Origin of the sequence: Insolitispirillum peregrinum (assembly GCF_900156605.1) — a bacterium.
Classification (GTDB): domain Bacteria; phylum Pseudomonadota; class Alphaproteobacteria; order Rhodospirillales; family Rhodospirillaceae; genus Insolitispirillum; species Insolitispirillum peregrinum.
The window spans coordinates 115,344-160,078 of sequence record NZ_FTOA01000007.1 but is presented as its reverse complement, the minus strand read 5'-3'; the positions used below and the strand labels follow the sequence as shown (position 1 = coordinate 160,078).

Annotated in this window: 38 protein-coding genes; 21 read left to right on the top strand and 17 right to left on the bottom strand. The window is 62.8% G+C overall.

What is annotated here, in order from left to right; genetic code table 11:
• The 3 genes from BW995_RS20855 to BW995_RS17600 form a co-directional block, all read left to right on the top strand.
• Positions 1-781 (top strand): hypothetical protein (locus tag BW995_RS20855; RefSeq protein WP_217696128.1); only part of this gene is annotated, 781 nt, incomplete at its 5' end.
• Positions 782-1,097: 316 nt separating this feature from the next.
• On the top strand, positions 1,098-3,278 hold the full coding sequence (locus tag BW995_RS17605; RefSeq protein ID WP_076401734.1) for a type I secretion system permease/ATPase: 2,181 nt from the start codon (positions 1,098-1,100) through the stop codon (positions 3,276-3,278).
• Positions 3,275-4,792, top strand: coding sequence for an HlyD family type I secretion periplasmic adaptor subunit (locus BW995_RS17600; protein WP_084194951.1), 1,518 nt, complete (start codon positions 3,275-3,277; stop codon positions 4,790-4,792). Before BW995_RS17605 ends, BW995_RS17600 begins: the two co-directional genes overlap by 4 nt.
• A gap of 77 nt (positions 4,793-4,869) precedes the next feature.
• Here the strand turns inward: BW995_RS17600 and BW995_RS20645 are convergent, their stop codons facing one another.
• The 3 genes from BW995_RS20645 to BW995_RS17585 all read right to left on the bottom strand — a co-directional run bounded on the left by BW995_RS20645 (position 4,870) and on the right by BW995_RS17585 (position 8,613).
• Positions 4,870-6,207, bottom strand: coding sequence for a WD40 repeat domain-containing protein (locus BW995_RS20645; protein WP_139332990.1), 1,338 nt, complete (start codon positions 6,205-6,207; stop codon positions 4,870-4,872).
• A 70-nt stretch (positions 6,208-6,277) separates the two neighbouring features.
• Positions 6,278-7,537, bottom strand: a complete 1,260-nt coding sequence (locus BW995_RS17590; protein ID WP_076401732.1) for an NAD(P)/FAD-dependent oxidoreductase — start codon at positions 7,535-7,537, stop codon at positions 6,278-6,280.
• A 5-nt stretch (positions 7,538-7,542) separates the two neighbouring features.
• A complete protein-coding gene (locus BW995_RS17585; protein ID WP_076401731.1) occupies positions 7,543-8,613 on the bottom strand; it encodes a PLP-dependent cysteine synthase family protein in 1,071 nt (356 codons plus the stop codon).
• 164 nt (positions 8,614-8,777) lie between these two features.
• On the opposite strand from BW995_RS17585, the gene aat reads away from it, so the two are divergent.
• Positions 8,778-9,440 (top strand): leucyl/phenylalanyl-tRNA--protein transferase, encoded by a 663-nt coding sequence (gene aat / locus BW995_RS17580; RefSeq protein ID WP_076401730.1) that lies wholly within the window; start codon positions 8,778-8,780, stop codon positions 9,438-9,440.
• Positions 9,441-9,447: 7 nt separating this feature from the next.
• Here aat and BW995_RS17575 read toward each other — a convergent pair whose 3' ends face one another.
• The 3 genes from BW995_RS17575 to BW995_RS17565 all read right to left on the bottom strand — a co-directional run bounded on the left by BW995_RS17575 (position 9,448) and on the right by BW995_RS17565 (position 11,548).
• A complete protein-coding gene (locus tag BW995_RS17575; protein WP_217696127.1) occupies positions 9,448-9,963 on the bottom strand; it encodes a hypothetical protein in 516 nt (171 codons plus the stop codon).
• 99 nt (positions 9,964-10,062) lie between these two features.
• Positions 10,063-10,563 (bottom strand): DinB family protein, encoded by a 501-nt coding sequence (locus BW995_RS17570; protein WP_076401729.1) that lies wholly within the window; start codon positions 10,561-10,563, stop codon positions 10,063-10,065.
• A 16-nt stretch (positions 10,564-10,579) separates the two neighbouring features.
• The gene (locus BW995_RS17565; protein ID WP_076401728.1) at positions 10,580-11,548 is read right to left on the bottom strand and encodes a DMT family transporter; all 969 of its coding nucleotides are present in this window, start codon (positions 11,546-11,548) and stop codon (positions 10,580-10,582) included.
• 268 nt (positions 11,549-11,816) lie between these two features.
• On the opposite strand from BW995_RS17565, the gene BW995_RS17560 reads away from it, so the two are divergent.
• Together BW995_RS17560 and BW995_RS17555 are read left to right on the top strand one after the other, a co-directional pair.
• On the top strand, positions 11,817-13,196 hold the full coding sequence (locus BW995_RS17560; protein WP_076401727.1) for a cation:proton antiporter: 1,380 nt from the start codon (positions 11,817-11,819) through the stop codon (positions 13,194-13,196).
• Positions 13,189-13,815 (top strand): ribonuclease HII, encoded by a 627-nt coding sequence (locus BW995_RS17555; RefSeq protein WP_076401726.1) that lies wholly within the window; start codon positions 13,189-13,191, stop codon positions 13,813-13,815. Before BW995_RS17560 ends, BW995_RS17555 begins: the two co-directional genes overlap by 8 nt.
• Here BW995_RS17555 and BW995_RS17550 read toward each other — a convergent pair.
• Complete coding sequence (locus tag BW995_RS17550) at positions 13,812-15,227, bottom strand: YihY family inner membrane protein (RefSeq protein WP_076401725.1); 1,416 nt, start codon at positions 15,225-15,227, stop codon at positions 13,812-13,814. The two genes, BW995_RS17555 and BW995_RS17550, sit on opposite strands and share 4 nt — an antisense overlap.
• Positions 15,228-15,339: 112 nt before the next feature.
• Between BW995_RS17550 and fabI the strand changes: the two genes are divergently transcribed.
• Both fabI and aroC read left to right on the top strand, forming a co-directional pair.
• Positions 15,340-16,176, top strand: a complete 837-nt coding sequence (gene fabI / locus BW995_RS17545) for an enoyl-ACP reductase FabI (RefSeq protein ID WP_076401724.1) — start codon at positions 15,340-15,342, stop codon at positions 16,174-16,176.
• Between the two features lie 6 nt (positions 16,177-16,182).
• The gene (gene aroC, locus BW995_RS17540) at positions 16,183-17,268 is read left to right on the top strand and encodes a chorismate synthase (protein WP_076401723.1); all 1,086 of its coding nucleotides are present in this window, start codon (positions 16,183-16,185) and stop codon (positions 17,266-17,268) included.
• 302 nt (positions 17,269-17,570) lie between these two features.
• On the opposite strand, the gene BW995_RS17535 is transcribed toward aroC, so the two are convergent.
• The 4 genes from BW995_RS17535 to BW995_RS17520 all read right to left on the bottom strand — a co-directional run bounded on the left by BW995_RS17535 (position 17,571) and on the right by BW995_RS17520 (position 20,638).
• Positions 17,571-18,236: an amino acid ABC transporter permease gene (locus BW995_RS17535; protein ID WP_076401722.1), complete on the bottom strand. Its 666-nt coding sequence runs from the start codon at positions 18,234-18,236 to the stop codon at positions 17,571-17,573.
• A gap of 17 nt (positions 18,237-18,253) precedes the next feature.
• Positions 18,254-18,922, bottom strand: coding sequence for an amino acid ABC transporter permease (locus tag BW995_RS17530; RefSeq protein ID WP_076401721.1), 669 nt, complete (start codon positions 18,920-18,922; stop codon positions 18,254-18,256).
• Between the two features lie 11 nt (positions 18,923-18,933).
• On the bottom strand, positions 18,934-19,713 hold the full coding sequence (locus tag BW995_RS17525) for an amino acid ABC transporter ATP-binding protein (RefSeq protein WP_076401720.1): 780 nt from the start codon (positions 19,711-19,713) through the stop codon (positions 18,934-18,936).
• A 91-nt stretch (positions 19,714-19,804) separates the two neighbouring features.
• The gene (locus BW995_RS17520) at positions 19,805-20,638 is read right to left on the bottom strand and encodes a substrate-binding periplasmic protein (RefSeq protein ID WP_076401719.1); all 834 of its coding nucleotides are present in this window, start codon (positions 20,636-20,638) and stop codon (positions 19,805-19,807) included.
• A gap of 252 nt (positions 20,639-20,890) precedes the next feature.
• Here BW995_RS17520 and BW995_RS17515 point away from each other — a divergent pair, with 252 nt between their 5' ends.
• The 3 genes from BW995_RS17515 (at position 20,891) to BW995_RS17505 (ending at position 24,902) form a co-directional block, all read left to right on the top strand.
• Positions 20,891-21,799, top strand: coding sequence for a LysR family transcriptional regulator (locus BW995_RS17515; protein WP_076401718.1), 909 nt, complete (start codon positions 20,891-20,893; stop codon positions 21,797-21,799).
• A 160-nt stretch (positions 21,800-21,959) separates the two neighbouring features.
• Positions 21,960-23,192: a pyridoxal phosphate-dependent aminotransferase gene (locus BW995_RS17510; protein ID WP_076401717.1), complete on the top strand. Its 1,233-nt coding sequence runs from the start codon at positions 21,960-21,962 to the stop codon at positions 23,190-23,192.
• A gap of 33 nt (positions 23,193-23,225) precedes the next feature.
• Complete coding sequence (locus tag BW995_RS17505) at positions 23,226-24,902, top strand: thiamine pyrophosphate-binding protein (RefSeq protein WP_076401716.1); 1,677 nt, start codon at positions 23,226-23,228, stop codon at positions 24,900-24,902.
• A gap of 76 nt (positions 24,903-24,978) precedes the next feature.
• Here BW995_RS17505 and BW995_RS17500 read toward each other — a convergent pair whose 3' ends face one another.
• Positions 24,979-26,802, bottom strand: a complete 1,824-nt coding sequence (locus BW995_RS17500; RefSeq protein WP_076401715.1) for an aminopeptidase P family protein — start codon at positions 26,800-26,802, stop codon at positions 24,979-24,981.
• 419 nt (positions 26,803-27,221) lie between these two features.
• Here BW995_RS17500 and BW995_RS17495 point away from each other — a divergent pair, with 419 nt between their 5' ends.
• On the top strand, positions 27,222-27,512 hold the full coding sequence (locus BW995_RS17495; RefSeq protein ID WP_076401714.1) for a DUF1127 domain-containing protein: 291 nt from the start codon (positions 27,222-27,224) through the stop codon (positions 27,510-27,512).
• A gap of 155 nt (positions 27,513-27,667) precedes the next feature.
• Here the strand turns inward: BW995_RS17495 and BW995_RS17490 are convergent, their stop codons facing one another.
• On the bottom strand, positions 27,668-28,567 hold the full coding sequence (locus BW995_RS17490; RefSeq protein ID WP_084194949.1) for a 50S ribosomal protein L11 methyltransferase: 900 nt from the start codon (positions 28,565-28,567) through the stop codon (positions 27,668-27,670).
• A gap of 285 nt (positions 28,568-28,852) precedes the next feature.
• Here BW995_RS17490 and BW995_RS17485 point away from each other — a divergent pair, with 285 nt between their 5' ends.
• The gene (locus BW995_RS17485; protein WP_076401713.1) at positions 28,853-29,041 is read left to right on the top strand and encodes an RSP_7527 family protein; all 189 of its coding nucleotides are present in this window, start codon (positions 28,853-28,855) and stop codon (positions 29,039-29,041) included.
• Positions 29,042-29,045: 4 nt separating this feature from the next.
• On the opposite strand, the gene BW995_RS17480 is transcribed toward BW995_RS17485, so the two are convergent.
• From BW995_RS17480 to BW995_RS17475, 3 genes are all read right to left on the bottom strand, one after another.
• Positions 29,046-30,347, bottom strand: a complete 1,302-nt coding sequence (locus BW995_RS17480; RefSeq protein ID WP_076401712.1) for an Hsp70 family protein — start codon at positions 30,345-30,347, stop codon at positions 29,046-29,048.
• A 527-nt stretch (positions 30,348-30,874) separates the two neighbouring features.
• Positions 30,875-31,204: a hypothetical protein gene (locus BW995_RS20640; RefSeq protein ID WP_139332989.1), complete on the bottom strand. Its 330-nt coding sequence runs from the start codon at positions 31,202-31,204 to the stop codon at positions 30,875-30,877.
• A 367-nt stretch (positions 31,205-31,571) separates the two neighbouring features.
• Complete coding sequence (locus tag BW995_RS17475) at positions 31,572-32,465, bottom strand: homocysteine S-methyltransferase family protein (RefSeq protein ID WP_245821521.1); 894 nt, start codon at positions 32,463-32,465, stop codon at positions 31,572-31,574.
• 138 nt (positions 32,466-32,603) lie between these two features.
• Here BW995_RS17475 and BW995_RS17470 point away from each other — a divergent pair, with 138 nt between their 5' ends.
• The 7 genes from BW995_RS17470 (at position 32,604) to BW995_RS17440 (ending at position 39,238) form a co-directional block, all read left to right on the top strand.
• Positions 32,604-33,434, top strand: coding sequence for a transporter substrate-binding domain-containing protein (locus BW995_RS17470; RefSeq protein WP_076401711.1), 831 nt, complete (start codon positions 32,604-32,606; stop codon positions 33,432-33,434).
• 120 nt (positions 33,435-33,554) lie between these two features.
• Positions 33,555-34,316, top strand: a complete 762-nt coding sequence (locus BW995_RS17465; RefSeq protein ID WP_076401710.1) for an amino acid ABC transporter permease — start codon at positions 33,555-33,557, stop codon at positions 34,314-34,316.
• 37 nt (positions 34,317-34,353) lie between these two features.
• Positions 34,354-35,121: an amino acid ABC transporter ATP-binding protein gene (locus BW995_RS17460; RefSeq protein ID WP_281251148.1), complete on the top strand. Its 768-nt coding sequence runs from the start codon at positions 34,354-34,356 to the stop codon at positions 35,119-35,121.
• A 74-nt stretch (positions 35,122-35,195) separates the two neighbouring features.
• On the top strand, positions 35,196-36,425 hold the full coding sequence (locus BW995_RS17455) for a hypothetical protein (protein WP_076401709.1): 1,230 nt from the start codon (positions 35,196-35,198) through the stop codon (positions 36,423-36,425).
• Positions 36,426-36,543: 118 nt separating this feature from the next.
• A complete protein-coding gene (locus BW995_RS17450) occupies positions 36,544-37,320 on the top strand; it encodes a DUF4197 domain-containing protein (RefSeq protein ID WP_076401708.1) in 777 nt (258 codons plus the stop codon).
• Positions 37,317-37,820, top strand: coding sequence for a prolyl-tRNA synthetase associated domain-containing protein (locus BW995_RS17445; protein ID WP_076401707.1), 504 nt, complete (start codon positions 37,317-37,319; stop codon positions 37,818-37,820). Before BW995_RS17450 ends, BW995_RS17445 begins: the two co-directional genes overlap by 4 nt.
• Positions 37,821-37,822: 2 nt before the next feature.
• Positions 37,823-39,238: an FAD-binding oxidoreductase gene (locus BW995_RS17440; RefSeq protein WP_076401706.1), complete on the top strand. Its 1,416-nt coding sequence runs from the start codon at positions 37,823-37,825 to the stop codon at positions 39,236-39,238.
• A gap of 72 nt (positions 39,239-39,310) precedes the next feature.
• Here the strand turns inward: BW995_RS17440 and BW995_RS17435 are convergent, their stop codons facing one another.
• Positions 39,311-41,662 (bottom strand): PAS domain-containing hybrid sensor histidine kinase/response regulator, encoded by a 2,352-nt coding sequence (locus BW995_RS17435; RefSeq protein WP_076401705.1) that lies wholly within the window; start codon positions 41,660-41,662, stop codon positions 39,311-39,313.
• Positions 41,663-41,908: 246 nt separating this feature from the next.
• Between BW995_RS17435 and BW995_RS17430 the strand changes: the two genes are divergently transcribed.
• On the top strand, positions 41,909-44,707 hold the full coding sequence (locus tag BW995_RS17430) for a methyl-accepting chemotaxis protein (protein WP_076401704.1): 2,799 nt from the start codon (positions 41,909-41,911) through the stop codon (positions 44,705-44,707).
• The last annotated feature ends 28 nt before the right edge of the window (positions 44,708-44,735 follow it).

Below are 44,735 nucleotides of genomic sequence, written 5' to 3'. Positions count from 1 at the left end.
GTTCCTGGTCAATGCCTATACCACCGGCGAGCAGGCGATCCCCGCCGTGGCTGGTCTGGCTGATGGCGGCTTTGCCATCGGCTGGCAGTCGCAGGGCCAGGATGGCAACGGCTGGGGCGTCTACATGCGGCGCTATGATGCCAACGGGGTTGGTCAGGGCACCGACTTCCAGATGGCTGACGTCACCGCGGGGAACCAGACGATGGTGGCCTTGGCCAGTCGGCCTGATGGCGGGCTGGTGGCCGTTTGGCAGACGCCGGATGGCAATGGCAACGGTATCGCGTCGAAGGTCTATGGCGGCCAGCAAGAAACCTTGGCAGTCGCTGCCAGAACGGCTGGCAGCGATACACTCAGCATCACCGCCGCAAGCAGCCTGCTGTTGGGCGGAGATGGGGCTGACACCTTTGCCATCAACAGCGGGGATGGAGTCAACGTCATCAACAACGCGGGCCATGCGGCCGACGGTGACCGCGTGCTCTTCGGGACAGGGATCACCTATGACCACCTGTGGTTCGAACAGCAAGGGGCGGACCTCAAGGTCTCGGTGATTGGCGGAACGGCCGGGGTTGTGGTCAGCAGTTGGTTCACTGATCCCGACAATGAGGTGTCGCAGTTTGCCACCAGTACCGGAGACACGCTGGACATGTCTCAGGTTGAGACCCTCGTGCAGGCGATGGCGGCCTTTGCGCCGCCGCCAGCTGGTCAGCTGGATCTGACCGCAGAACAGCAGGACGTTCTGGCGCCGATCCTGGCCAGTGCGTGGCAGCATACCTCGTCGTAAACGCGGGGCATGCACAGAACACATCCCCGGACAGTGTGCTGTCCGGGGATGCCTCCTTGTTTTGGGGCCTATGGATCATCCCCTCTGACAGTGAAGGGTGCCGGGTCTGTGAACTCAACAGTGGTTCCGGTTTTGCCCAAAATCACTGTGACACCCCAAAGAGCCAGATCTCGGCGCTGCCCCCTTGTGTGACGATCCATAGCTCCAAGGCAAGGCACTGCCTGTGTGCCGATCACCCCTCACATTCAGCCACTCACCGAATGAATACACGCTCTTAAGGTGTATTTCGATCAATCCATGAGCCGGGATTCTGTCATTGAATACCACTCCACAACAAGACACCAGTCCTCTTGATACCGGGCTTTCCAGCCTCGCGCTCCTGGCCAAATATTTCGAAAAGCCCGGTGATTACGAGCAGTTGCGTCACCGCCATGGCGCACCAACACAAGCGGCCGATGACATAGCGATCGTGCGCTATGCCAAGGAGCTGGGCTTCAAAGCCTCGGCCATCGATTCAACCTGGGATCGACTGGGCCGCACACCGCTTCCCTGTATAGGGCGACACCGTGATGGCGGCTGGTTTATCCTGGCCAGAATGACCAACGATCAGGCTCTTATCCAGGACCCGCGCGTCGGTCGTCCGGAACAGGTGCCACGCGAGGAGTTCGAGGCCCGCTGGGATGGTCGCCTGATACTGGTGGCGACCCGCGCCCAGTTGGCGGCGATGGGAAACAAGTTCGATTTGACGTGGTTCATCCCGGCAGTGGTCAAGTACCGCAGGCTGTTCGGCGAGGTTCTGCTGGCCAGTTTCTTCCTGCAACTGTTCGGACTGGTGTCTCCCCTGTTCTTTCAGGTGGTAACCGACAAGGTTCTCGTACACCGGGCTTTGACGTCCCTGGACGTTCTGGTATTTGCCCTGATTGCGGTGTCGCTTTTTGAAGTGGTTCTCGGCTATCTGCGTACTTACATCTTTTCCCACACCACCAACCGCGTTGATGTCGAGCTGGGAGCGCGACTGTTCCGCCATCTGCTGGCATTGCCCATCGCCTACCACAGCGCCCGGCAGGTGGGGCATACGGTGGCCCGCGTGCGCGAACTGGAAAGCATTCGCTCGTTTCTCACCGGTTCTGCGCTGACGCTGGTGATGGATCTGCTGTTCACCGTAGTGTTCTTTGCGGTGATGTTCTGGTACGCCCCGATCCTTGCCTGGATCGTGGTTGGCTCATTGCCGTTCTATGTCATCCTGTCGGTGGCAGCAACACCGGTGCTCAAGGCCCTGACCGAAGAAAAATTCAAGCGTGGCGCCGAGAATCAGGCCCTGCTGGTCGAAGCCTGCAACGGCGTCGAGACGGTCAAGGCGCTGGCTGTCGAGCCCCAGATGCAACGCAAATGGGAAGAACAACTGGCGGCTTACGTCCAGGTCGCCTTCAAGGCAACCAATTTTGGAGCCCTGGCCTCTCAGGGCGTGCAAACCATCCAGAAAGTCAGTACCGCCCTGACTCTGTGGTTCGGTGCCAGTCTGGTGATGAATGGCGAATTGACCATCGGCGGTCTGGTCGCCTTTAACATGCTGGCCGGCCGGGTGGCCCAACCCATTCTCCGCCTGGCCCAGCTCTGGCAAGACTTTCAACAGGTGCGCATTTCCGTTGACCGCCTTGGCGACATCCTCAACACTCGCCCAGAACCGATGGCGCAGGCCCGGGCCGCCATGCCCCCCATTCGGGGAACGGTAGAGTTCAAGGATGTGGTGTTCCGTTATCGCCCCGACCGTCCGCCAGTCCTGAAAAACGTGTCGCTGGCGGTCCCGCAGGGCCAGATCATCGGCATTGTCGGGCCGTCAGGCTCGGGCAAGTCCACCCTGACCAAGCTGATACAGCGTCTTTACTTGCCGGAAACCGGTCGCATCCTGATCGACAATCTGGACATCGCCACCGCCGACCCGGCCTGGCTGCGCCGCCAGATCGGCGTCGTCCTGCAGGAAAACTGGCTGTTCAACCGCTCGGTCAAGGACAACATCGCGCTTGCCGATCCTTCCATTCCGCTCGACCGGGTGGTTCAGGCCGCCGAAATCGCCGGAGCCCACGAGTTCATCAGTGAATTACCGGAAGGTTACGACACCGTGCTGGCCGAACGGGGTGGCAGCTTGTCGGGCGGGCAACGCCAGCGCATCGCCATCGCCCGCTCACTGGTAACCAATCCTCGCATCCTGATCTTCGACGAAGCGACCTCGGCCCTGGACTACGAATCGGAAAAGGCCATCCAGACCAACATGCGCCGCATCTGTCAGGGCCGTACGGTGTTCATCATCGCCCATCGCCTCTCCACCGTAGCCGAAGCCCACCGCATCGTGGTGGTGGACAAGGGCGAGATCGTCGAGGACGGCAGCCACGGCGACCTGATCCGCAACGGGGGCCGCTACGCCAAACTGTGGGAAGCACAAACGGGTCCGGGGCCTGCCATGTCCGCGCAACCAGTCTCTGTGGAGGAAAGCGCATGAGCGACGAAGAAACGGTGAAAACCCAACAAGACACCGTCGTCGCGCCACAGGATGCTGCGCAGGGCAGGTTTGCCGTCCTCGATACGGCATTGATGCGCGTTGCAGTCCTGAAGGAAGGCATATCGCACCATATCGACATTTGGCGCGAGGCGGTCAAGGCTGACCGCCTGCGGCCCAGACAGAGCCCTATCGGGCACGCCGAACTGGCCTTTCTGCCTGCCGCACTCGAAGTGTCGGAAACTCCGGCCTCGCCACTGGCCCGCGCGACGGCCATCACCATTGCCGCCTTTGTGGTGATGACCATCGCATGGGCCTGTATCGGAGACCTTGACATCGTTGCCACCGCCCCGGGCAAAGTGGTGCCGTCCGAGCGGGTGAAAACCATCCAGCCGCTGGAGACGTCCATCGTGCGCGCCGTCAACGTCATCGAGGGCCAGGAGGTCAAGGCGGGTGACCTGTTGGTGGCACTGGAAGTCACGGGAGGCAGCGCCGATGTGGCCCGCCTCAAGGCCGAGCTCAACAATGCCCGCATGGATTCGGCGCGCCTGACCGCGCTGTTGTCCGAACATCCAGAACGCTCGTTTGTTCCTCCCGTTGGCGTGCCCGAGGATCTGATCACGGTACAAAAGGCGTTGTTGTCCAGCCAGTTCAAGGAACAGCAAGCCAGGCTGGAAGCACTGGAAGCAGAGCTGAGCAAGCGCAAGGCCGAGCTAAAGACCATCGAGACCGACCTGTCCCGCCTGAGCGCGGTGGCGGTCAAAATCAAGGATGAAACCGAGCGCCGTCAGGAACTGGCCAGCAAGGGCTATGGCTCACAAATTGACCGCGCCCGCAGCGAAAAAGAGCTGGCTGAAAATCAGGGACAACAACAGGTCAACCGGGCCAGGCTGGCGGAAACCAAAGCGGCCATGGAATCAACCCGGGGGCAGCTTGCTCAGGCACGCGAGGAATTTCGCCGCGATATCACCACCAAACTGGCCGAGACCCGTACCAAGGTGATGACCAGCGAACAGGAACTGGCCAAAGCCAGCGAGCGCCAGCAGGTGCAAAATCTGCGTGCCCCCGTGGACGGCGTGGTTCAGCAGATCGAAACCCACACCATCGGCGGCGTGGTGACACCAGCACAAAAACTGATGGTGGTGGTGCCGAGGAATGCGGTTATGGAGGTGGAAGCCAAACTGCCCAACAAGGACATTGGCTTCGTCGAAGTCGGCCAAATCGCCGAGGTGAAGGTGGACTCATTCCCCTTCACCAAATATGGCACCCTGACGGGCCGTGTCGAACTGGTCTCGCTGGACGCGGTTAAAGACGAGGAAAGCCAGACCAAGGACTACTCCTTCCCCATCCGGGTCTCGATCGCCGATCCCTTCATCCGTCTGGAGAATGGCAAGCGCGTCCCGCTCAGTCCCGGCATGACCGTGGTTGCCGAGGTCAAGACCGGCACCCGGAAACCGATAGAATACGTGCTGGCACCGCTACAAAAATATGGCGCGGAGAGTGGCAGGGAGAGGTAGGGGGTACCTGCAAAACCAGTCCCGGGAACGGGGCCTGAAGGCCCGCCAAGGTGTGGAGCAACGCTCCCCCCTTCCCCCTACCGGAAATCACTGACGATCGACGACACATCAACGATGTATATGTGCGATGCGACGGCATAGGCGAGCTTGCGCCCGTCAGGACTGAACGACACACCAGAAATACCGTTGTCGCCATGAATACGAACGCCGCGAATCTCGCCACTTTCCAGATTCCAGATCGTCGCATAGCCATGGTTCGTCCTGATCGACCCGCCATTTGCCGCCGCCAGCCATCGCCCGTCCGGGCTGAGGTTCAAAGTACGCTGCATGGACTCTGGCCCCGCATAGACGATCTCCCGCTCCCCTGTGAGGGGATTCCATCCCCGCACCAACCTCCAATGATCGTCACGGATCGATGTCGAAAAATCGATTGGCCCGTACTTGGCCAGCTCCTCCTTCGGCCAGGTTATAACCATATCTCCCCCGGTCACCAGCCGCCCACTGTCCCGGTTGATGGTCATCGCGGTGATCCCGCTAACCGAATAGGGTTTGAACTCTGCCACCTTCCGGTTCTCGGACAGCTTCCAGGTTTGGACCGTAGCAAAACCCAGCCCCCCCCAACCAAGCACGACGATGTCGCGATTAACGTCCAGCGCTACATGGTCAATGCCAACGGGATCTCCAAATTTATTGAGAACAGGACCGATCATACGGATAAGTGACCAGTCTTTTTCGTCAAAAATACCAACGCGGCTACCGCCGAGAGAGACAGCCACCTGATCCTTGTCGATCGAAAAATTATGGGAATAGTTCATGCCACGCTCTGGGAGAGGAGCATAAACATCACGAAGAACACTGCCGTCCCGCACCGACAACACACTCAGTGTTGCCTCTGGCCGTTCCCGGCCAACCCCCACAAAAGAGGTAATGATGGCACGTCCGTCCGACGTAAAAGCGAGACCATTCCCGCGATACCCAGAACCACGGACCTTCTGCCGTCGCCAAATTTCACGCCCGCTTTCCGCGTTCCATAGGTAGACTATGGTGTCGTGCTCATTAGAACCGGCCAAATAGCGCTGATCCGGGCTCCAGACCAAATTACCAATGTCATCGGGCGCATAAAATCTTTGCACTTCTGTTCCCAGAGGAGGGTAGCCTTCCTGTGTGCCGGTCGGCCCATCGTTCGGCATCATGCAGCCACACAAAAAAGACGTAAGCAAAAGAACAAATAAAACACATCTTATGTGCGATGGTTTTGGCAATTTCTCAAACATAATACCCCTCACCATACAATAACGACCATACACACCAAAAAAATAATATTTCAACTGAAGCCATGGTGAAATGAAAATATGTGGAATGCAGGATAACGCCTTCAAATAATTAAAGCGCGGAGAGGGGGAGGGTATCTGCAAGACGAGCCCCCGGAACGGGGTCCGGGGCCTGAAGGCCCCGGCGAGGTGTGGAGCCGCGCTCCACGTCCCCCTACCGGAACCGCTGGGGATCGAACCTCTCCAGCGGGATTTCCGCCGCCTGCCCACCGACCAGCGCCGCCACCACCCGGCCCGTGCGGGCCGAGCTGCCCAGACCGATGTGGCCGTGGCCAAAGGCATAGATCACATCGGGCGAGCGGCGCGAGCGGCCCAGACAGGGGCGACCGTCCGGCATGGCCGGGCGGCTGCCCTGCCAGACGCGGGCGGCGGACAGATCGAGTGCCGGGAACAAACGGCCAAGGTGGGTTTTCAGGATGTCGGCCCGCCGCCAGTCGGGCGGTGCGTCGGGGCTGCCGATTTCCACTTGCCCGGCGATGCGCAAGCCGTGCTCCATCGCCTGCACCACCGCCTTGCCATCGGACATCATGAAGCTGGCGGGCAGCTCCAGCGGCATCCCCGGCAGCATCACATGATAGCCGCGCTCGCTTTCCAGCGGCATGCGGTCGTGCAAGCGGGCGGTCAGCGGGCCGGACCATGCTCCGGCGGCCACCACCGCCGCCCGGCAGGGCACCGGACCGTGGTCGGTGATCACCGCTGTCAGGCGGTCGCCTTCAAAGGTGAAGTCCTGCGCCCGCGCCTGCACAAAGGCCACGCCACGCCGCCGGGCCAGATCGGCCAGCGCCGCCACATAGGCCCCCGGATTGCGGCAACGCCCGGCCTGCTCGATCACCGCCACACAGCGATAACGCGCCGGAAAGCCCGGCAGAGTGGCCTGCACCGCATCGCCGTCCAGGTCCTGCCAGCGAATGCCGCAGTCGGCGCGAATCTGCCACAACGCCTGCTCGGCCTCAAAGGCTGCCCGGTCGGGGTAAGCCTGCACCACGCCCCCGGCAGCAATCAGATGTGGCACACCAGCCTCGGCGGCCAGTGCGGCATGCAGGGCTAGCGAATCCCGCTGCAACGGCGCCAGCGCCCCGGCGGTGGTGCGCACCCGCTCCAGCGTGCAGCCACCGAGCAGATAGCGCAGCAGCCACGGCGCGACCTTTGGCAAATATCCCCAACGGATCGCCAGCGGTCCCAGCGGGTCGAGCAGATAGCCCGGCACCTTTTTCCACATCCCCGGCGTTGACGGCGGAATGATCGACTGGCACGACAGCCAGCCGGCATTGCCATAGCTGGCCGCCTGCTCGCCGCCCGCCTGTCCCGGCTCGATCACCGTCACCGGATGGCCGCGCCGGACCAGTTCCAGCGCCGAGATGATGCCGATGGCTCCGGCGCCAATCACCGCCACCGGGCGTTCGCTGGCCTGCATGGTGCTTACTCCCCGAACACGGTGGCAATGCGGGCAGCTTCGGCGGCCAGATCAAGGCCGCGTGTCTGCACCCAGTCGTCAGAATACAGCGTCGAGCGATAGCGTTCGCCGGAATCGCACAGCAAGGTCACCACCGAGCCGTTTTCCCCCCGCGCCACCATTTCGCCAATCAGGTCAATGCAGGCCGAAATGTTGGTGCCGGTCGATCCACCGCACGCGCGCCCGATGCGCTGGCTGATCAGGCGGGCACAGGCGATGCTGGCGGCATCGGGCACCGCCACCATCCGGTCCACCAGATCGGGGTTGAACGACGGTTCGACTTCGGTGCGGCCAATACCTTCGATGACGCTGGAACAGGCTTCGACCCGCCGCACGCTGCGGTCGGCATAGTGGCGATGGAACACCGACGCCTGCGGATCGGCAACGCACAGGCGGGTGGCCAGACGGCGGTAGCGGATGTAGCGCCCGATGGTGGTGGCGGTGCCGCCGGTCCCGGCTCCACAGACGATCCACGTCGGCTCCGGGTAGGGCTCGGCGCTCATCTGGCTGAAAATCGAATCAGCGATGTTGTTGTTGCCGCGCCAGTCGGTGGCCCGTTCGGCAAAGGTGAACTGGTCCATGTAATGGCCGTTCAGCTCGCGTGCCAACGCCCGCGCCGCTTCGGAGGTCTGCCAGCCGTCGATCAGGTGCGGTTCACCGCCCTGAAAGGTAATCGCCGCCACCTTTTCCGCCGAGGTCGAGCGCGGCATCACCGCCACAAAGCGCAAACCAAGCAAGCGGGCAAAATAGGCTTCGGAAATCGCCGTCGAGCCGGACGAGGATTCAATGATCGTCGTATCCGGGCCGATCCAGCCATTGCACAGCGCGTACAGGAACAGCGAGCGCGCCAGCCGGTGTTTCAGGCTGCCAGTCGGGTGGCTGGATTCATCCTTCAGGTACAGGGTGATCCCCGACACCTGAGGCAACGGCACCCGGATCAGGTGGGTATCCGCCGAGCGGGTGATATCGCCTTCGATGCGGCGGATTGCTTCGGCAACCCACTCCCGGTTCTTGACCGGGGCGGACAGGTAACTCATGGCACACTCCTGAACACGGCTTTCGTCATACCCTATAGCAGACTCGGGGCTCGGTCATCTGCACACCAGAAACGGGGGTCTTGCTGTTTCAGATGCAATGCACCTGTATTTCGGCTACCGTCAAAACGTCATCCCCCAGACACGATAGCCAAGGAGACCGGGCGATGCTGACTCTGACTCCCGATATCCTGTTGCGCGCCTATGCCTGTGGCGTGTTCCCGATGGCGCAATCACGCGATGACCCGCGCCTGTACTGGATTGACCCACCGGAGCGCGGTGTCCTGCCGCTTGACGGCTTTCACGCCTCGCGCTCGCTGCTGAAGACGGTGCGGCAAGAGCTGTTCGAGGTCCGCATCGACAGCGATTTCGCCGGCGTGCTCGCAGGCTGCGCCGAAGCCACCGAGGACCGCCCCGACACCTGGATCAATGAACAGATCATCCGCCTGTTCACCCACCTGCACGATGTCGGGCTGGCCCATTCGGTGGAATGCTGGCAGGACGGCGCGCTGGTTGGAGGGTTGTACGGGCTGGCCCTCGGTGGAGCGTTTTTTGGCGAAAGCATGTTTTCGCGCCAGACCGATGCCTCCAAGGTGGCGCTGTGCCACCTGATTGCCCGCCTGCGCCATGGCGGCTTTACCCTGCTCGATACCCAGTTTGTCACCGAGCACCTGACCCGCTTTGGAGCCATCGAAATCCCCAAACGGGCCTATCTGAACAAGCTGAACGCCGCCCTGCCGCTGGCCGCCGATCTCAAACGCCCGCTGACCACCGCCGAGGTGGTGGCCGAGTGCAAGCGGGCCGCAGGGGAGCACTCCCCCCCGCGGTAAGGGACCGTTACCAGCGCCCCAGTTCAACAGTGGTGCTGGACAGCGCCGCCCCATCGGCGGCAACGGCGGTCACCGTCGCCCAATAGGCATGACGGTCGCCGCCCGAACAGGGTGGCAGATAGCCCGGCGAGGCGTAGTCTCCGCTGGAACGCGCTGCCGACACCACTTCAGCCCCGCCCGGCAGGCTGCTGCTCAGGCCCGGCACGGCGGGAATGTCGGCGCTGCCGCTGACCGGCGTCACCGGAAAGGCAATCACCCCGTGGCCGCCATTCGATGACAGCGGCGGATAGTCGCGGTCGTTAAAGGCCACCGTCACTTTGGTCGTACCATCCGGCAAGCCGCTGAGGGTCATCGGCGGAGTAGCCCCGTTACCACCATCCAGTGTGCATTGCTGGCCCGACGGAATTTTCACCCCGTCCCAGCCGCCGCCCAGCGTCACCGCCAGCCCGTCAGCCCAAACCGGCGAGGCCGTCAGCACCAGTGCTGCGGCGGTCATCGCCATACCCCAATACGCCTGTTTCATCGCGTGCGTCTCCCCTGCGATTTGTTCACGCCAGAGGGTACAAAACGCCCGCCGACGGGCCAGTGACGCCGGTTACAGATGGCTTGCCGGACACATCGCTCAGGCATCCCAGCCAAGCGGGAAATACAACAGGTCCAGCGGCGGCGGCTCGATGCCCGACTGACTGATCAGGGTGTGAACCTGCCCCCGGTGGTGGGTCTGATGATTGAACACATGCCCCAGCACCACCCGCCACGGCACCACCTGCGGTACGCCCTTGCTGTTGACATAGGACAGGTCGCCGTCGGTCGGCAGGGTCGGCACCAGCGACAGGATGGTCTCATCCATCTGCCGCCGGGCCTGCCGGAAGTCGGCAAAGTCGGCATGCAGGATCTGGTCAAGGCCGGTGAACCACGGATAGGGCGTACCGCTCATCCGGCTGAACCACGCGCGATCACCGACCAGCAGGTGATTCATCGTCCCCATCATCGAACCAAAGAACGCCCCGCGCGGTGCCGCCCACGCCGCAGGCTCCAGCGCGGCGATGGCATCGAGCAGGGTTTCGTTGGCCCAGGCGTTGTAGCGGGCCATCAGGTGGATGTGGCGGGCAAAGCTGTCCATGGTTGGTCCCCCTCCTTCAAACCCGTTCCTCGGCCACCTGCGGGCAAGTCTCGACCACCGGCGCAGCAACAGGACGCGGGCGATAGAGCACCAGCACGTTGCCGAACAGCACCAGCGCGATCCCGGCAAAGGCTTCCCATGTCCAGTGATAGCCATCGGTATAAGTGGACAGGATCAGCGCCAGAATCGGGAACAGCACCGTGCTGTACGACGCCCGCGCCACCCCGATGCGCCCGACCAGCGTCAGATAGGCGGCAAAGGCCACCACCGAGCTGATCAGCGACAGGTACAGCAGGCCGCCGATATAGGTCAGGCTGGTGTCAAAGCGCAGCGGCGTGCCAGTGACCACCACCGCCACCAGCAAGGCCACCCCGGCATAGCCCATGCCCCAGGCATTGGTGGCCATCACCCCGATGCCGTGGCGCTGGTTGCGGGCCGACAGGGTCATGCCCAGCGCGGCACAAACGGTGCCGGACAGGGCAAAGGCGATGCCCTTGGCGGTGCCGCTTTCCAGCGACAGGGTTTGCAGCTCGGGGACAAACACCACCCCAATCCCCAGCAAGCCGAACGCCGCCCCCAGACAAACACGCAGATCGAGCCGTGCGCCGAGGAACAGCGCCCCCAGCGCCAGATTCATGATCACCACCGTTGAAAACAGGATGGCAATCAATCCACCCGGCAGATAGCGCGCCGAGTTGTAAAACAGCACGTAATTGATGGCGAACAGCAGGATACCCTGCGCGGCCATCGCATAATGCTGATGGCGGTTATGGCGCAGGGGAATCCCGCGCAGCAGGCACCAGCCGAACAGCACCAGCGCCGACAGGCCAAAGCGGTACAGCACCGAGTCCAGTACTGGCACGTCGGTTCCGACCTGCAAGCGCAACCCGACCCAACTGGAGCCCCAGATGCAGACCACCAGCGCATACAGGCCCTGATCGGCCCACGACCGGCTCGGGGGAGTGGAGGATGGGACTGGGGGCATGGAGGCGGCTCCTGTTGGTATTGTTATCTGGCGTTCATGATCCGTGTGCGATGGTCTTTGCCACAACTGCAAAAAGCTGAGGCATAGGGCTAGCTTTGATAAGGCATCTCCCCGATGTGACGGCTGTCATGGCGATACGGCATGGCTCTTTTGCACGATCGGGGCCGCTTTCCGGGTTGCCTCGCGCCGCCACAGAGAGTACCTGCTGAGGGATTAGCCTTTTCGCCCCGCCTTTTCGGTCCCACCTTCTCGTTACAGTGCGCGCACCATGGATGGACATAACGACTTTACCGGCATCGCCATTGTCGCTCTGGCAGCGATGAGTTGCGGGGTGCTGTTTGCCCGCCTGAAGCAACCGGCCATCGTTGGCTATATTCTGGCCGGGGTCCTGCTGGGGCCATCGGTGCTGGGGCTGGTCACCGACCGCGAGGCGGTCAGCCTGCTGGCCGAGCTGGGCATCATCATGCTGCTGTTCGTGATCGGCACCGAACTGTCGGTCAAACGCTTTGCCGAGGTGTGGCGGGTGGCGGTGGTGACCACCCTGTTACAGGTGGCGGGCAGCGTCGGTCTGATGCTGACCGGGCAGTACCTGCTGAAGTGGAGCTTTGGCATGTCGGTGCTGCTGGGCTATGCGGTGGCGCTGTCGTCAACGGCGGTGGTGATCAAGCTGTTGCAGCAGATCGGCGAACTCGACCGCCCGGCGGGCCGGGTTACTGTCGGGGTGCTGATTGCCCAGGACATGGCGGTGGTGCCGATGATGCTGTCGCTCGACGCCCTGACCAAAACCGGCCTGTCGCCGGTCGAAGGCATCAAGGTGGTCGGGTCGGTGGTGTTGCTGGTCGGGCTGGTGCTGTTCCTGCTGAAACGCGAAATCCGCGTGCCCTATGCCTCGCTGATCGCCGGGAATGCCGACCTTGGCCCGCTGTCGGCCTTTGCCTACTGCTTTGGGGCGGCGGCGCTGGCCGGTCTGGCCGGTCTGTCGCCCGGCTATGGCGCGTTCCTGATCGGGCTGATCATCGGCAACTCGAAACACGGCCACGACATCACCCATCACGCGCTGTCGATTCAGGCGGTGCTGCTGATGGTGTTTTTCCTGTCGGTCGGCCTGCTGCTGGACCTGAAATTCCTGTGGGACAACATCGGGACGGTGCTGTTGCTGCTGTCGGTGGTGACCATCTTCAAGACCCTGCTGAACATCGGCGCCCTGCGCCTGCAACGGATTCCGTGGACCGAAGCCTTCATCGCCGGGGTGGCACTGGCCCAGATCGGGGAATTCTCGTTCCTGCTGTCCGGCGCCGGGGTGGCCAAGGGGCTGTTGGGCAAGCCGCAGGCCCAGCTGGTGGTGGCGGTGACGGTGCTGTCGCTGACCATCAGCCCGCTGTGGCTGCTGACCATGCGCCGACTGGCCGCCCACCACGACACCTTCATCACCCTGAAAGACGTGCTGGTCGGGGTTTACGGCGGCGAAGCGCGGGCGGCGCACAAGGGCTGGCGGTTCCTGCGCCAGCATCTTGGGCCGCTGATCCCGATCCCCGGCCCGCTGCGGCGGCGCTATCAACGCCTGAAGGCCGCGCGCACCCAGTTGGCCGCCACCCCCAGCACGCCCAAACAGTTGCCTCCCCCCGATCAAGGAACCCCCGATGCCTGATTTCACCTTTGAACGCGCCCATCCGGGGCCGGTGTGTGGCGTTGACGAAGCCGGGCGCGGCCCGCTGGCGGGCAGTGTGGCGGCGGCAGCGGTGTGGCTGGACCCGCAACGGCTGCCCGAGGCTTTGCTGACCGGCCTCAATGACTCGAAAAAGCTGTCGGCGCGCAAGCGCGATACCCTGTTTGACCTGCTGCTGGGCAGCGGCGAAGCGGTGCGCTATGGCATCGCCAGTGCCTCGGTGGAGGAAATCGACCGCCTGAACATCCTGCGCGCCAGCCATCTGGCGATGGAACGCGCCGTTCTGGCCCTGCACCAGCAGGCGGGGTGGAGCTGTTCGCTGGCCCTGATCGACGGCAATCAGGCCCCGCGTGAGTTCCCCTGCCCGACGCAGTGCGTGATCAAGGGCGACAGCCTGTCGCTGTCGATTGCCGCCGCCTCGATTCTGGCCAAAGTGACCCGCGACCGCGAGATGCTCGCTCTGGACCGCCAGTTTCCGGCCTATGGCTGGCAGCGCAACATGGGCTATGGCACCGCCGAACACCGCGCCGCCATCGCCACCCACGGCCCCAGCCCCCACCACCGGCGCAGCTTTGCCCGGCAGGGGGAGTTGTTTGGTTAGCCTCGGGACTGCATTCCCCCTGCGGACAGCGCCGACAGCGGCACCTCCAACTGTTGACCAAAGACACCCTGCGCCGCCTGCAGGGTATCGAGCAGCGCCCCCTGCCATGGCTCGCTTGCGGCGCGCTGAACGGCCTCCCCGCTGGTGACTTCGGACGGCAGGCCATAGCCCAATGCCCGCACCACCTGCCCCACCGTACAGCGGTCGCCGCCCAGCGTGCGGTGCCAGATGCCACGATCATCACAGACCACCAGATCAGCCGTGCGCAGGCGGTGCAACAGGCTGTCCATGTCTTCCAGCAGGTCATCCTGACCATCCGACAGCAGGCGGGCGGTGAGTGCCGCCCCGCTCAGGCCCTGCGGAACCGCCTCTTCCAGCGCCAGCAACGCCCCGACCGCCAGCAACAGCGGCTGCCGCTCGAACATGCCGGAAAGATGGACCTTACCGCGCCGCCGCTCGTTCCACAAATCGCGCAGGTCAGGCAGCAAGGCCGCCACCACCGCCCCGGTCAGCACCACCAGCCAGGTCAGATACATCCACAACAGCAGCAACGGCACCGTCGCCAGCGCCCCGTAAATGGTCTGATACGAGCCACCCTTGGAAAAGAACTGCAGGAACGCCAGCCGCAACAGGCCAAAGGCCACCGTTGCCAGCAACGCCCCGATCAGCGCATCACGGGTGGGAATCCGCCGCGACGGCACCGCCCAGTACAGAATGGTAAAGCAGGCGGCAATCAGCAGCGGCGGCAGGAAGTCCGAGACTCCGGCCAACACGTCGTTCCACAGCCCACGGGTATTGCCCAGCCCCAACAGCTTGCCCGCCTGCACCCCGGCGTCACTGGTCGCCGAGGCCAGATTGCCGCCAATGGCCGACGCCGCCCCCATCAACAACGGCCCCAGCGTCAGCACAGTCCAGTAGACCAGCAGCCGGTTCCCCCAACTGCGCCCGCGCGAGGCACGAAAGATGGTGTTGAAGGCCTTTTCGATGGTGGTCAGCAGCAGCACCGCCGTCACCGCCAGCCCGGTCACCCCGACGGCGGTCAGCTTGCCGGTGGCGGAAATGAACGAGGTCAGCGTCTGCTGAACCGCAGGCGAGGCCGTCGGCAGGAGACCCTGAAAAATGAAGTCCTGCACCAGCGACTTTGCCCCGCTGAAAGCCGGGAAAGCGGTCAGCATCGCCAGACTGACGCTCAGCAAGGGAACCAGCGCCAGCAACGAGGTATAGCTGAGCGACGCCGCCACACCGGGGATATTGTCAGCCACCAACCGCCGCCCTATATGCACGGCGATGTCACGCCAGACGCTCAGGACCGGAGCGATGGCCGTTTCATCAGCCAGCCCGGGCCGATCTGTTTGTGTCGCGGGGTTGGTATTCCTGTTCGCCCACTTGCGGAGCTGGGAGAGCAGCGGCATTCTTCATCTCTTTCACTGTGTCAGCGACCATCTCTTTGACCATTAAGGCATCTGGTGTAGGATGCCGCGTTTTCTACCCCAAACCGAACAAAAATCGGAGCCGAGGGATTACATGACCGCGTCCACCAAACTCATGGCGGGGAAAAAAGGCCTCATCATGGGCGTCGCCAACGACCGCTCAATCGCCTGGGGCATTGCCAAAGCCTGCGCCGACCATGGTGCCGAACTGGCCTTCACCTATCAGGGGGAAGCCCTGGAGCGCCGTGTCCGCCCCCTGGCCGACACCGTCTCTGCACCGATTGTCGCCGAGTGCGACGTCACCAGCCCGGACAGCATGGATGCGCTGTTCCAGACCATCAGCGACACCTGGGGCGAGCTGGACTTCGTTGTCCATGCCATCGCCTATTCCGACAAGGAAGAGCTGAAGGGCAAATACGTCAACACCAGCCGTGAGAATTTCCTCAATTCGATGGATATCTCGGTGTTCTCGTTCACCGACGTGGCCCGCCGCAGCGCCCCGTTGATGAAGGAAGGCGGTTCGCTGCTGACCCTGTCCTATTACGGTGCCGAACAGGTGATGCCGCATTACAACGTGATGGGTGTTGCCAAGGCCGCGCTGGAAGCCAGCGTCCGCTACATGGCAGCCGATCTCGGCCCCGACGGAATCCGCGTCAACGCCATCTCCGCCGGTCCGATCAAGACCCTGGCCGCCTCGGGGATCGGTGACTTCCGCGTCATCCTGAAGTGGAACGAGCTGAACTCGCCGCTGCACCGCAACGTCACCATCGAAGACGTCGGCAGTTCCGGCCTGTACCTGCTGTCGGACCTGTCCAGGGGCGTGACCGGCGAAGTCCACCACGTCGATTCGGGCTATCATGTCGTCGGCATGCTGGCCACCGACAACGCGGTGCCACTGGCCGAGCTGCTGCTCCAGTACAAGAAGGACTAAGCCATCGTGTCCGGTAATGGTTTCGGGACGCTGTTCCGCTTCACGACGTTTGGCGAAAGCCATGGTCCGGCCATCGGCTGCGTGGTCGATGGCGTGCCGCCGCGCATTCCGTTAAGCGAAGCCGACCTGCAACCATGGCTGGACAAGCGCCGTCCGGGGCAGTCCCGCCACACCACCCAGCGGCAGGAAGCCGATCAGGTGAAAATCCTGTCCGGGGTGTTCGAGGGCAAAACCACCGGCACGCCGATTGGCCTGCTGATCGAAAACACCGATCAGCGGTCCAAGGACTATGGCGAGATTGCCGAGCAGTTCCGTCCCGGCCACGCCGATGTCACCTATTGGGGCAAATACGGCATCCGCGACTATCGCGGCGGTGGGCGGTCGTCGGCGCGTGAAACGGCGATGCGGGTGGCCGCCGGTGGCGTCGCCCGTGCCGTTCTCAATGCACTGGTGCCGGGCGGGGTGGTGATTCGCGCCGCCATGACCCAACTGGGCGATCTGGCCATCGACCGGGCGGCGTGGGATTGGGATCAGGTCAACGCCAACCCGTTCTTCTGCCCCGACGCCACCAGCGTTGCGCGCTGGGAAGACCGCCTGAACGCCATCCGCAAGGATGGCTCGTCGATTGGCGGGGTGGTCGAAGTGGTGGCTGAAAACGTCCCGCTCGGGCTGGGGGCACCGGTTTACGACAAGCTGGATGCCGATATCGCCAAGGCCCTGATGTCGATCAACGCCGTCAAGGGGGTGGAAATCGGCGATGGCTTTGACGCCGCCACCCTGACCGGCGAGCAGAACGCCGACGAAATGGAGATCGACGAGCAGGGCAACCTGCGTTTCCTGTCGAACCATGCTGGCGGCATTCTGGGCGGGATTTCCAGCGGCCAGCCGATCATCGCCCGCATGGCGGTCAAGCCGACCTCGTCGATCCTGACCCCGCGCCGCAGCGTCGATATCCACGGCAAGATGGTCGATGTGCGGACCAAGGGCCGTCACGACCCTTGCGTCGGCATCCGGGCGGTGCCGGTGGCCGAAGCGATGATGGCCGTGACATTGGCCGATCACCTGCTGCGCCACCGTGCCCAGTGCGGCTAACCCTGCCACCGCGTTTTGCCTGCTGAAAACCGCGCGGAAGGGTCATGCCTCCCGCGCGGTTTTCGTTACAGCAGTGCGTCGGATCACGGTATACGACAAACAGAAAACAGGATCATGGAGCGCTGCTCCAAACCTCGCTGGGGCCAGTCGGCCCCAGACCCCATTAGTTTGATTTTTAAAGAAAAATGGGGGATCGGGGGCATTGGCCCCCGAACAGGTATGGGCGGTAGCCCATCTCCCTGCGAGGACTGCCATGTCCTGTGAAAAGCCCCGGCGAGGTTTGGAGCGGCACTCCATGATCTTTATACAGCCAATCCCTTCAGCACCTTGCGTTCCAGCACCGTGACGCCCCGGGTCAACGGGAAGGCAATCACGAAGTAGATCAGCGCCACCACCGTCAGCACTTCGACCGGGCGGGCGGTGGCGTTGGAAATGTTCTGGCCGACGAACATCAGGTCGGCCATCCCCACCGCCGACACCAGCGCGCTTTCCTTGAACAGGCTGACGCAGTTCGACAGCAGGGTCGGAATAGCGCGCAAAATCGCCTGCGGCATCAGCACATAGCGGATTTCGGCATAGCGCGACAGGCCCAGCGCCACACAGGCGTTATGCTGGTCGGGGCTGATGGTCTTCAACGCCGCGCGGAAACTTTCGGCGCTGATCGCCCCCATGTACAGGCTGAGGGCAACAATCCCCGAAGCCATGTTCGACAGCTCGATCCCCAGCAGCAGCGGCAGGCAAAAGAACACCCAGAACAGTTGCACGATCACCGGCGTGCCGCGAAAGAACTCGATGTAGACCGTCGCCAGCGCCCGCGCCCAGCGCAGCGAAGACCCGCGCGCCATCCCCAGCACAAAGCCCCACAGGCAGCCGATGGCAATCGAGGCCAGCGACACCAGCACGGTCATTTTCAGGCCGACCAGCAGGGCGTCCTGATAGCGCAACACGAAAGCAAAGTTGTAGTCCATTCCCGCCTCTCCTCTCGTCAGCGCGCCAGCCGGTCCCGCCGATGTTCAAACCAGCTCGCCAGTTGCGAGACCGGGAACGACACCGCAAAGTAAATCAGCGCCACCACCGTAAAGGTCTCGATCGGACGATAGCTTTCCGTCGCCAGCGACTTGCCCATGTACATCAGGTCCTGCAAGGCAACGATCGCCACCAGCGCCGTCTGCTGGAAAATGCCGATGCCGTTGCTGACCAGCACCGGCAGCGCCGCCCGAAAGGCAGTCGGCAGAACGATATAGCGGATGCGCTGCCAGCCGTTCAGGCCCAGCGCAATCCCGGCATCGCGGTAATCCCTGGGCACCGCCTGAATCGCCGCCCGATAGGCTTCGGCATTAAAGGCGGTCAGGTTGCAGGCCAGCGCCAGAATCCCCATGGTCATCGCGTCCAGATAGACATCAAACAGCATCGGGACGCAGTAAAAGAACCAGACAATCTGGATGATCGCGGGCGTACAGCGAAAGAATTCAACAAACAGCGACGCAGGCCAGCGCAGCACCGCCCAGCGGTGCATCACCAGCAGGGCCAGCCCGAAGCCAAAGGTCAGCCCGATCACATTGGCCGCCACCGTCAGTTCCAACGTCACCAGCAACCCGTCAAACAGCACGCCCAGCCCGTGACGGACGGCCATGAAGTCAAAGGTATAGGTCATGGCCTTATCCTTTACGCCCCGATGTGGAAAACCCGGCTGAGGAACTCGCGGGTGCGTTCTTCACGCGGTGCGCCCATCACCTGTTCGGGCGGGCCATCCTCGACGATGGTACCCCCGGCGCAGAACAGCACACGCGAGGCGATGTTTTTGGCAAACCACATGTCATGGGTCACAATCATCATCGACAGGTTTTGCAGCGCCAGTTGCTGGATCACCTGTTCGACTTCGGCCACCAGTTCCGGGTCCAGCGCCGAGGTAACCTCGTCAAACAGCATCAGCTTGGGGTCGAGCATCAAGGCGCGCGCAATCGCCACCCGCTGTTTCTGCCCGCCTGACAGTTGCGACGGATAGACGGTGGCCTTGTCGCGCAGACCAAAGCGGGTCAGGAAGGTCAGCGCCCGGTCCTTGGCAACCGATTCCTTTTCTCCCCGGCTTTTGCACGGGGCCAGGATCAGGTTTTCCACAATGGTCAGATGCGGGAACAGGGTGTAGTTCTGGAACACCATCCCGATCGAATTGCGCACTTTGGTGTCGATACTGGTCTTGCCACGGGCCTCATCGGCCTGAATATAGGGCTGGCCGTCAAAGGCGATGGAGCCCTTGTCAATGGTCTCCAGCCCCATCAGCACCCGCAACAACGTGCTTTTGCCGCCGCCGCTGGGACCGATCACCACCAGCCGGTCACCGGCATGCATATCCAGATCAATGCCCTTGATCACCTGCACCGTCGGGCTATAGGCCTTGTGCAGACCGCGAATGCTGACCAGGGGCGCAGAGGTGTTTGTGCTCATCATCACTATCCTGACTTCTCACGCCAACAGCGCGTTCCTCACCACAAGAAGAGGGGACCATGCGGTTGCAGGCCCCCGGTGGTCAGGAAACTCAGTGAATGCCCTTCAGGACTTCATCGACCGACTTTTCAAACATCGCGTTGATTTCCCCGGTGGCGACTTTCTGCTCGAGGAAGATGTTGAAGGCTTCGATGTCGGTGTAGGCCAACTGATGCGGGAAGCCAAAGGCCACCCCCTGCTTCATCAGCGCCGGTTGCGGGGCAAAGGTGGTGATGGTGTCGGCATGGGATTGCAGGAACAACTGGTTGGCATCCGAACCACCGGCCAGCAGGTCGGCCCGCTTGGACAGCACCGCCAGACGGGCTTCGTCTTCGGACGGCAGGCGCAGCACCTGAGCCTGTTTCAGCACGGCAGAGACCGCCTTGTCCTGCACCGTCCCCGAGGTGACCGCCACCGTCATCCCGGCCTTGTCAACATCAGCCATCGACTTCGGCGCGGCGCCAACCTTGGGGTTGTTCTTGTTGTAGGCCAGCGTGACTTCGTACTGCACTGCCGGGATCGAGAAGCTGACCGCCAGCGCCCGTTCCGGCGTGCGGTTCAGTGCCAGCGACATATCCCATTTTCCCGCCTGCAAACCGGCAACGATGTTGTCCCAGGTGGTATCGACGAACACCGCCTTGACCTTCAGCACGTCAGCGTACTGGCGGCACAGGTCGGCAAAAAAGCCGCTATAGGCCCCGGTGGTCGGATCGCGCATCACGAACGGCGCGTAAACGGCAGCACCACAGCGCAATTGCCCGGACTTCTGAACCCCTTGCCAAAAGCTTTCGCCGCCTTCGGCCAGAGCAGGCGAGGCGCTCAGGCCAGCCAGAATGGCGGCAGCGGCAAGAACTCGTGACGCAAACTTAGGAAAAACTGCAAACATGACGATTCCCCTGTGTGACGTTCTAAAAGAAAAAGCGGCAGAAGCAGGACAACACCGGACAATTGTCGGTGATTGCTGTTTTTTGTCTGCTTTTCTTGCTCACAGGATTGATGCGCGGCAATCCTGTTGAGCCTCCCGTTTGATTTAAAAGTGAGCACATTGTTTTCATGCCCTGTTATTAATCTTTACATTGATGCGACAATGCCTAATAACAACTTTTCATCAACAATTCATTCTGAAATGGAATGATCCATGACCATCCCGCGCCGCTTCCTGCCATCGCTGTCCCTGTTGACCGCCTTTGAGGCCGCCGCCCGCACCGGCAGCGTCACCACCGCCGCCCGCGACCTGAACCTGACCCAAAGCGCCGTCAGCCGCCAGATTCAGGCCCTGGAGCGGCAGATCGGCGTTGACCTGTTCATTCGGGAACGGCAGACCATCCGCCTGACGGCGGCGGGAGAATCCTACGCACGCGAGATCAGCGAAGTCCTGCGGCGGATCTCGACCGCCTCGCTGAACATCCGTGCCAACCCCCATGGCGGAACGCTCAACCTCGCCGTCCTGCCGACCTTTGGCGCCTTATGGCTGACCCCGAGACTGGGGGATTTTCTGGAAAAGCACCCCGGCATCCAGATCAACTGCGTCAGCCGCTATTCCAGCTTTGATTTCCGCCTCGATTCGGTCGATGCCGCCATTCACCATGGCCCGGCCTACTGGCCGGGGGCCGAGCTGACCTTTCTGATGAAGGAAAGCATCATTCCGGTCTGTAGCCCGGCCCTGTTGCGGGCACACGAAATCAGGCAGCCCTCGGATTTCCTGCAGGTGCCCTTGCTGCACCTGACCACCCGCCCCGATGCCTGGGAACGCTGGCTGGCCCATCAGGGCATTGATGACGTGGCGGTCCACGGCATGCTGTTTGACCAGTTTTACACCCTGACCCAAGCCGCGATGGCCAGTCTGGGCGTTGCCCTGATCCCGACCATTTTCATTCAGGAGCATCTGCAACGCGGCGCTCTGGTGGCGCCATATCCGGGGGAAATGGTCAGTGATGGCGCGTACTACCTCGCCACCCCGTCCGAGCGGGCATCCTATCCGCCCTTACACCTGTTCAGTCAGTGGATTGTTGATCAGGCGCGAGCTGATCATTCCGTTGAGGAATGAGTCTCGCGCAACGAGTCATTCTTTGCAGGAATGATCTGTTGCGCAAATGTCGATTTTAATCATGGGCCAGAACACGGTAAACCCACAGAACACACCAATGGCAGGCACATCCGCCCCTCGGAGTGCCGCTTTGCCGTGTTTTCCAACCAAGAGGCTCGTGATGGCGCACCCTACCTCCCCCTCCCCCAGCGAGTTCCGTCCGTCGGTCCGTGTCGGCGCGCTGGGAGTCTCCGAGATTTTGCAGATCGGTGCCCGCGCCGCCGAAATGAAACGTCAGGGCGGCAACATCATCATTCTGGGGGCTGGCGAGCCGGACTTTGACACCCCCGAGCCGATCAAGGCCGCCGCCGCGCAGGCGATGCGCCGGGGCGACACCAAATACACCGCGCTCGACGGCACCCCGGCCCTGAAGGCTGCCATCGCTGCCAAGTTCCAGCGCGACAACGGCCTGACCTATGAAACCAATGAAATCACCGTGTCGACCGGTGCCAAGCAGGTGCTGTTCAATGCCCTGATGGCAACCCTCGATCCCGGCGACGAAGTGATCATCCCCACCCCCTACTGGGTCAGCTACCTCGACATCGTGCAGATTCTGGGCGGTGTGCCGGTGCTGGTGCCGTGCCGGGAAGAAAACGGCTTCCGTCTCGACCCGCAGGATCTGGAAAAGGCGATCACCGCCAAAACCCGCTGGATCATCCTGAACTCGCCGTCGAATCCATCGGGGGCGGCCTACAGCGCCGAACAGTACCGCCCGGTGCTGGATGTGCTGCTGCGTCATCCGCAGGTGTGGATCATGGCCGATGACATGTACGAACACATTCTGTACGACGGCATGACCTTTGCCTCGCCAGCGCAGGTCGAACCGGCGCTGAAGTCGCGCACCCTGACCGTCAATGGCGTCTCCAAGGCCTATGCGATGACCGGCTGGCGCATCGGCTATGCCGGTGGCCCGGCGGCGCTGATCAAGGCGATGGCGGTGGTGCAGAGCCAGACCACCTCGTGCCCGTCGTCGATCAGTCAGGCCGCCGCCCTCGAAGCCCTGACCGGTGACCAGAGCGTACTGGCCGAACGTTGCCGCTCGTTCCAGGAACGGCGCGACATGGTGGTCAGTGGCCTGAATGCCATTCCCGGCCTGACCTGCCAGACGCCCGAGGGGGCCTTTTACACCTTTGCCAACTGCGCCGGCGTGATCGGCAAGACCACTCCTGACGGGGCAGTGATCACCGACGACCGCGAGTTCTGCAACTATCTGCTGGCGGCGGTCGGAGTGGCGGTGGTGCCTGGCTCGGCCTTTGGCCTGGCCCCCTACTTCCGCATTTCCTATGCCACCTCGATGGCCGAGCTGCGCGATGCGCTGGCCCGCATCAGCCGCGCCGTTGCGGCCCTGAGCTAACTTTTGCCCACACAAGAACGGAGCACGACAGGAATGAGCACCCCCACTGCGACCCCGCGCACTGCCGCTCAGGTGCTGGTCGATGGACTGATTGCCAATGGCGTTGACACGGTGTTCGGCGTGCCGGGCGAAAGCTATCTTTCGGTGCTGGACGCCCTGCACGATACCGACATCCAGTTCGTCAACTGCCGTCAGGAAGGCGGCGCGTCGATGATGGCCGCCGCCCATGGCCGCCTGACCGGCCAGCCGGGCATCTGCATGGTGACGCGCGGACCGGGGGCCACCAATGCCTCGTCCGGGGTGCATGTCGCCTTTCAGGACTCGCTGCCGATGATCCTGTTCATCGGACAGGTGGCGCGCGATCAGGCCGACCGCGAAGCGTTCCAGGAAATCGACTATCGCCGGATGTACGGCCAGATGGCCAAGTGGGTGGCACAGATCGACGACCCCAGCCGGGTGGCCGAATACGTCAGCCGGGCGTTCCACACCGCCATTTCGGGCCGTCCGGGTCCGGTGGTGCTGGCCCTGCCGGAAGACATGCTGCGTGAAGCGGTGAAAGCCATTGCGTTGCCGAAGGCCCGCCCGGCCCGCTCGGCCCCGACGCCAGACGCCCTTGCCGAACTGGGCGAGCGCCTGTCCCGCGCCGAGCGTCCGTTCCTGCTGATCGGCGGCTCGGGCTGGACCGCCGAAGCCTGCGACCACATCCGCCAGTTTGCCGAAGCCAACAGCCTGCCGGTGGGCGTCTCGTTCCGCTGTCAGGACCTGTTCGACAACGAGCATCCGCATTATGCCGGTCACGTCGGCATCGGCATCGACCCGGTGCTGGGCGAAACCCTGACCAGCAGCGACCTGTTGCTGGTGGTCGGTGCCCGGCTGGGCGAAATGACCACCAGCAGCTATGAACTGCTGGTCCCGCCCGCCCTGCCGCAGACCCTGATCCACATCCACGCCGACCCGGAAGAGCTGGGCAGCGTCTATCAGCCCGACCTGCCGATTGCCGCTGATATGGTCTCGGCCGCCGCCGCGCTGGCCGGGCTGGGCAGCGTGCGCCGTGGCACCGATCCGCGCGTGGCCGCCGCCCATGACCGCTTCCTTGCCTTCACCACCCCGGCAGGCAGCACGGCAGCGCTGGACATGGCCGCCGTCGTCCGCCATGTGCGCGACAACATCCCCGCCGATACGGTGATCTGCAACGGCGCGGGCAACTATGCCATCTGGGTCCACCGCTATTTCCGCTATCGCCAGCTTGGCACCCAACTGGCCCCGACCAATGGCGCGATGGGCTTTGGCCCGCCGGCCGCCGTCGCCGCCGCCATCACCCAGCCGGAAAAGCTGTCGATTGCCTTTTCCGGGGACGGCTGCCTGATGATGACCGTGCAGGAACTGGCCACCGCCGTGCAGTATGGCGCGAAGATGATCGAAATCGTGGTCAACAACGGCATCTATGGCACCATCCGCATGCATCAGGAACGGCGCTATCCGGGGCGGGTCAGCGGCACCACCATGGGCCAGACCACCGACTTCGCCGCGCTGGCGCGGGCCTTTGGCGGTCACGGCGAAGTGGTCGAGCGCACCGAAGACTTCCCGGCGGCCTTTGCCCGTGCGCTGGCCTGCGACGGGCTGGCCCTGATCGAACTGCGCGTTGACCCCGATATCCTGTCACCGTCGGCCACTGTCAGCGGTCTGCGCAAGGCCGCCGGACAGGCGTAACGATCACAGTATCAAACAAAAGAAAACCCCGGCAAGGAGGCTCCTCCTGCCGGGGTTTTTCGTGTCCCGCACAGCCTCACAGCGGCGCGCAGGCCCAGTCCAGCCACAGGGCATCGCGCCCGGCCAGCGCCGGAACGATCTGCTGATGCACCCGCCGGTGATAGGCGTTGATCCAGTCGCGTTCATCGGCGCGCAACAGGCTGGGATCAATCAGGCGGCGGTCATAGGGGGCCAGCGTCAGGGTTTCAAAGAACATCATCGGACGTTCGGCCCCGGACGGCGGCGGTTCCATGGCGGTGACGGCAATCAGGTTTTCAATGCGGATGCCGAACGCTCCCGGCTTGTAATAGCCCGGCTCGTTGGACAGCACCATGCCCGCCTTCAGGGCGATGGTCGATGGCACCTTGGAAATCCGCTGCGGACCTTCGTGGACCGACAGATAGGCCCCGACGCCGTGGCCGGTGCCGTGGTCATAGTCAACCCCGTCAGCCCACAGATATTGCCGGGCCAGCACATCAAGCTGGCTGCCGGTGGTCCCCTGCGGGAACCGGGCCTGCGACAGCGCCACATGCCCCTTCAGCACCTGCGTATAGCGCCGGATCATCTCGGCGGTCGGGGTGCCGATGGCGAGGGTACGGGTGACATCGGTGGTACCATCCAGGTACTGCGCGCCGCTATCGACCAGAAACAGCTCACCCTGCCCCAACAGGCGGTCACTGTCGGCATCGGCGCGGTAATGGACAATCGCCCCATGCGGCCCCGAGCCGACAATCGACGGAAAGCTGAGATCGCGGAAATAGGCCCCTTCGCGCCGCAGGGCTTCCAGATGGTCGGCGGCGGCCAGTTCGGTGATGGTTCCGCTCGCGGCCTCGGCATCCAGCCAGGCGAGGAAGCGGCACAGCGCCACCCCGTCACGCTGATGGGCGGCCTTGATCCCGCTCAGTTCGGTGGCGTTTTTGCAGGCGCGCGGCAAAGCACAGGGATCGGCCCCCAGTGCCACCGTTGCCCCGGCAGCGGTCAGGCGTTCGGCGATCCACACCGCGCACGAGGCCTGATCCAGCCGCACCCGCTTGCCCGACAGTTCGGCCAGCGCCCCGGCCAGCGCGGCGGGCGGCAGCACCGTCACCGCCTGCCCCAGATAGTCACGCAGGCCATCGACCTCCTTGGCCGGATCAAGGAACAGCGTCAGCGTGGCATCGGCGTGCAGGATGGCAAAGCCCAGCACCAGCGGGGTAAAGGGCACGTCACTGCCGCGCAGGTTCAGCAGCCAGGCGAGGCTTTCCGGCGCGGTCAGCACCGCCGCCTCCAGCCCGTCGTCGCGCAGGGACAGGGCGATGCGCTGGCGTTTGGCCTCGGCGCTTTCTCCGGCGAACTCCAGCGGATGGCGCATCACCGGGCTGGACGGCGCCGCCGGGCGGTCCTGCCATGCCCGGTCAATCGGGTTTTCACCGTCAATCGCCACCACCTCGGCCCCGACCTTGGCGCAGGCATCGCGCAGACGGGCAATGCCGTCAGGAGTATGCAGCCAGGGATCAAAGCCGATCCGCACCGGCCCGCCATCCGGCTGGCGGGCTGCGCTGGCCGCCTGCGCCAGCCACTCGGCAGGCGGGGTATCGCTGAGGTGACGGTGTTCATACAGATCACCATCGACCTCGACCGTCACCTGCAAGGTATAGCGGCCATCCACAAACACCGCCGCCCGGTCTGCCGTCACGATGGCCAGCCCCGCCGAGCCGGTAAAGCCGGTCAACCAGGCCAGACGCTCGGCATGGGGGGGCACATATTCCCCCTGATGCTCGTCCGCCCGTGGAACCACAAAGCCGTACAGCCCGCGTGCGGCCAGATCCTGCCGCACCGCTGCCAGCCGTTGGGCCTGTTCCACCGTATTTGCCTGCGCCATGGTCGTTCACATCCTGTCCAAAGCCGTATAGGTGTCCAAGGTATGAGGGCAGACGAACAGGCGCAAGAGCGCGAACTCGGCATCCTGCAATAGAAGTGTAACCCAGTTGCGAACGCCATGCAGGCAAGGCAGAACTGCACTGCAAAACAGACACTGCACGAAAAGAGGCAGTTCGCCTACATTCTGGGCATACGCAACGGCCCATTGCAAAATGCAACCAGGCCGAATGTCGAACACAGGATCAAAAGCCCCATGTGGCCCTATAACCCCGACGAAGCTGATTGGCTGGCCGCACTGCGGTAAATACCGCGCCCCCGATCCTCGTCATCCCCGTTCATCTCTCTCGATGTGCTTCAGGCATATGGCCTGCGGCAGCGCTTTGTGACAGCGCACACTCGATACACTGAAGGATTCTGGCCATGAGCCGCACCGTTGACCTCGCTACCACCTCGCTGATCGCCCGTATGGCCGCCCGTTTCCAGGCATGGCTCCGTTACCGCCAGGAAATGGCCGAACTGGACGCCATGGGCCCGCGTGAACTGGCCGATCTGGGCCTGACCCGCGCCGATGTCGTCGCCCTGCGCAAGGGCGTCTACCACGACACCCGCGAAGACATGCCGGCGGTGCGCGCTGCTTACCGCGCCGCCAACACCAACGCTCAGGCTGACGCCCCGGTGATCGCCGCCGCTCAGACCCGTCGCGCTGCCTAACATTTAATCAGCTCCCCCAAGCTGATTGCCGTCTGCCCAACAGGCGAGCACAAAAAAAACGCGAGGCCGCCATCACTGGCTGTCTCGCGTTTTTTTATTTTCTGACGACGGTCAACCGGGATGGAAAGCCCCCGGTTGACCGTCGTCATCAGATCTTACCCCAGAACCAGCGTCACCCACGGCGCCAACTGGTAACGGCGCACCAGACGCAGACCCTGTGCGCGATAGGCGGCCAGCACCATCGCTTCCTGCCGTTGCAGCAGGCCGGCGAGAATCACCCGCCCGCCCGGAGCAAGGCTGGCGGTCAGCGGCTGGGCCATCGAGCACAGCGGCCGGGCCAGAATGTTGGCGCAAATCACATCATAGGGGGCGCCAACCTTCACCTTGCGGCTGGTAAAGCCGTCGCCGGGGAAGGCGGTCAGGTAGGCATCAAGGCCGTTCAGCCTGGCGTTATAGGCGGTGACGCGGACGCTTTCCTCGTCAATGTCGGTGGCAACCACCGGAATTTTCCACTGCCGGGCCATTGCCAGCGCCAGAATCCCCGAGCCACAGCCCATGTCCAGCGCCCGGCCATGGCCGATCTGCACCGGCGCATTCTGCTTGGCGAGGTCACTCAGGGCCAGCAGACAGCCGTAGGTGCTCTGGTGCTCGCCCGAGCCAAAGGCGGTGGCGGCATCAATCAGCAGCGGCAGCGAGCCATGCGGCGGGCGCTCGGTGATGTGCGAGCCATGGACATAGAAGCGGCCAGCCCGAATCGGCGGGAAGGCAATCAGGTTTTCGGCCAGCCAGTTACGCGCCGCCTGATGCTCGATTTCCATTTCAGGAGTCGTCGCCAGCCCGGCCACCTGCGCCGCCAGCGCTACGGCAGCATGAATTGCCGGCAGATCGGGCTTTTGCTCGCTGTAGGCATCGACCTGCCAGTCAAGGCTGCCTTCGATTTCAAAGCACAGGAAGGCATCGACCAGCGGGTCCAGAGCCGTTTCAAAAGCCTCGATCGCTTCGGGTGGCGCCTGAAAACGCACGCGCCACATGTCCTGAGCCCGCTTGTGAGCCATGCTGCTGATTCCTGTCCTGTCGTTTGTGGGTTCAGCCCCGATGGGCCGATGCAGGGGTTCTTCTTAGAGTATCCGCCAGTCACAGGCTAGTTTTTCGTAAAAAGCCACGACCAGCGGGACGCATAGCTCCCCTCCATGCTGCACTGCGAAAAAATATATTGCCCATTATATAGCCTCGCCCATATAATGGGCATACAGGCTCGCATCGGACGCCCAGTCCGCCGACCCTGTCGTAAAGATCCAGTTCGCTCAGTGTGAAAACGCTCATGCTCGAGGAGACTGCCGATGGCAACCGTTGATCTTTCTGCCTCTTCCGCCCCTACCATCCCGCCTGACCTCAGTCTGCTGGAGCAGCAGGCCCACCTGTTACGGGCACAAGCCTTTGCCGATATCCTGCATCAGGCGGGCCGCTCGCTCAGGACGCTGTGGCATCTCTCCGGCCATGGCCAGAAGCACGAACCGCAGGTGCATTAAGACTCTACCCACCAAACACTTCGCGCGCCCGATAGGCCAGCCCGGTGGCAACGGATACGAACTCGCCACCGCTGCTGAGACGGGCTTCGCCAAAGCGGCGCGCGAAGATTCCGCGCACGGCGGGCACCAGCGAGGTGCCGCCGGTCATGAACACCCGGTCCACCTGCTCGGGCCGCACGCCGGTGTCAGCCAGCAGGCGGTCAAGGCAGCCTTCGATTTCTTCCAGTTCGGGCGCAATCCAGCGTTCAAAGTCGGCGCGCCGGATGGTCTGGCGCAGCGAGATCGGTCCGTGATCAAACAGGAACTCGGCGCTGTCCTGCCGCGACAGCCCGACCTTCACCCGCTCGACAGAGCGGAACAGGTGATAGCCCAGATTTTCCTCGATCAACGCCAACAGGTTTTCAATCGGCTCCGGGTCGTCGGTGTGGCGCTGGATATCGCGCAACATCCGGCGGGTCGGGGCGGTGTTCAAAAAGCTGATGTGGTGCCAGCGCGAGAACTTGCCGAACAGCCATGACGGCACCGGCAACTCCTTGCCGTCGCTGCGGTAGGTGATTCCCTTGCCAAAGGCTTCGGCCAACCCGTTGTCAACGATGCGCCGGTCGAGCGCATCACCGGCGTTGCCCACCCCGCCGGTGCCGAGAATGGCATCGCGCGGGCGGCTGCGGTCACGCCCCGGCCCCAGCCGCATCAGACAGAAATCGCTGGTCCCGCCGCCAAAGTCGGCCACCAGCACGGTTTCGTCGTGGCTCAGGCCGCGCTCGTAGTAATAGGCGGCGGCAATCGGTTCATATTCCAGTTCCAGTTCGTCAACCCCGGCGCGGGCAAAGGCATCGCGCAGGCGGCTGACCGCATAGTCTTCTTCGCTGGCGCCGTCTTCGGCCACAAAACGCACCGGCCGCCCGGCCACCACCCGCCGCACCTCGCCTGCCCCTTGTGCTTCGGCCATGGTGCGCAGCCGCGTCACCATCAGGGCAATCAGGTCCTCCAGACTGTAGGTAACGTTGAACAGCGAGGCGCCGGTGAACAGGCGGCTGGTCAGATAGCTTTTGAACGATTGCAGCAGGCGGCAGTCGGTGTCGTCTTCCAGATAGGCGGCGATGGCCTCCTGCCCGACCAGCGGCACCACCTGCTTGCGGTCGTCGCGGTGCTTGCCGTCAAAGGCCAGCAGCGAGCGCAGAGTGCTGGCCGCCTCGCCATCGCCGCCCGGCATCGGTGGCATCGGCACGATGTGGGCATCATCCTGTCCTGCGGCCAGCAGGGCGATGGCGCTGTTGGTGGTTCCAAAGTCAATCCCGACGAACATCTGCCTTTTCTCCCTGACGGCCCCGCCCGCAAGGGCGAAAGGCCGGAGGGTATGCCCCAGCAGCCGGGAAAAGGCAATAACTGTCTCATGAGTGAACAGCGAGAGCCGTGAGCCTTGACTGTGAAACCACAAGACACGACAAGGATATCTAGAGCAGCGTGCGAAAAGTGTGAGCCGGTTTTCGCAAAAACAATGCGACAGCACAAAAGGTTAAAGAAGCATGCGTGCATCTGGTCACAGTACACGACAGTTGGGAAGTAAGGACGTGGAGCGCTGCTCCACACCTCGCTGGGGCCGGGAGGCCCCAGACCCCATTAATTTGATATTGAAAGAAAAAATGGGGCCCAGGGGCATCGCACCCCGGGCAGGTGCGGACGGCAGTCCGCCATTCTCCACCAACTGTCGTGTACTGTGGCATCTGGTTTAACGCACGCTGCTCTAGCAGGGCTGGTAAGGTTGCTGGGCAGCAGAAAGGGTCCGAGCCGGGGTAGGGGATGGAATTATAGGAGGGCGTACATACATATTTTTTATACAAAATACTCAGGAATACTCCGTATTACATCATCCAAGTTAATTATCCTGTCGAAAGATGTGAACCTTACATTCCCATTTGATTGTAATTTTAACTCCCTTTTAATTAAGTCTATACATTCGGGATCAATTTCCCAAACCCTCCCATCGGCAATGTCTTTTACATAAGATTTTCCTCCATCGTAATGATATTCATATACTTTTTTTACCGTAATCATGATCAATCCTTTTACATTAGAGAAGATGCACAAAAACCTTCCCTTAAAATTCGACAGGTGTAAATCCTTAAAACGACCCTTTCCGCTGCTACCGCCAGTACGCGCCATGAGAGCGCTTCCTTTCCCAAGAGGCAAAGAGGGATGGACGACACAAGGAATCAGGCGACCGACAGGCAGGTGCATATCTCTTAGGGATGCCGATAAATCAGGCTGATGAGAGCCTTCCCCGGATCATCAGGCCTCAGTCCTGCGCTGTTCCCAGGACCTCAACGTTCCAATCGAAACACCCAGCAGGGCGGCCATCTCCTTGTGGGGAACCCCAGCTTGGCCCACTGTCCTTGATTATAAAAAGAACGGGGTCCGGGGCCTCAAGGCCCCGGCGAGGTGTGGAGCAGCGCTCCATGATCCTGTTTTCTGTTTTTTTGTGTACCGTGCTCTGACGCAGGCTCAGAGCCTTCACTGTTTCTCCTACGGATCAGGCTTCGGTGCGCGCGGCGATGGCGGCGATGTGCTCGGGCGTAATGCCACAGCAGCCACCGATGATGGTCGCGCCACGTTCAGCCCACTGTTCGGCCCAGCGGGCATAGTTTTCCGGCGTCAGGTCCGGGCGCAGTTCGTCGAGGGTTTCGTTGGCCTTGGCGTCCTTGGGCGTCGGCGGGAAAGCGTTGGCATAGACGCCCAGCTCCAGCGCATGGCCGGTTTCCTGCTGCACGGCGGTTGCGGCGGCCAGCGCATCGGCCATCACTTCCGGCTGGCTGCAATTGAACAGCACCGCCTGCGCCCCCAGACGGACAGCGGCCCGCACCGCCTCGGTGACGCTTTCGCCCGAGCGCAGGGCCGGGCCGTTGTCCGGCTCGTCATCAAGGGTAAACGACAGCCACAGCGGGCGCGGATCATCGCCCAGTGCCGCCCGGGCGGCTTCGACTTCGGCAATCGAGCTTTGGGTTTCGGCCAGCCAGACATCGACGTGCGGCGCCAGACCGGCAATCAGCACCCGGTGGATGGCAATCGATTCCGCCGCCGAAAACAGGTCCGGGCGATAGGAGCCCATGGCAGGGGGCAGCGAGCCAGCCACCGTCACCGGACGGCCAGCACCAGCCGCCACCTTGCGCGCCTGTTCCCCCGCCACGCCCGCCAGCGCCAGTCCTTCAGCGTCAAAACGATCCTGCCCGATGTGGAACGGCACCACCGCATAGCTGTTGGTGGTGATGATCGACGCCCCGGCATCGACGAAGTTCTGGTGTGCCTGCGCGACCGTCTGCGGAGCCTCCATCAACGCCAGCGCCGACCATTCCGGCTGACGGAACGGCGCGCCGATCCGTTTCAGCTCACGCCCCATGCCGCCGTCGAGGACCCGAATCTTGATCACACTTTTTCTCCCTGATATAGTGACAAAAATTTTGCCACACGCTGTTTATGATTATAAACAGTGCGGGATCACTGGCAAGATCATCGCCTTTTTTCGTCAATACTCTGTGCTTGCGCGATCACGCGAAGGGGATACCTGATGGCTCTGAAGTGGAAACTGGGTGCTGCTGCGGCGGTGCTGATGACCGTTGCTTTTGGCTCGGCCGCCAACGCTGGCCCGACGCTCGACCGCGTCACCAAGACCGGCACCATGGTGCAGGTGATGGACCAGAGCTATCCGCCGTTCTCGTTCCTGAACGACAAGAACGAAATGGACGGCTTTGATGCCGAGGTCGCCAAGGAAGTCGCCAAGCGTCTGGGCGTGACCCTGAAGATCGAAACCCCGGCGTGGGAAGTGATCACCGCTGGCAACTGGAAAGGCCGTTGGGACATCTGCATCTGCTCGATGACCCCCAGCAAGCAGCGCGGCGAAGTCCTCGACTTCGTGACCATCTATTACAACACCCCCGGTGCGCTGGTGGTCAGTGCCGACGACAAGACCACCACCAGCATGAAGGACCTGAACGGCAAGAAGGTCGGCGCCCAGAGCGGCACCCCCTATGAGGAATACCTCAACAAGGCGATGCACCCCGAAGACGGCAGCGTGGTCAAGTACCCGTTCGAGGCGGTCACCGTCACCCCGTTCGCCAGCGAAGACCTGGCCTTTCAGGACCTCGCCCTTGGGGGCGGCAAGCGTCTGGACGGCATCGTCGGCAACCTGATCACCATTCAGCCGCGCATCACCCAGACCCCGGACAAGTTCCGCGTTGTGGACGCCAACCTGTTCGCCGACCCGAACGCCATTGCGGTTGACAAGGGCGACCCGGAATGGAAGGCCAAGGTTGCCAGCGTGATCGACGACATGCGCAAGGATGGCACCCTGAGCAAGATTTCCATGAAGTGGATCGGTGCCGACATCATCGCCAAGTAAGCGAAGCACTGTTCTTCTGCCGGATTGTTTGCTACACGACTCCCGCCGCGGCCCTGCTGCGGCGGGAGTCGGCATTCCTGCCTACCGGTCATTCCCCCCTTCAGGCACAGAGGCAAACGGGTGTCTTTCAAAGGTAAAGTCTTTCTGGTCTGGATGCTGCTGGCGGCGTGTTTTGCTGCCTTTGTGGCCAGCTTTGACCTGAAACTGTCGCTGATTGCAGAAAAACTGCCGTTCCTGCTCGGCCTGCATCTGACCCCCAATGGCTTCATACAGGGCTTGCCGCTGACCCTGTTCCTGTGTCTGGCCGCGATGGTGTTTTCGACCATTCTGGGCTTTCTGGCGGCACTGGGGCGGTTGTCGGGCAACCCGCTGGCCTATGGTCTGGCCACCTTTTACACCTCGTTCTTTCGCGGCACGCCGCTGCTGGTGCAGTTGATGCTGATTTACCTCGGCCTGCCGCAGTTGGGACCGGTGCCGGGGGCGGTTCCAGCCGGCATCATCGCCCTGTCGCTGTGCTATGGCGCCTATATCAGTGAAATTTTCCGCGCCGGGATTCAGGCAGTCCCCAACGGCCAGCGCGAAGCCGCCGCCGCGCTGGGGCTGCCGCGCTGGCTGGTGATGTACAAGGTGATCCTGCCGCAGGCCCTGAAGCTGATCGTGCCGCCGCTGGGGGCACAGTTCATTTCGATGCTGAAGGACTCGTCGCTGGTGTCGATGGTCGGCCTGTGGGAAATCATGTTCCTCGCCCAGAGCTATGGCCGCTCCAGCTACCGCTACATGGAAATGCTGCTGACGGCGGCGGTCCTGTACTGGCTGCTGTCGATCGTCTTTGAAGCCATTCAGGCCCGTATCGAAGCCCGCTTTCCGCAGGGCCGACATTGAAATCTTTATTTTGCCCCTTCAGGACTCTGCCCCGACCATGAGCACTGCGCCCCTTGCCGCCGACAAGCCCGAAATGCTCCGCCTCGAAGGCGTCCATAAACACTTTGGCTCCCATCACGTCCTGCGCAATGTGTCGCTGTCGGTGCGGCAGGGGGACAAGGTGGTGCTGTGCGGGCCGTCGGGGTCGGGGAAATCGACGCTGATCCGCTGCATCAACCGACTGGTCAGCCACGATCAGGGCCGGGTGCTGGTCGAAGGCATCGAAGTCAGCGACCACGCCCGCGATCTGGAATTGATCCGCCGCGATGTCGGGATGGTGTTTCAGCAGTTCAACCTGTTCCCGCACCTGACCATTCTGGAAAACTGCACCCTTGCCCCGACGTGGGCGCGCAAGATGGGCAAAAAAGACGCCGAAGCCCTCGCCCTGTCGCTGCTGGAGCGCGTCCATATCCCCGATCAGGCCCACAAGTACCCGCCGCAACTGTCCGGCGGCCAGCAACAGCGCGCCGCCATCGCCCGCGCCCTGTGCATGAAGCCAAAGGTGATGCTGTTCGACGAACCGACCTCGGCCCTTGACCCGGAAATGGTCAAGGAAGTGCTGGACGTGATGACCGAGCTGGCCGCCGAGGGCATGACCATGATCTGCGTTACCCACGAAATGGGCTTTGCCCGCAAGGTGGCCGATCAGGTGGTGTTCATGGACAAGGGCGAGATTGTCGAAGAGGCTCCGCCGGAAGAGTTCTTCACCGCCCCGCGCAACGAGCGGACCCGGCAGTTCCTGTGTCAAATTCTCAGCCACGAGTAACGCACCTCCCCTTTTGGCGTTAGAGTATTCCGGTTATGCTGGCGGCCTTCGTTTGCCATCCCCGGGGTTCACCGATGCGTTGCCACTCTGCCTCCCTGACCGTCCTGTTGCTGGCATCAACGATGCTGGCCCCCGCCACCGTCTCGGCCATGCCTGGCAATGGAACCTGCATTGAGGGCAATTGCGACAACGGCATCGGCGTTTTCCTCAGCACCTACGACAACAACACCTATCGCGGTCCGTTCAGCAACGGCCTGTTTGCCCCCAGTGCCAGCTATGAGGTTCAAGACCCGGCCCACCCCGGTGTCACCTATCAGTTCCGCACCGATGCCAACCGGGACTGGAGCTACGCAGAACAGTGGCGCACCCCAACCCAGTTTTACGCTGGAACCATGACCAAAGCGGTCAATCCCTTTACCCGTCTCGCCATCAACAGCTTTAAGGAAGGCCGACTGGAAGGCAGCGACGGGCTGGTCTACGAAGGTCAATTTGAATACGTCAGCCTGCCCCCCACCACACAGCGGGGAACGGATGCACTGGCGGCACAGGTCGGGATTTACATGTTCTCCGGCACCCGCACCAACAGCCGGACCGGTGCCCGTGACTATGGCATTTTTGCCTCCGAGGCTGTCCGCCCCAAGCACGACCTGATCCTCGCCCCGGCCGATCCGCAAAAGATTGCCGGGATTCGGGCGCAGTATCAGGCCGCCGTATCGTCAGCCCAGGCACAGGACGCCGCCGTTGCGCAAGCGCAAGCGCAGGCACAGGCCCAAAGCAGCGCCGGAACCGACCTGTTCGGTGCCCTGTTGCAAACCGCCGCCGGCGGTCTGCTCGCTTCGTCGATGGGTCAGATGTCCGGGGCGATGGGCGGTCTGAATGCCACCAACCTGACGCAGGTGGTTGGCGTGATGACCGGCCAGACCTCGCCGGATGCCGCCATGGCATTGATGGCACAGGACTACATGGCCAACGGACTGGGGGCTGCGGTGGGGGCCTCGACGGCACAGGATTTTGCCGCCCTTGGCCGCTCCATTGCTGCCGACAAGGCTTTGCCCTCCAGCACCGCCGTCACCAGCACCACAGGCCGGGTTCCGGCGCTGGAAAGCATGACCCTGCCGTGCAGCAACGAAAACGGTGCGTTTACCGGCACATCGAAAGTACCGAAAGCCGCCCGGGATTGCCGCGCCGAAGTCATCGCCCACCGCAAGGTCCAATGCCGCAGCGACTGGCGCAGCGACCCCAGCTTTGCCGCCATGCAGGCCTGTTTCCGGCAGAACGGGATTGCCGACCTGTCGCAGTGGTAAGCAGGATGCTCCCCTGCCGGATCCTCGGATAAGGGAGGCGACAAACCCCCTCGCCTCCTGCTACCGTGCCGCCACGATCCAGAGCGTTATGCGCGCACTTTCTCGGGGGAGCACACCAATGAAACACCGTCTGCTGATTCCGGCCCTTGCCCTGCTGTGCGGTGCTGCCGCAACGCCCGTGATGGCCAACGACACTCTGAATGCCCTGAGCAAAAAGGCGCTGGGGACCATTGCCGGAACCAGCTCCACCAGTTCATCATCGTCCTCCTCATCCTCGTCAACGCTGGGGGCCAGCCTGTCGGACAGCCAGATTGCCACCGGCCTGAAGGACGCCCTGCGGGTGGGGACCGAAAAGGCGGTCGCCACCGTCGGCAAGCCGGGTGGCTTTCTGAATGACGCGGCGGTGCATATCCCCCTGCCCGGCCCGCTGGCGAAGGTGAAATCAGGGCTGGCGATGGTCGGGGCCTCGGGGCTGGCCGATGATCTGGAACAGCGGCTCAACAAGGCCGCCGAAACCGCCGCCCCCAAGGCCGCCTCGATTTTTGGCAACGCGGTCAGCAAGATGACCATCGACGATGCGCGCGGCGTTCTCAGCGGCCCGTCGGACTCGGCCACCCAGTATTTCAAGCGCACCACCACCCCGGAATTGCTCAGCGCGCTGAAGCCGGTGATCGACAGCAGTCTGGCCGATGTGGGCGCGGTACAAAGCTATAATGCCCTGACCGCGCAGGCCAAATCCTTGCCGATGGCCTCGTCGCTGAACCTTGATCTCAACGACTATGTCGCCAACAAGGCGCTGGACGGCATCTTTTACTATCTCGCCAAACAGGAAGCCGACATCCGCGCCAACCCGGCGGCCCGCACCACCGATGCCATCAAGGCGCTGTTCAAATGACGGACCGGTCTTCTGCCCGGCAGGCCCTGTTTGCCTTTCTTGAGCAGTTGGGCATCACCACCAGCACCATCGACCATCCGCCGATTTTCACCGTCGAAGATGGGGCCGAACACTGGGCCGACATTCCCGGCGTGCATTGCAAGAACCTGTTCCTGTGCGATGCCAAAAAGGCGATGTGGCTGGTGGTCTGCCCGACCGACCGCACCATTGACCTGAAAACACTGCCCGACCGCATCGGATCGAAACGGCTGTCGTTCGGCTCGGCGGACCGGCTGCGGCGGGTGCTGGCGGTGGAACCCGGCTCGGTGACGCCGTTCGCACTGTTCAACGACCGTGCCACCCCCTCGCTGACGGTGGTGCTCGACCAGTGGATGATGCAGCAGCCGGTGCTGAACTATCACCCGCTGGAAAACACCGCCACCACCACCATTTCCAACCACGACCTGCGCCGCTTTGTCGCCGCCTGTGGACATCCCTGTCACGAAGTGGACCTGACCTGATTATGACTGCTCCGTTGTTTGCCTCTGTTGCCCCTGCCCCGTCGCCGTCGGCTGATGCTCTGGCCGCCTGCCTCGACGATCTGCGTTCGCTGCTGGGCGATCGCCTGAGCACCGCTCAGGTGATCCGGGATCAGCATGGCCGTGACGAGAGCTATCACACCCCCGCGGCCCCCGATGCGGTGGCCTTTGCCCTGACCACCGACGAGGTGGTGGCGATCGTCAACACCTGCTCCCGCCATGGGGTGCCGATTATCCCCTTTGGCACCGGCACCTCGCTGGAAGGTCACATTGCCGCCCTGCATGGCGGGGTGTGCGTTGACGTGTCGGGCATGAACGCCATCCTGTCGGTGCGGCCTGCCGACATGGATGTGACGGTGCAGGCAGGCGTCACCCGCAAGCAACTGAACGAATACCTGCGCGATACCGGCCTGTTCTTCCCGATTGATCCCGGAGCCGATGCCTCGCTGGGCGGCATGGCCTCGACCCGCGCCAGCGGCACCAACGCCGTGCGCTATGGTACCATGCGCGAAAACGTCCTGTCGCTGACCGTGGTGCTGGCCGATGGCCGGGTGATCCGCACCGCCCGCCGTGCCCGCAAATCGGCGGCGGGCTATGATCTGACCCGGCTGTTTGTCGGTTCGGAAGGCACGCTGGGGATCATCACCGAAGTCACCGTCCGCCTGTATGGCATCCCCGAAGCGGTGGTCGCCGCCGTCTGCCCGTTCCCCGATGTTGGCGCGGCGGTCAATACGGTGATCGACACCATTCAACTGGGCATCCCGGTGGCCCGCGTCGAATTCCTTGATGAAAACCAGATGGATGCGGTCAACCGCTTTTCAAAGCTGTCCTATGCGGTGACCCCGACCCTGTTCTTTGAATTCCACGGCAGCGACGAGGCCATTGCCGCACAGGCCGAAACGGTCAAGGAGCTGGCTGCCGCCCATGGCGGGGTCGATTTCCAGTGGACCGCCAACGCCGATGAGCGCGACAAGCTGTGGCACGCCCGCCATAACGCCTTTTACGCCGCGCTGGCGCTGAAGCCTGGCAGCAAGGGCATTTCGTCCGATACCTGCGTGCCGATTTCCCGACTGGCCGATTGCGTCATCGAAACCAAGCACGACCTGCAACAGAGCTTCCTGAAAAGCACCATGGTCGGCCACGTCGGCGACGGCAATTTCCATGTGCTGTTTCTGGTCGATCCCGACAGCCCGCAGGACATCGCCGAAGCCAAGCGCCTGAACTCGCGGCTGGTGATGCGGGCGATCGAGATGGACGGTACCTGCACCGGCGAACATGGCATCGGCCACGGCAAGCGCGACTATCTGACCCACGAACTGGGCGACGCGATGGACGTGATGCGGGCGGTCAAGGCCGCGCTGGACCCGCAAAACCTGTTCAATCCCGGCAAGATCATCTGAGATCGACAACGAGGGGAACAGGATCGTGGAGTGCTGCTCCACACCTTGCCGGGGGCATCGTCCCCCGGCAGCTTACCAGCCAATGGCCCCGGCCCCCGAACTTTCCGCCAGCGCCCGCCGCAGTTCCAGCAAGGCCCGGTCAAGGGCCGCAGGCAAGCGGGCCAGCCATGGCTCAGCCTGGGTCCAGACATTATCCAGCGCGCAGGTTTCCAGCCGCCCGGCCAGGTCCTGCACTTCCCGCAGCCCCAGACCACCGCTGGTGGATTTCAGGTCATGGGCGTGGGGAATGGCCTGCGCCGCCGTGATCGAGGGGCGACACAGTGCCTGACAAGCCTCACGCGCTTCCCGGCTGTAATCCCGGATGATGTCCTGCAGCAACGGCATCCCCAGTTCATTGACCATCGTCTGCAGGCGCTGGAAGTCCAGCACGTCAACCACCACCGGCTTTGCATCGCGCTGGCCGGATGCCTGCAGGGTCAACTGCTCGATGGTCTCGAACAACTGGGCCGAGCTGATCGGCTTGGACAAAAAGGCGTTCATCCCGGCCACCAGACAGCGGTCGCGCTCGTCCTGCAACACGTTGGCGGTCAGGGCAATGATCGGCAGGGTCTGCCCCAGCGCACGGATCGCCTGCGTGGCGGCAAGGCCATCCATATCCGGCATCAGCATGTCCATCAGGACCACATCGAACACCTGCGTACGCGCTGCCTCGACCGCAGCCCGGCCATCCCCGACCATCACCACCCGGTGCCCACGCCGCTCCAGCATGGCGCGGACCACCTTCTGGTTGATCGGATTGTCTTCGGCGACCAGAATGGTCAGGGATTGCGTCATGGTCATCAGCGGGCGGGATGCCTTGCTCCGTTCCTTGCCCGTCTCTGGCCCGGACCGACTGTCACCCGCCGCAATCGCCACCGGAACCTCGAACCAGAACAGGCTGCCTTTCCCCGGCTCGCTGGAACAGCCAATCCGGCCCTGCATCAGGTCAACCAGCCGCTTGCAGATCGCCAGTCCCAGCCCGGTACCGCCATAGCGGCGGGTAATCGACGGATCAGCCTGCCGGAACGACTGGAACAACCGCGGCATCACCTCGGCGCTGATGCCAATGCCGGTATCCTGCACCTCGATCCGCAAGGTCGCCGTGGCATCAGGATTGAGGTCGCAGGCGACCGACACGGTGACCGACCCGTGATCGGTGAACTTGATGGCGTTGCCGACCAGATTGAGCAGCACCTGCCGCACCCGCGTCGGATCACCGACCATCGCCTCTGGCACGGTCGGGGCCATGGACAGCCCCAATTGCACCGACCGCTCGCGGGCGCGGATGTGCAACAGGTCCACCACCCCCTTGGCCAGACGCCCGGGCTGGAAGACCAGCTTCTCCAGCTCCAGCGCGCCCGCTTCCAGCTTGGAGAAATCGAGCACGTCGTTGATCATCGACAGCAGGCAGTCACCCGAAAAATGGATCGTTTCCAGCGCATCGCGGTGGTCCTGCTCGTGGACCTCTTCCAGCAGGTGGGAGGTCATCCCCAGAATGCCGTTCAGCGGAGTGCGGATTTCATGGCTGATCAGCGCCAGAAAATCGCTTTTCACCAGCGCGGCCTCGTCGGCGGCATCCTTGGCATGTTGCAACTGGCGATGGGCGGCGGCCAGCTCCAGTTCGGTCAGCTTGCGGACGGTGATATCCTCGATGGTGCCTTCGTGATACAGCACCTGCCCGGTGGCATCGCGCAGGGTGCGCACGTTGACCGCAATCCAGATGCCGCGCCCATCCTGACGGCGGGCGGCGGTTTCAAAATGCTGCAGCTCCTGCCCCTCGGCCAGTGCCTGCACAAAGGCCTGGCGGGTGGCTTCATCGGTCCAGCAGCCGGTAAAATGTATCGAACGCACCAAAGCCTGTTCGTCGGTAAAGCCAAACAGGCGCACCAGCGCCGGATTGGCGCTGATGAAATCACCGCCCGGCGTAATCTGGAAAATGCCTTCGACCGAATTCTGGAAGATCGAGCGGTATTTGGTCTCGATATCCGCCGCAATTTCCTCGTGCAGCTTGCGGGCGGTAATGTCTTCCATCGTCCCGGCAATCACCCGCACCGTCCGGCCATCGGCCGCCATCACTGGCCGCAGGGTTTCCCGCCCCCACAGCAGGACGCCATCATTGCGACGAATGCGGACTTCGCTGGCAGGGACCATGCCTCCCGTGGCAAGCACCTGCTGTACCTGCCGGGTTTCGCCGGCAAAAACATGGATGTCATTGAACAGGTTGATCCGTGCGACCAGCAGGTCTGCCGGACAGGCATAGCCCAGCAGAGTGGCAAAAGCCGGATTGGCGGACAGAATCACCCCGTCAAGGCTGACACTGAACACGCCGATTGCGACAGCTTCAAACAGGTCCTGAGTCAGAACAAGACTGTCTGCGTTCGCCATATCCGAACCCACCTTTCCTGCGATCTGGCTACCTGAAACCAGCAAAAACAACCAAGGGTAACAAATACTTGAAGATCACCCGCAGAATCTTGGCTTACGAGCCAAAAAATGCGCTCCTCTTTCTGATAAAGCATATTTTCATGGCGGATTAAACTGTGTTCAAACCTTGCGAGCACTTATACTCCCTGGCTGCATGGTCTTTTTTCCCTATCACCGTCCCGCTGCTGTCGACTCCACGAGGCCCTGATGCTCAACAACGTGCCGATTGCCCGCAAGCTTGCCCTGTTGTGTGCGGTCTTCCTGATCCCGGTGATCCTGTTGGCATGGCTGTTACTGGACCACAGCGGCAAGGCGATCAATTTCGCCCGCAAGGAAATAGACGGCACAGTCTATATCGATTCGATCACCGATGCCATTGACCCCCTGACCCGGGGACATTGGGAAGCATTGAATGCCGATGGCGACAACCTGGGCCCAACCATCAGCGCCGCCTTGAAAAAGGCCGACAGCCTGATCGACAGCAGCGAGCAGCGTTTCGGGGCCACCATGCTGAGCAGCGCTCAGGCCGCCACCGCCCGTCAGGGCCTGTCGGCCTACATGGCGTCGGGACAACAAGGGGCGCAGTTCGGGGCCGAATCACATCTGGCGGCGCTGAAAGCCCTGCGGGATCTGGTTTCCCGCGTCGGGGACCATTCCAACCTGATTCTCGATCCTGATCTTGACAGCTATTACGTGATGGATCTGGTGGTCCTGCGCATGCCGACCCTGATCACCAATCTGGAAAAGGCCACCGCCGTGCTGTGGACCATGCGGGCGGCCACCCCGATCGACCAGCAGCGGTTCATGGATTTGCTGGCGCGGGCACGCTCGACCGTCGAGTCGATGGAGGGCGCGATCGCTATCGCGGTGGAAAACAACGACGGCGGCCAGTTGGCGGCCTCGCTGCGTCCGTCGTTCCTCAAGGCTGCTGACAGCATCAACGCCTATATCCGCACGCTGGAACTGACTGCCCGCATGGTACAGGGCGGACTGGACTTTGACCGCAGTGACATCATCAGCTCGCATACGGTGATGCAGTCGGCGGTGATCCAGCTGTGGAAAGACGGCCTGTCCTCCTTGACCGTTCTGCTGGAGGCCCGTATCAGCAGCCTGCGCACCGAGCTCTGGGCCAGCCTGAGCGCCAGTATTCTGGCGCTGTGTCTGGCCGGTGTGCTGGCGGCGATGATTGCCCGCGGCATCAGCCGCCCGCTGTCCGAACTGCAACGGCTGATGGCCCGGCTGGCTGACGGCGAGACCGGGATTTCGGTCCCCGCACGCGGTCGGCAGGACGAGGTCGGCCAGATGGCCAAGGCGCTGGACGTGTTCCGCGAAAATGCCGTACGCACCCACCGCATGAAAGCGGCGCTGGACTGCGTCGGCACGCCGGTACTGGTGGTGTCTTCCGATGGCACCCTGACCGACATGAACAATGCCGCCCGCCAGCATTTCCACAGCCACAGCGCCGCCATCAGCAGTGACATCAAGGGCTTCAGCCTGACCGATGCCCTCGGCACGCCGATCCGGCAGGTGTTCCCCAAACCGGCCTTTCACGACATGCTGAGCAATTGCCCGCAAGGGGCACAGCGCGGCCAGATTGATCTGGGCAGCCGATCGTTTGACGTGCGGGTCAATACGGTGACCACCGAGCGGGGCGAACATCTGGGGATGGTCTGCGAGTGGATCGACCTCAGCGAACGCCTGCGGATGGAACGCGACATTGCCCGTCTGGTTGACTGCGGGATTTCGGGTGATTTTTCGCAACGGCTGGACGTCGACAGCCAGCGCGGTTTCCTGCGCAGTCTGGCCGAACGGATGAACAACTTTGTCGATACGGTCAGCGAAAGTTTGGGTGAGCTGGTCGAGGTCAATGGCGTGCTGGCGCAAGGCGACCTGATGCGCCGGATTGACCGCCCCTACGAGGGCGCCTTCCAGGCTCTGGCCGACAACACCAACCAGATGGCCGACCGTCTGGCCGATATCGTGCGCAAGATCGCCGAATCCGCCCATGCGGTCCACAATGCCTCAGCGGAGATTGCCCAGGGCAGCGAAGACCTCGCCACCCGCACCGAACAGCAGGCCGCCAACCTCGAAGAAACCGCCGCCGCGATGGAAGAACTGGCGGTCACCGTCCGCCAGAATGCCCACAGCGCCCAGCAGGCCGACGAACTGGCCAGCGAAGCCCGCCTTGCGGCGGAAAAGGGTGGCCGGATCGTTGGCCCCGCGGTCACCGCCATGGGCCGGATCGAGGAAAGCTCGGGCAAGATTTCCGAAATCACCACCGTGATCGAGGAGATCGCCTTCCAGACCAACCTGCTGGCCCTGAATGCCGCCGTCGAAGCGGCGCGGGCAGGCGATGCCGGGCGCGGCTTTGCGGTGGTGGCCGCCGAAGTCCGCCAACTGGCCCAGCGCACCAGCCGCTCGTCAAAGGAAATCAAGGAGCTGATCCAGCGGTCCAACGTACAGGTCCAAGACGGCGTCAAGATGGTGGGCGAAGTTGGCAGGGCTTTGGAGGGGATCGTGGAGTCGATCACCTCGGTGGCGGCGATCATCGGTGAAATCGCCTCGGCCAGCCGGGAACAGTCTTCCGGGCTGGACGAAGTGAATGCCGCCGTCACCCAGATGGATGAAATGACCCAGCAAAACGCCGCGCTGGTCGAAGAAACCACTGCTGCCGCTCATTCGCTGTCGGTGCAGGCCGAGGCGCTGGTCGATCTGGTATCCTATTTCCGGGTCGATGATCATCATACCCCGTCCCATGGTTACAGCTATGGCTGGCAGGGCACCTCTGGCTGGCAGGATGCCGATGTCGAAGATGTCCATCACCTGTCCCATCGCCCGCGTCCCGGCCTGAACCGCCCGCAGGCAACCGCCCCGGCGCGCCCGATGATGTCGGCCCCCGGCCTGTCCCGACCGGTGGCCGTTACCCGCCAGCGTCCGCCTGCCCCCCGCCCGTCTGCGCCGCACCATCCGGGCTTTGAGCAGGATGCCGACTGGTCGGAGTTCTAAGAGGTGCGCGAAAGGTGGACGCCGGTTT

What these genes read in the sequence shown, in the direction of transcription:
- BW995_RS17570 (WP_076401729.1), bottom strand. Translation starts at nt 10,563, where the DNA reads ATGGACAGCTTTGCCCGCCACATCCACCTGATGGCCCGCTACAACGCC.
- BW995_RS17445 (WP_076401707.1), top strand. Translation starts at nt 37,317, where the DNA reads ATGACGGACCGGTCTTCTGCCCGGCAGGCCCTGTTTGCCTTTCTTGAG.
- BW995_RS17500 (WP_076401715.1), bottom strand. Translation starts at nt 26,802, where the DNA reads ATGGCGCAGGCAAATACGGTGGAACAGGCCCAACGGCTGGCAGCGGTG.
- fabI (WP_076401724.1), top strand. Translation starts at nt 15,340, where the DNA reads ATGACCGCGTCCACCAAACTCATGGCGGGGAAAAAAGGCCTCATCATG.
- BW995_RS17440 (WP_076401706.1), top strand. Translation starts at nt 37,823, where the DNA reads ATGACTGCTCCGTTGTTTGCCTCTGTTGCCCCTGCCCCGTCGCCGTCG.
- BW995_RS17550 (WP_076401725.1), bottom strand. Translation starts at nt 15,227, where the DNA reads ATGCCGCTGCTCTCCCAGCTCCGCAAGTGGGCGAACAGGAATACCAAC.
- BW995_RS17565 (WP_076401728.1), bottom strand. Translation starts at nt 11,548, where the DNA reads ATGCCCCCAGTCCCATCCTCCACTCCCCCGAGCCGGTCGTGGGCCGAT.
- BW995_RS17495 (WP_076401714.1), top strand. Translation starts at nt 27,222, where the DNA reads ATGAGCCGCACCGTTGACCTCGCTACCACCTCGCTGATCGCCCGTATG.
- BW995_RS17525 (WP_076401720.1), bottom strand. Translation starts at nt 19,713, where the DNA reads ATGAGCACAAACACCTCTGCGCCCCTGGTCAGCATTCGCGGTCTGCAC.
- BW995_RS20640 (WP_139332989.1), bottom strand. Translation starts at nt 31,204, where the DNA reads ATGGCGCGTACTGGCGGTAGCAGCGGAAAGGGTCGTTTTAAGGATTTA.
- BW995_RS17600 (WP_084194951.1), top strand. Translation starts at nt 3,275, where the DNA reads ATGAGCGACGAAGAAACGGTGAAAACCCAACAAGACACCGTCGTCGCG.
- BW995_RS17480 (WP_076401712.1), bottom strand. Translation starts at nt 30,347, where the DNA reads ATGTTCGTCGGGATTGACTTTGGAACCACCAACAGCGCCATCGCCCTG.
- BW995_RS17435 (WP_076401705.1), bottom strand. Translation starts at nt 41,662, where the DNA reads ATGGCGAACGCAGACAGTCTTGTTCTGACTCAGGACCTGTTTGAAGCT.
- aat (WP_076401730.1), top strand. Translation starts at nt 8,778, where the DNA reads ATGCTGACTCTGACTCCCGATATCCTGTTGCGCGCCTATGCCTGTGGC.
- BW995_RS17515 (WP_076401718.1), top strand. Translation starts at nt 20,891, where the DNA reads ATGACCATCCCGCGCCGCTTCCTGCCATCGCTGTCCCTGTTGACCGCC.
- BW995_RS17530 (WP_076401721.1), bottom strand. Translation starts at nt 18,922, where the DNA reads ATGACCTATACCTTTGACTTCATGGCCGTCCGTCACGGGCTGGGCGTG.
- BW995_RS17590 (WP_076401732.1), bottom strand. Translation starts at nt 7,537, where the DNA reads ATGCAGGCCAGCGAACGCCCGGTGGCGGTGATTGGCGCCGGAGCCATC.
- BW995_RS17560 (WP_076401727.1), top strand. Translation starts at nt 11,817, where the DNA reads ATGGATGGACATAACGACTTTACCGGCATCGCCATTGTCGCTCTGGCA.
- BW995_RS17430 (WP_076401704.1), top strand. Translation starts at nt 41,909, where the DNA reads ATGCTCAACAACGTGCCGATTGCCCGCAAGCTTGCCCTGTTGTGTGCG.
- BW995_RS17485 (WP_076401713.1), top strand. Translation starts at nt 28,853, where the DNA reads ATGGCAACCGTTGATCTTTCTGCCTCTTCCGCCCCTACCATCCCGCCT.
- BW995_RS17535 (WP_076401722.1), bottom strand. Translation starts at nt 18,236, where the DNA reads ATGGACTACAACTTTGCTTTCGTGTTGCGCTATCAGGACGCCCTGCTG.
- BW995_RS17460 (WP_281251148.1), top strand. Translation starts at nt 34,354, where the DNA reads ATGAGCACTGCGCCCCTTGCCGCCGACAAGCCCGAAATGCTCCGCCTC.
- BW995_RS17505 (WP_076401716.1), top strand. Translation starts at nt 23,226, where the DNA reads ATGAGCACCCCCACTGCGACCCCGCGCACTGCCGCTCAGGTGCTGGTC.
- BW995_RS17555 (WP_076401726.1), top strand. Translation starts at nt 13,189, where the DNA reads ATGCCTGATTTCACCTTTGAACGCGCCCATCCGGGGCCGGTGTGTGGC.
- BW995_RS17455 (WP_076401709.1), top strand. Translation starts at nt 35,196, where the DNA reads ATGCGTTGCCACTCTGCCTCCCTGACCGTCCTGTTGCTGGCATCAACG.
- BW995_RS17510 (WP_076401717.1), top strand. Translation starts at nt 21,960, where the DNA reads ATGGCGCACCCTACCTCCCCCTCCCCCAGCGAGTTCCGTCCGTCGGTC.
- BW995_RS17520 (WP_076401719.1), bottom strand. Translation starts at nt 20,638, where the DNA reads ATGTTTGCAGTTTTTCCTAAGTTTGCGTCACGAGTTCTTGCCGCTGCC.
- BW995_RS17575 (WP_217696127.1), bottom strand. Translation starts at nt 9,963, where the DNA reads ATGAAACAGGCGTATTGGGGTATGGCGATGACCGCCGCAGCACTGGTG.
- BW995_RS17585 (WP_076401731.1), bottom strand. Translation starts at nt 8,613, where the DNA reads ATGAGTTACCTGTCCGCCCCGGTCAAGAACCGGGAGTGGGTTGCCGAA.
- BW995_RS17470 (WP_076401711.1), top strand. Translation starts at nt 32,604, where the DNA reads ATGGCTCTGAAGTGGAAACTGGGTGCTGCTGCGGCGGTGCTGATGACC.
- BW995_RS17450 (WP_076401708.1), top strand. Translation starts at nt 36,544, where the DNA reads ATGAAACACCGTCTGCTGATTCCGGCCCTTGCCCTGCTGTGCGGTGCT.
- BW995_RS17490 (WP_084194949.1), bottom strand. Translation starts at nt 28,567, where the DNA reads ATGGCTCACAAGCGGGCTCAGGACATGTGGCGCGTGCGTTTTCAGGCG.